The 57,671-nt window shown below is 70.0% G+C and carries 50 protein-coding genes (1 of these 50 running past the window's edge); 26 read left to right on the forward strand and 24 right to left on the reverse strand.

The window, feature by feature from the left end:
- Positions 1-142 precede the first annotated feature (142 nt).
- Together ABZ664_RS14965 and glgX are read left to right on the forward strand one after the other, a co-directional pair.
- Complete coding sequence (locus ABZ664_RS14965) at positions 143-571, forward strand: OsmC family protein (RefSeq protein ID WP_329083919.1); 429 nt, start codon at positions 143-145, stop codon at positions 569-571.
- Between the two features lie 339 nt (positions 572-910).
- On the forward strand, positions 911-3,031 hold the full coding sequence (glgX, locus tag ABZ664_RS14970) for a glycogen debranching protein GlgX (protein WP_362508700.1): 2,121 nt from the start codon (positions 911-913) through the stop codon (positions 3,029-3,031).
- A 112-nt stretch (positions 3,032-3,143) separates the two neighbouring features.
- On the opposite strand, the gene ABZ664_RS14975 is transcribed toward glgX, so the two are convergent.
- Complete coding sequence (locus tag ABZ664_RS14975) at positions 3,144-3,530, reverse strand: hypothetical protein (protein ID WP_362508703.1); 387 nt, start codon at positions 3,528-3,530, stop codon at positions 3,144-3,146.
- A gap of 145 nt (positions 3,531-3,675) precedes the next feature.
- Here ABZ664_RS14975 and ABZ664_RS14980 point away from each other — a divergent pair, with 145 nt between their 5' ends.
- From ABZ664_RS14980 to ABZ664_RS14995, 4 genes are all read left to right on the forward strand, one after another.
- Positions 3,676-4,416, forward strand: a complete 741-nt coding sequence (locus ABZ664_RS14980) for a pyrimidine reductase family protein (RefSeq protein WP_362508706.1) — start codon at positions 3,676-3,678, stop codon at positions 4,414-4,416.
- Positions 4,417-4,631: 215 nt separating this feature from the next.
- Positions 4,632-5,003 (forward strand): hypothetical protein, encoded by a 372-nt coding sequence (locus ABZ664_RS14985; protein ID WP_362508709.1) that lies wholly within the window; start codon positions 4,632-4,634, stop codon positions 5,001-5,003.
- A 206-nt stretch (positions 5,004-5,209) separates the two neighbouring features.
- Positions 5,210-5,599 carry a hypothetical protein gene (locus ABZ664_RS14990; RefSeq protein WP_362508711.1) on the forward strand — a complete coding sequence of 130 codons (390 nt, stop codon included), beginning with the start codon at positions 5,210-5,212 and terminating at the stop codon, positions 5,597-5,599.
- A gap of 16 nt (positions 5,600-5,615) precedes the next feature.
- Positions 5,616-6,425, forward strand: coding sequence for a hypothetical protein (locus tag ABZ664_RS14995; protein ID WP_362508714.1), 810 nt, complete (start codon positions 5,616-5,618; stop codon positions 6,423-6,425).
- Positions 6,426-6,587: 162 nt separating this feature from the next.
- Here ABZ664_RS14995 and ABZ664_RS15000 read toward each other — a convergent pair whose 3' ends face one another.
- Positions 6,588-7,040 (reverse strand): YbaB/EbfC family nucleoid-associated protein, encoded by a 453-nt coding sequence (locus ABZ664_RS15000; protein WP_350946706.1) that lies wholly within the window; start codon positions 7,038-7,040, stop codon positions 6,588-6,590.
- A gap of 153 nt (positions 7,041-7,193) precedes the next feature.
- The gene (locus tag ABZ664_RS15005) at positions 7,194-7,682 is read right to left on the reverse strand and encodes an NUDIX domain-containing protein (RefSeq protein ID WP_362508717.1); all 489 of its coding nucleotides are present in this window, start codon (positions 7,680-7,682) and stop codon (positions 7,194-7,196) included.
- Between the two features lie 503 nt (positions 7,683-8,185).
- Between ABZ664_RS15005 and msrB the strand changes: the two genes are divergently transcribed.
- Both msrB and ABZ664_RS15015 read left to right on the forward strand, forming a co-directional pair.
- Positions 8,186-8,587, forward strand: a complete 402-nt coding sequence (gene msrB, locus ABZ664_RS15010) for a peptide-methionine (R)-S-oxide reductase MsrB (RefSeq protein WP_362508721.1) — start codon at positions 8,186-8,188, stop codon at positions 8,585-8,587.
- Positions 8,588-8,762: 175 nt separating this feature from the next.
- A complete protein-coding gene (locus tag ABZ664_RS15015) occupies positions 8,763-8,897 on the forward strand; it encodes a hypothetical protein (protein WP_362508724.1) in 135 nt (44 codons plus the stop codon).
- Here the strand turns inward: ABZ664_RS15015 and ABZ664_RS15020 are convergent.
- From ABZ664_RS15020 to hemG, 3 genes are all read right to left on the reverse strand, one after another.
- Complete coding sequence (locus ABZ664_RS15020) at positions 8,879-9,412, reverse strand: hypothetical protein (RefSeq protein WP_362508727.1); 534 nt, start codon at positions 9,410-9,412, stop codon at positions 8,879-8,881. The genes ABZ664_RS15015 and ABZ664_RS15020 overlap by 19 nt on opposite strands.
- A 351-nt stretch (positions 9,413-9,763) precedes the next feature.
- Positions 9,764-10,465: a hydrogen peroxide-dependent heme synthase gene (gene hemQ, locus ABZ664_RS15025; RefSeq protein ID WP_362508730.1), complete on the reverse strand. Its 702-nt coding sequence runs from the start codon at positions 10,463-10,465 to the stop codon at positions 9,764-9,766.
- Between the two features lie 2 nt (positions 10,466-10,467).
- Positions 10,468-11,910, reverse strand: a complete 1,443-nt coding sequence (gene hemG, locus ABZ664_RS15030) for a protoporphyrinogen oxidase (protein WP_362508733.1) — start codon at positions 11,908-11,910, stop codon at positions 10,468-10,470.
- Positions 11,911-12,064: 154 nt separating this feature from the next.
- Between hemG and ABZ664_RS15035 the strand changes: the two genes are divergently transcribed.
- Positions 12,065-13,117, forward strand: a complete 1,053-nt coding sequence (locus ABZ664_RS15035; RefSeq protein WP_362508736.1) for a DUF4349 domain-containing protein — start codon at positions 12,065-12,067, stop codon at positions 13,115-13,117.
- A gap of 72 nt (positions 13,118-13,189) precedes the next feature.
- On the opposite strand, the gene hemE is transcribed toward ABZ664_RS15035, so the two are convergent.
- Positions 13,190-14,227 (reverse strand): uroporphyrinogen decarboxylase, encoded by a 1,038-nt coding sequence (gene hemE / locus ABZ664_RS15040; protein WP_362508739.1) that lies wholly within the window; start codon positions 14,225-14,227, stop codon positions 13,190-13,192.
- Between the two features lie 699 nt (positions 14,228-14,926).
- Between hemE and ABZ664_RS15045 the strand changes: the two genes are divergently transcribed.
- Both ABZ664_RS15045 and ABZ664_RS15050 read left to right on the forward strand, forming a co-directional pair.
- Complete coding sequence (locus ABZ664_RS15045; protein WP_362508742.1) at positions 14,927-15,520, forward strand: DUF3000 domain-containing protein; 594 nt, start codon at positions 14,927-14,929, stop codon at positions 15,518-15,520.
- Positions 15,517-16,743 (forward strand): HRDC domain-containing protein, encoded by a 1,227-nt coding sequence (locus tag ABZ664_RS15050; protein WP_362508745.1) that lies wholly within the window; start codon positions 15,517-15,519, stop codon positions 16,741-16,743. Before ABZ664_RS15045 ends, ABZ664_RS15050 begins: the two co-directional genes overlap by 4 nt.
- Before the next feature lie 108 nt (positions 16,744-16,851).
- Here ABZ664_RS15050 and ABZ664_RS15055 read toward each other — a convergent pair whose 3' ends face one another.
- Together ABZ664_RS15055 and ABZ664_RS15060 are read right to left on the reverse strand one after the other, a co-directional pair.
- The gene (locus tag ABZ664_RS15055) at positions 16,852-17,322 is read right to left on the reverse strand and encodes an ATP-binding protein (protein ID WP_362508748.1); all 471 of its coding nucleotides are present in this window, start codon (positions 17,320-17,322) and stop codon (positions 16,852-16,854) included.
- 406 nt (positions 17,323-17,728) lie between these two features.
- Positions 17,729-18,373 (reverse strand): HNH endonuclease family protein, encoded by a 645-nt coding sequence (locus ABZ664_RS15060; protein ID WP_362508751.1) that lies wholly within the window; start codon positions 18,371-18,373, stop codon positions 17,729-17,731.
- 471 nt (positions 18,374-18,844) lie between these two features.
- Between ABZ664_RS15060 and ABZ664_RS15065 the strand changes: the two genes are divergently transcribed.
- The 4 genes from ABZ664_RS15065 (at position 18,845) to ABZ664_RS15080 (ending at position 22,840) form a co-directional block, all read left to right on the forward strand.
- Complete coding sequence (locus ABZ664_RS15065; protein ID WP_362508754.1) at positions 18,845-19,987, forward strand: Gfo/Idh/MocA family oxidoreductase; 1,143 nt, start codon at positions 18,845-18,847, stop codon at positions 19,985-19,987.
- On the forward strand, positions 19,987-21,126 hold the full coding sequence (locus tag ABZ664_RS15070) for a dihydrodipicolinate synthase family protein (RefSeq protein WP_362508757.1): 1,140 nt from the start codon (positions 19,987-19,989) through the stop codon (positions 21,124-21,126). Before ABZ664_RS15065 ends, ABZ664_RS15070 begins: the two co-directional genes overlap by 1 nt.
- A complete protein-coding gene (locus ABZ664_RS15075; protein ID WP_362508760.1) occupies positions 21,123-21,968 on the forward strand; it encodes a sugar phosphate isomerase/epimerase in 846 nt (281 codons plus the stop codon). The genes ABZ664_RS15070 and ABZ664_RS15075 overlap by 4 nt, the downstream gene beginning before the upstream one ends.
- Before the next feature lie 125 nt (positions 21,969-22,093).
- Entirely contained in the window at positions 22,094-22,840 is a 747-nt protein-coding gene (locus ABZ664_RS15080) for a hypothetical protein (RefSeq protein ID WP_362508763.1), read from the forward strand.
- A 147-nt stretch (positions 22,841-22,987) separates the two neighbouring features.
- Here ABZ664_RS15080 and ABZ664_RS15085 read toward each other — a convergent pair whose 3' ends face one another.
- The gene (locus ABZ664_RS15085) at positions 22,988-23,980 is read right to left on the reverse strand and encodes a LacI family DNA-binding transcriptional regulator (protein ID WP_362508766.1); all 993 of its coding nucleotides are present in this window, start codon (positions 23,978-23,980) and stop codon (positions 22,988-22,990) included.
- A gap of 201 nt (positions 23,981-24,181) precedes the next feature.
- On the opposite strand from ABZ664_RS15085, the gene ABZ664_RS15090 reads away from it, so the two are divergent.
- Both ABZ664_RS15090 and ABZ664_RS15095 read left to right on the forward strand, forming a co-directional pair.
- Positions 24,182-25,381 carry a thiolase family protein gene (locus tag ABZ664_RS15090; protein ID WP_362508769.1) on the forward strand — a complete coding sequence of 400 codons (1,200 nt, stop codon included), beginning with the start codon at positions 24,182-24,184 and terminating at the stop codon, positions 25,379-25,381.
- Positions 25,378-27,462, forward strand: coding sequence for a 3-hydroxyacyl-CoA dehydrogenase NAD-binding domain-containing protein (locus ABZ664_RS15095; protein WP_362508772.1), 2,085 nt, complete (start codon positions 25,378-25,380; stop codon positions 27,460-27,462). The genes ABZ664_RS15090 and ABZ664_RS15095 overlap by 4 nt, the downstream gene beginning before the upstream one ends.
- A gap of 55 nt (positions 27,463-27,517) precedes the next feature.
- On the opposite strand, the gene ABZ664_RS15100 is transcribed toward ABZ664_RS15095, so the two are convergent.
- On the reverse strand, positions 27,518-28,978 hold the full coding sequence (locus ABZ664_RS15100) for an amino acid permease (protein WP_362508774.1): 1,461 nt from the start codon (positions 28,976-28,978) through the stop codon (positions 27,518-27,520).
- Positions 28,979-29,128: 150 nt separating this feature from the next.
- On the opposite strand from ABZ664_RS15100, the gene ABZ664_RS15105 reads away from it, so the two are divergent.
- Positions 29,129-29,791, forward strand: a complete 663-nt coding sequence (locus ABZ664_RS15105) for a VTT domain-containing protein (protein ID WP_362508777.1) — start codon at positions 29,129-29,131, stop codon at positions 29,789-29,791.
- 85 nt (positions 29,792-29,876) lie between these two features.
- On the opposite strand, the gene dxs is transcribed toward ABZ664_RS15105, so the two are convergent.
- Positions 29,877-31,796, reverse strand: a complete 1,920-nt coding sequence (dxs, locus tag ABZ664_RS15110) for a 1-deoxy-D-xylulose-5-phosphate synthase (protein WP_362508780.1) — start codon at positions 31,794-31,796, stop codon at positions 29,877-29,879.
- Between the two features lie 185 nt (positions 31,797-31,981).
- On the opposite strand from dxs, the gene ABZ664_RS15115 reads away from it, so the two are divergent.
- The gene (locus ABZ664_RS15115) at positions 31,982-32,809 is read left to right on the forward strand and encodes a neutral zinc metallopeptidase (protein ID WP_362508783.1); all 828 of its coding nucleotides are present in this window, start codon (positions 31,982-31,984) and stop codon (positions 32,807-32,809) included.
- A 146-nt stretch (positions 32,810-32,955) separates the two neighbouring features.
- Positions 32,956-33,738, forward strand: a complete 783-nt coding sequence (locus tag ABZ664_RS15120) for a neutral zinc metallopeptidase (RefSeq protein ID WP_362508786.1) — start codon at positions 32,956-32,958, stop codon at positions 33,736-33,738.
- Positions 33,739-34,401: 663 nt separating this feature from the next.
- Here the strand turns inward: ABZ664_RS15120 and ABZ664_RS15125 are convergent.
- On the reverse strand, positions 34,402-35,049 hold the full coding sequence (locus ABZ664_RS15125; RefSeq protein WP_362508789.1) for a methyltransferase domain-containing protein: 648 nt from the start codon (positions 35,047-35,049) through the stop codon (positions 34,402-34,404).
- Between the two features lie 366 nt (positions 35,050-35,415).
- On the opposite strand from ABZ664_RS15125, the gene ABZ664_RS15130 reads away from it, so the two are divergent.
- A complete protein-coding gene (locus ABZ664_RS15130) occupies positions 35,416-37,470 on the forward strand; it encodes a glycoside hydrolase family 44 protein (RefSeq protein ID WP_362508792.1) in 2,055 nt (684 codons plus the stop codon).
- Positions 37,471-37,849: 379 nt separating this feature from the next.
- Here the strand turns inward: ABZ664_RS15130 and ABZ664_RS15135 are convergent, their stop codons facing one another.
- The 6 genes from ABZ664_RS15135 to ABZ664_RS15160 all read right to left on the reverse strand — a co-directional run bounded on the left by ABZ664_RS15135 (position 37,850) and on the right by ABZ664_RS15160 (position 46,798).
- Positions 37,850-39,058 carry an ROK family transcriptional regulator gene (locus ABZ664_RS15135; protein WP_362508795.1) on the reverse strand — a complete coding sequence of 403 codons (1,209 nt, stop codon included), beginning with the start codon at positions 39,056-39,058 and terminating at the stop codon, positions 37,850-37,852.
- A 35-nt stretch (positions 39,059-39,093) separates the two neighbouring features.
- Positions 39,094-40,341 carry an ABC transporter permease gene (locus ABZ664_RS15140; protein ID WP_362508798.1) on the reverse strand — a complete coding sequence of 416 codons (1,248 nt, stop codon included), beginning with the start codon at positions 40,339-40,341 and terminating at the stop codon, positions 39,094-39,096.
- Positions 40,338-41,102, reverse strand: coding sequence for an ATP-binding cassette domain-containing protein (locus ABZ664_RS15145; protein WP_350946676.1), 765 nt, complete (start codon positions 41,100-41,102; stop codon positions 40,338-40,340). The genes ABZ664_RS15140 and ABZ664_RS15145 overlap by 4 nt, the downstream gene beginning before the upstream one ends.
- 198 nt (positions 41,103-41,300) lie before the next feature.
- Entirely contained in the window at positions 41,301-42,410 is a 1,110-nt protein-coding gene (locus tag ABZ664_RS15150; RefSeq protein WP_362508801.1) for a substrate-binding domain-containing protein, read from the reverse strand.
- A gap of 673 nt (positions 42,411-43,083) precedes the next feature.
- On the reverse strand, positions 43,084-45,879 hold the full coding sequence (gene acnA / locus ABZ664_RS15155) for an aconitate hydratase AcnA (protein WP_362508804.1): 2,796 nt from the start codon (positions 45,877-45,879) through the stop codon (positions 43,084-43,086).
- Positions 45,880-46,069: 190 nt separating this feature from the next.
- Positions 46,070-46,798: a metal-dependent hydrolase gene (locus tag ABZ664_RS15160; RefSeq protein ID WP_362508807.1), complete on the reverse strand. Its 729-nt coding sequence runs from the start codon at positions 46,796-46,798 to the stop codon at positions 46,070-46,072.
- A gap of 685 nt (positions 46,799-47,483) precedes the next feature.
- Between ABZ664_RS15160 and ABZ664_RS15165 the strand changes: the two genes are divergently transcribed.
- Together ABZ664_RS15165 and ABZ664_RS15170 are read left to right on the forward strand one after the other, a co-directional pair.
- The gene (locus tag ABZ664_RS15165; RefSeq protein WP_362508810.1) at positions 47,484-48,266 is read left to right on the forward strand and encodes a PadR family transcriptional regulator; all 783 of its coding nucleotides are present in this window, start codon (positions 47,484-47,486) and stop codon (positions 48,264-48,266) included.
- A 7-nt stretch (positions 48,267-48,273) separates the two neighbouring features.
- Complete coding sequence (locus tag ABZ664_RS15170; protein WP_362508813.1) at positions 48,274-48,867, forward strand: DUF1707 domain-containing protein; 594 nt, start codon at positions 48,274-48,276, stop codon at positions 48,865-48,867.
- A gap of 108 nt (positions 48,868-48,975) precedes the next feature.
- Here ABZ664_RS15170 and mug read toward each other — a convergent pair whose 3' ends face one another.
- From mug to ABZ664_RS15190, 4 genes are all read right to left on the reverse strand, one after another.
- Entirely contained in the window at positions 48,976-49,527 is a 552-nt protein-coding gene (gene mug, locus ABZ664_RS15175; RefSeq protein WP_362509234.1) for a G/U mismatch-specific DNA glycosylase, read from the reverse strand.
- Between the two features lie 250 nt (positions 49,528-49,777).
- Positions 49,778-52,276 carry a polynucleotide kinase-phosphatase gene (locus ABZ664_RS15180; protein ID WP_362508817.1) on the reverse strand — a complete coding sequence of 833 codons (2,499 nt, stop codon included), beginning with the start codon at positions 52,274-52,276 and terminating at the stop codon, positions 49,778-49,780.
- Positions 52,269-53,984, reverse strand: coding sequence for a 3' terminal RNA ribose 2'-O-methyltransferase Hen1 (locus tag ABZ664_RS15185; protein WP_362508820.1), 1,716 nt, complete (start codon positions 53,982-53,984; stop codon positions 52,269-52,271). Before ABZ664_RS15185 ends, ABZ664_RS15180 begins: the two co-directional genes overlap by 8 nt.
- A 217-nt stretch (positions 53,985-54,201) precedes the next feature.
- The gene (locus ABZ664_RS15190; RefSeq protein WP_362508823.1) at positions 54,202-55,125 is read right to left on the reverse strand and encodes an LLM class F420-dependent oxidoreductase; all 924 of its coding nucleotides are present in this window, start codon (positions 55,123-55,125) and stop codon (positions 54,202-54,204) included.
- A 151-nt stretch (positions 55,126-55,276) separates the two neighbouring features.
- On the opposite strand from ABZ664_RS15190, the gene ABZ664_RS15195 reads away from it, so the two are divergent.
- From ABZ664_RS15195 to ABZ664_RS15205, 3 genes are all read left to right on the forward strand, one after another.
- Positions 55,277-56,338 carry a hypothetical protein gene (locus tag ABZ664_RS15195; protein ID WP_362508826.1) on the forward strand — a complete coding sequence of 354 codons (1,062 nt, stop codon included), beginning with the start codon at positions 55,277-55,279 and terminating at the stop codon, positions 56,336-56,338.
- Between the two features lie 65 nt (positions 56,339-56,403).
- Complete coding sequence (locus ABZ664_RS15200; RefSeq protein WP_362508828.1) at positions 56,404-57,195, forward strand: Clp protease N-terminal domain-containing protein; 792 nt, start codon at positions 56,404-56,406, stop codon at positions 57,193-57,195.
- Between the two features lie 2 nt (positions 57,196-57,197).
- Positions 57,198-57,440 (forward strand): hypothetical protein, encoded by a 243-nt coding sequence (locus ABZ664_RS15205; protein WP_362508831.1) that lies wholly within the window; start codon positions 57,198-57,200, stop codon positions 57,438-57,440.
- Between the two features lie 144 nt (positions 57,441-57,584).
- On the opposite strand, the gene ABZ664_RS15210 is transcribed toward ABZ664_RS15205, so the two are convergent.
- On the reverse strand, positions 57,585-57,671 hold the end of the coding sequence (locus ABZ664_RS15210) for a HAMP domain-containing sensor histidine kinase (protein WP_362509237.1). 1,272 nt of this gene lie beyond the right edge of the window; only the last 87 of its 1,359 coding nucleotides appear in the window; the start codon falls outside the window, past its right edge; it ends in the stop codon at positions 57,585-57,587.

Genomic DNA, 57,671 nt, shown 5'->3' on the forward strand with positions numbered 1-57,671 from the left:
CCTCCCGCCGCCCCCCCCGCCCCCGCCCCCGCCGCCCCCCCGGGCCCGGCGCGGCCGCGGGCCGCGCCCCCCCCCGGGCCGGGCACCGGCGCCGAGTAGGGTCGGTCATGGCCAACGGTTCATGATCGAAAGGACAATCGCCATGGCGACGACACGTACCGCGACGACCCAGTGGAAGGGCGCGCTGCTCGACGGTTCCGGCAGCGTCTCCCTCGACTCCTCCGGGGTGGGCACGTTCGACGTGTCCTGGCCCTCGCGCGCCGAGCAGGCCAATGGTAAGACCTCTCCCGAGGAGCTCATCGCGGCCGCCCACTCCTCGTGCTTCTCGATGGCCCTCTCCCACGGGCTGGCCCAGGCGGGCACCCCGCCCCAGACCGTGGAGACGAAGGCCGACGTGACCTTCCAGCCGGGTGAGGGCATCACCGGGATCGTCATCTCGGTCCGCGCGCAGGTTCCCGGCCTCACGGCCGAGCAGTTCCAGGAGGCGGCCGAGACCGCCAAGGCCAACTGCCCGGTGAGCAAGGCCCTCTCGGGCACGACGATCAGCCTCAACGCCGAGCTGCTGAGCTGATCACAGCCGTACGCGCACGACGCCGATCACGGCCGTAGGCGCGCGATCGGGCTGACCGGGGACCGAACCGCTCCGGCCGGGCACTCACCCGGCCGGGCCTCCTTCAGCGGGCAACCGCCTCGAACCGGTCACCCTGAGTGGTCGGCGGCGGGCCGAGTACGACGTCTTCGCGGCCACGCGTGTCCCCGCCGGACACGCGTGGTCACAGACCATGCACAGAAACGGTAGGTACGGAAAGCACGCCAAACCCTGGATACGAAACTCCTCAATACCACCTTAAAGTGACAGAGGCGAGAACACCCTGCACAGGGGAGCCTTACCAGAGGAGAATAGGGTCACATGCGCGCAGTCTGGCCGGGAGAGTCTTATCCGCTCGGCGCCACCTGGGATGGCGTGGGTGCCAACTTCTCACTGTTCTCCGAGGTAGCGGAGCGTGTCGAGCTCTGCCTTTTCGGAGACGACGACCGCGAGGAGCGCGTCGAGCTGACCGAGGTCGACGGATTCGTCTGGCACGGCTACGTCCCGGGGATCATGCCGGGACAGCGGTACGGCTACCGGGTCCACGGTCCCTACAACCCCTCCCAGGGGCACCGGTGCAATCCTTCCAAGCTGCTCCTCGATCCCTACGCCAAGGCCGTCGAGGGCGACGTGAAGTGGAACGAGGCGATGTTCTCGTACCAGTTCACCGATCCGAGCAACCGCAACGACGAGGACACCGCCCCCTTCATGCCGAAGAACGTGGTGATCAACCCGTTCTTCGAGTGGGGCAACGACAGGTCGCCCCGGACCCCGTACCACCAGACCGTGATCTACGAGGCGCACGTGCGCGGGCTCACGATGCGCCACCCCGCGGTGCCCGAGGAGCAGCGCGGCACCTACGCGGGGCTGGGCCACCCGGCGGTCATCGACCACCTGCTGAGCCTGGGCGTCACCGCGGTGGAGCTGATGCCGGTGCACCAGTACGTCCCCGAGCACGCGATGGTCGCCAGAGGGCTGACCAACTACTGGGGTTACAACACGATCGCCTACCTCGCCCCGCACGCCGCCTACTCCGGCTCGGGCCAGCGCGGTGAGCAGGTGCTGGAGTTCAAGGCGATGGTGCGGGCGCTGCACGAGGCGGGCATCGAGGTCATCCTCGACGTGGTCTACAACCACACCGCCGAGGGTGATCACATGGGCCCCACGCTGGGCTTCCGCGGCATCGACAACCGGTCGTACTACCGCCTGCACGACGGCGACCGGCGCTACTACCTCGACTACACCGGCTGCGGGAACTCCCTCAACGTCCGCTCTCCGCACGCCCTCCAGCTGATCATGGACTCGCTGCGCTACTGGGTGCTGGAGATGCACGTGGACGGCTTCAGGTTCGACCTGGCCTCCGCCCTCGCCCGCGAGCTGCACGACGTCGACCGGCTGAGCGCCTTCTTCGACCTGATCCAGCAGGACCCGGTGATCTCCCAGGTGAAGCTGATCGCCGAACCGTGGGACGTGGGGCCGGGCGGCTACCAGGTGGGCAACTTCCCGCCGCTGTGGATGGAGTGGAACGGCAAGTACCGCGACAGCGTGCGCGACTTCTGGCGCGGGAGCGGGTCCGCGCTGCCCGAGTTCGCCTCCCGGCTGACCGGATCCGCCGACCTCTACGCCATCTCGGGGCGCCGCCCGGTGGCTTCCATCAACTTCGTCACCTGCCACGACGGGTTCACCCTGACCGACCTGGTCTCCTACGACCACAAGCACAACGAGGCCAACCTGGAGAACAACCGCGACGGCACCGACGACAACCGGTCGTGGAACTGCGGGGCCGAGGGCCCGGTGGAGGACCCGGAGATCGTGAACCTGCGCCGGCGCCAGCGCCGCAACCTCCTGGCCACCCTGTTCGTCTCCCAGGGTGTGCCGATGCTGCTGGCCGGCGACGAGTTCGGCAGGACCCAGCACGGCAACAACAACGCCTACTGCCAGGACAACGAGATCTCCTGGATCGACTGGTCACTCGCCAGAAACGAGGGAGACCTCCTCGACTTCGTCAGGAGCCTGTCCAAGCTGCGGCGAGAGCATCCCGTGTTCCAGCGGCGGCGCTTCTTCCACGGCCACAAGGCCGACGACGGGACCCGCGACATCGTCTGGCTCACCCCGGCAGGTGTGGAGATGTCGGCCGGTGACTGGCACACCGGTTACGCCAAGTCGCTCACCGTGTTCCTGAACGGCGACGCCATCACCGAACCGGACACGCGAGGCGAGCGGATCGTGGACGACTCGTTCCTGCTCCTGATCAACGCTCACCACGAGAACATGGCCTTCAGCCTCCCCGAGGCGAAGTACGGCAAGCGATGGCAGCACGTGCTGGACACCGCGGAGGACGGTCCTGACGCGTTTCCCTTCTCCGAGGGGTCCTGGCCGGCCGAGGCCTCGGTGGAGGTGACCGCGCGCTCGGTGCGGATCCTGCGCTGCGCGCGCCTGTAGGGATCCCTCAGGCGCCGATCACGACCAAGGGCGAGAACACCGGGCGGAAACGTCATTCGTGCCTCTTGGACAGCGGACGCCCTCAGAGCCCGGACTCTCAGGCACCGGACTCTCAAGCACCGGACGCAACCGCGGCGGTGAGCAGGACGAGCACGAACGTCACCACTCCCACGGCGCCGTGCAGCAGGACGGCGACCACGGGGAAGCGCTGCTCGGCGCCACGGGCGTGGCGGCCGGCGCCCAGCCAGCGGGTGAACATGGTGAAGCCCAGCAGCGAGGAGGCCGAGAGCACGCCGAACGACAGCCAGGCGAAGAACGGATCCAAGGTGACCACGTGGACGACCCAGCAGGCCAGGGCGGAGACCGCCAGGACCGGATGAGCGAAGATCAGCAATGTCGGAAAGCGGGTGACCTTGGTCGCCTGCTGACGTAGCCCTCCCCCGGAGAGCCACAGGTACAGCAGGTAGATCCCGGCCATCGCGGTGATCAACCATGTCACGATCGTGACAAGCCCCACACGACCCTCCCGTCTCTCCAAGGATGAATCATGTATCGGGAGTCATCCGAAGTCACTACAAGCCACCCCAACCGTTATCGACCATTCCGGGAAAGTTCACAGATCGCCTCCGTGCGAAGGTAGAGCCATGCGCCTCATCCATCCCGAGACCTCCGCCGAGGTCGATCTCGCGCGGGTCTACGCCTATCCGGACGACCCGTGCCTCAGGATCAACATGGTCGCCAGCGCCGACGGCGGGACCTGGCTGAAGGGTTTGTCCGGCGAGCTGTCCGGCAGGGGCGACCGCCAGGTCTTCTGGGTGCTGCGCGGGCTGGCCGACGTCGTCGTGGCCGGGGCGGCGACCGTACGGGCCGAGGGGTACGGCCCTGTACGGGCCAGGCCGTCGTGGCGAGGGCTGCGCGCGGGCCGCCCCGCAGTCCCGCCGGTGGCGGTGATCACCCGCGGGCTCGATCTCGACCTGTCGGGCCCGCTGTTCACCGACGCGGACCCCGAGGCGCGAACGATCGTCATCACCTGCGAGGCGGCCCCCAGGGAACGCCGCGAGGAGGCCGCCAGGAACGCCGACGTGGTCGTGGCCGGGGGCGAGCGGGTGGATCCGGCGCTGGCGGTGAGGGAACTCGCCGAACGCGGCCTGGGCCGGATGCTGTGCGAGGGCGGCCCGAGGGTGAACGCCCAGCTCGCCGCCGCGGACCTGGTCGACGAACTCTGTCTCACGGTGAGCCCGATACTGATCGGCGGAGACGCCGCCAGGGTCCTCGACGGCCCGTCCTCGCTCGCTCGCCTGCGCCTCGCCCACGTCCTGGAGGACGAGGGGTTCCTCTTCACCCGTTACGTCCGGCGACGTGACGAGGAGACCGGGGCCGCCTGAGACCCGACCCCCGCCGCGCCGAGGGCCCAGGGACGTCGAGGGCACCGGGGACACCGAGGATGCTGAGGACGCCGGAAACGCCGGGGAGACGCCGGGGACGCCAAGGACATCGGGGGCTCAGGGGCTCCCGTGACCTCGCCGAGGGGTTCGTAGGTCCACCAGGCCGGACCGGCATTCGCCTGGACTTCCCCACAGAGAAACGATATATCTCGAATATGCCACGAACCCCTTCCTCCGACGACGACCTGCGCGCCTCGCTTGAGGCCCGCAGGCACCTGGGGCCGGAATACGAAGACTCCCTCGTCGAGGGCTTCCTGGAGAAGATGGACCAGGAGATCGACAAACGGGTGGACGACCGGCTCGCCGCCCGCGCCCACCGGGAGAGCCCCGGAGTTCCCCCGTCCTTGGACGCCGGGCAGCGGCTCGCCCTGGCGATCATCTCCCTCGGGCTCGGGGTGCCGGGGACGGTCGCGGTGTCCTACACCGGCCTGAGCGAGTCAACCCTCGTGTTCATCCTGACGCTCATATGGGTCGGGATCATCGGCGTGAACGTGACGTTCGCCGCCGCACGGCGGCGCCGAGGCTGACCCTCGCCCCCGGTTCCCGCCGCGCTTCCGCGCCCGGCACGGTCGAGTCCGCTCGATCGCGCCGGGCTTTTTGATCTTTGTCACAAAGATCGAGAGATACCTGTGATGTTGTTGATTCTCCTGATTTACTCCTCATTCATAGACAGGAAACCAGGAGTCGCGCCACGGGGGTGCGGCACGCGTGACATCCAGGAGGCCGACGCACAGTGGTCGACGTCAACACAGAGGCCCTCAAGGCCGCCACCCAGAACCTGATCAGGGTCTTCCGGCCGATCGCGGAGCAGGTCAGCACCCTGGCCGAGAACACACGGCTCAGCTCCTACCAGTGGGGCGCCATCGGCGCGGTCACAGTGGCCAACAACTACACGCCGTCCCGTGAGTACCAGGCCAAGCAGGCCGCCGACTTCGTCAAATGCCTCGACGGCATCAACGCGGGGCTGCTCAGCGTGGTGCACCACTATCGGGAGGCCGAACTGGCGACCGCCATTCGCGCGCAGGACACGCTGAAGACGACCGACCTCCAGGGCAAGATCGCGCTGGACGTGGCCGACCTCGAAAGGGCGACGAAGGGCAAGGCCCTGGGGCCCACCGACTGAACAGGAAGGAGGCCCCATGGCGGGCGAAGAGGCTTTCACCGGTGCCATAGCCGGGGTCGCCACCATCGGTGGGATGAAGCTCCTGGGCACCTACGGCCCCGCGTGGGCCGCCACCCTGGCGAAGATCCAGCTGGCCGGGACGCTGGCCAAGCCCGCGGCGGGCGCGGCGGCCGTATGGCTGCTCGCCCAGCCGGGGGACGACCAGGCGATCACCGAGGCGTTCAACGACTGGCGCACGGTCAACCTGAAGCTCCTGCACCTGCGGACGAGGGAGTGGGACAACGAGGTCAAGGCGGTTCAGGCCGCCTGGCCCGAGGGCGAGGACCGCAAGGCCTTCGACAGGTTCATGGCGATCGTCTTCCAGGAGGTCCAGCAGCTGGAGACGGCCGCGTCGCAGATGGCCACCGCGGTGCAGGGTGCCCAGTCGGAGATCCATAAGATCGTCAACAACGCCGGGATGATCGTCGACAGCCTCCTGGGCATCATCATCGCCTCGGAGATCGTCGAGCTGATCGGCAAGCAGATGATGGCCTCGGCCGTACCGCCGGTCGCCGCGCAGGGCGCCACGTTGGTGGCGATAGCCAAGGCCACTCAGGAGTCGTCCGGGCTCCTGCTGATGGGCACGACGGTCAACGCGATCGTCGGCGCGACGGCGGCCGTCATCTTCAGCCTGGGCAACCTGACGGCACTGATGGGCGCGGACAACCAGTTCCCCCTGCCGCAGGCCAACCTCGACAGTGACGGCACGGACGGCAAGACGGACTTCGACGACATCGTGCGCAAGAGCGCGACCAGATCGCCGGGGGAAGGCTGGTCCTACACCTGATCGCGCACGCGGGGCGGGGGCACGTCATGCCCCCGCCCCGCGTCGTGTGCGACCGCGTCGGATCTCCTACCCGGCACGCGCGTCGACACGGACGCGACCCGGTGCCCTCGTCGCGCATCGCGTGAACGTCGGCGTCGCCGTGGACCCGGTGCGGGAGCCGCCTCAGACCTGGTACTTGTCGCGCATCTCCCGCAGGTTCCGCAGCGCCTCGGCGACCCGTGGATCCGCGGAGAGACCCCCCTCCGGGTCCAGGGTGGGCATCCGCCCCTGCAGCGCCTCACTGAACCCTGTCATGCCGCCGAGCAGGGGTGCCAGCACCTCGTCCATCCGGGCGGCCGCCATCTTCGAGGCCTCCCCCACGGCCTCCATGATCGCCTCCCCCAGCGCCTCCGAGCCCAGTCTCATCGCCCTGGGATTGATGTCGACGCCGAGCAGTGCCCCGCCGGGAGCGACCTCGACCTTCACCAGCCCGTCGGCCGCCTCGCCGTGGGCCCGCATCTCGGTCAGCTCCTCACGCATCCGCTCGTAGCGCGCCGAGAGCTTGTCGAACCCCTCCGCCAGCTGGTCCACCTCAGGATTACCCGTCCGCCCGAAGCGGCCGTCAGCCGTGGTCATCCGAATCCTCCAGGAAACGACTCAAGATCAAAAATGCCATACGCACTCTAATGCCCCATATGGCGATAACGCGGGTAAACAGCCACCATCCGCCTCAAGGAAGCCATGCGAGGACGGACCCGAGCAGGCTCGGCGCTTTCCAGGGGGCGCCGTTCAGGTACGCACGGCCGACCAGCCGATGTGGGGTGCCGCGCGGGCGAGCAGGCTCGGCAGCGCGGGGTGAAGGCCGGTCGGTAGTTCGTCCTCGCCGAACCAGGTCAGGTTCCCGATGCGGTCCGGCTCCGACGGCGTGACCTCGCGCGGGTCGACCAGCACTGCGAACTGGACGGACACCCAGTGGGTCGACACGTCTCCCGAGGTCCGCCTCACGTTGGCCACCCCCACCTGGACCAGGCCCAGGGCGGTGGCACCGAACTCCTCCCCCACCTCGCGCCGCACACACTCCTCGAAGTCCTCGCCGAAACCGAGTTCGCCCGCCCCGGAGTCCCACACCTCGCGGCTGTCTCTCGCCTTGGGGCCGCGCAGGTGAAGAAGGACGCGTCCCTCGCCGTCGTGGCAGACGAAGCTGCAGCTGACCCCGATGTGGGAGCGGCCCGCCGGGCGGGGGTCGACGGGTGCCGTACTGTTGTCGCGGTCGCTCAAGGGAGTCCGTCCTGGGCAGGGGAGGCGCGGGCGGTCGCCCGCCGGTCAGCAACCACCGTAGATCAACCGGCACCCGGGACACACCGCGCGCATCTCCCTCGGGAGCGCCCTCACAGGCGGCGAGCCGGGAACGACGGGCGAAACGGGTGGTCCGCCCCGGAGCCGCCGCGGCGGCGGGACCGGGCACTCGACGGGACGGACCGCATGATCATCTGTCGTACCCACCGACGTCCAGACGCTGGCGCGCCGCCCGGACGGTGGCATCATGGCCGATCCGCAGAGCGTGGAACGGCCGGCAGATGATCTCCCCCTCAGCGGGAAGGTGAAACACCCTCCACATACCTAAAGACGCCAAAACGGCCACAAAAGGATGCTTCGCCCTTCAAGATTTTTCCGGGCGCGCACGACACACGGGAGGCGTCGCCGGACGTACCCCTTCCCGACCGCCCCCGGCCCCGGATCTCCTTCCTCCGCCCGCTCCGGCGACCGCATAGGCTGGTGGAATGGACAAGGTGGTAAAGAGCGACGCCGAGTGGCGCGTCCAGCTCTCTCCCGAGGAGTTCCGCGTGCTCCGCCAGGCGGGGACCGAGCGCGCCTTCACCGGGGAGTACGTCGACACCAAGACGGTGGGCGTCTACAGCTGCCGCGCCTGCGGCACCGAACTGTTCCGGTCCGATACCAAATTCGACAGCCACTGCGGCTGGCCGAGCTTCTACGAGCCATCGAAGTCCGAGGCGGTGACCCTGATCGAGGATCGCTCGATGGGCATGACCCGCGTCGAGGTCAGGTGCGCGACCTGCGACTCGCATCTCGGCCACGTGTTCCACGGCGAGGGTTACGGCACCCCCACCGACGACCGATACTGCATCAACTCCGTCTCGCTGAGACTGGAGCCAGTCGAGTAAGCTACCGGCTCACACCCGTGAAGGCCTCTCCGGAGCACACCTCCGGTGGGGCCTTCAACGCGATCGGACAGTCATGTCGCTCCGTCCGGAAGGTTAACGAGCCGCCAGGAGGGGCAGAGCGAGACAACCCATGGTATTCATGATTTCGCTTAGTGTGATCGTCTAAGGAGTCCTCGTGCATCTCCGCCACAAATGGGAGATCATCGAGACCATCGGCCGGGTGGTCACCCAGCGCTGCTCGATCTGCGGCAGGACCCGGGTCCGGGTGACCCCGGTGGCGCGCCGCGTCGACTATCGCGGACTCGGATAGGTGAGGCGGCAGTCGGGGTCGTCAGGGCCGAGGACGTTGGCCAGGACCGGGTTGCCGTTCTCCCCGAACTCGGCCTGGACGAAGACCACGGGGCTGGGCACGCCGAGCTCTCCGACGAGATAGTCGACACCCGCCTCACAGAGCTTGATCGCCTGCTTCGAGTTACTCGCACTCTCCGGCAGGTCCGTATATATCCGCAGATAGCCGCCGACCATTCGGATGTCCTTGACCCGCTTGGTCGCCTTACGGCTCTCGAAGTAGGCCACCGCCTTCTTGTCGGTGTGCTTGGACGGCCCCGAGGCCTCGGCCTCCCTGTCTTTCTGCCGCTTCTTCTCGGCTTTGGACCGCTTCGCGGTCTCCTCCTCGCTCTTCGCCCCCTTCCCGTCCACCTCGGCGGCCACCACCGCGCCCGACACGGGGGACCGCGGCGGTGCGGCGTGGGGAACGGCACTCGGGACCGGCGCCGGGGCCGCCCCGCCCGCCGGGGCCTGATCACCGGAAAACCACCCGCTCACCGCGAGGACCCCCACGGCGAAGGCGGTGACGGCCGCCGAGACCTCAAGAACGCGTGAGCGAGACTTCTTTCTCCGGCGCCCCCGAGCACGTCGCCTGGATCGTGCCAGATCTTCGCCCCTCTTCACCTTTGGCCTCACATAGACGGGTGATTTTCCCCGAGTATGACAAAGCCAAGGGACGGTAAAGAGACCTTCAGAGGATTATTTTCCGCCGGGTCGTCACAGGAGACACTTCCCTCACCTCACGAAACTTCCGAACCTCGCGGGTTTCGAGAGGTTTACGGAGTGTGCCGGCGACGCCTCCCCTGCGCCGCCGGGTCGCAGCCCCGCGGCGAAGGGGAGACGCGGAGGCTACGGCAGCGCCGCGATCAGTTCGCTCGTCGGCTTGCGGACCCCCGTGTAGAAGGGCGTCTCCTCGCGGGTGTGCCGCCGGGCCTCGGCGCCTCGCAGGACGCGCATCAGGTCGACGATGCGGTGCAACTCGTCGGCCTCGAAGGCCAGCATCCACTCGTAGTCGTTCAGCGAGAAGCAGGCGACGGTGTTGGCCCGCACGTCGGGGTAGTCGCGGGCCATCCTGCCGTGCTCGGCGAGCATCCGGCGGCGGTCGGCGTCGTCCAGGAGATACCACTCCAGGGAACGCACGAACGGGTAGACGCTCACGTACGCCCGCGGCTCCTCCTCGGCCAGGAAGGCCGGGATGTGTGACTTGTTGAACTCGGCCGGGCGGTGCAGCGCCATGGCCGACCAGACCGGCTCGGCCAGCTGTCCCAGGCCGGTGCGGCGGAAGCGCGAGTAGGTCTCCTGCAGGTCCTCCGCCGTCGGAGCGTGCCACCAGAACATGAAGTCGGCGTCGGCGCGGAAACCCGCCACGTCGTACAGGCCGCGGGTGACCACGTCCTTGCGCCCCATCTGGGCCATGAGCTCCTCGACCTCGGCGGCCATGCCCTCCCGGTGGCCCGGACAGCGCTCCTTCATCCTGAAGACCGACCACATCGTGTAGCGGATCACCTGGTTCAGGTCGCGCGCCTTGGGGCGCGGGTTAGCGTCCGTCATCGTCACCCCTTTGTCAACGAATCGGTGCTGTCCCGCCATTCTCTCGCGGGATCGAGGTGGTCGAGAATCCGGGCCGCCGCAGTACGGGCGGTGGCGACGCAGGCGGGAATGCCGAGACCGTCGTAGGCGGCACCGCACAGGGCCAGGCCGGGCTGGTCCGCCGCGGCCGACCGGATGCGGGCCACCCGGTCGAGGTGGCCCACCTCGTACTGCGGCAGAGACCCTCCCCACCGGGTCACCCGCGAGTCGCGGGGCAGCCCGCGCACGCCCATGACCTCGACCATCTCGGCGATCGCCAGCGCGACCAGCTCCGCGTCGTCGCGCTGCAGCACGCTCTCCTCACCGATCCTGCCGATCGAGCAGCGCAGCAGGACCAGACCGGAATCGCTCTCGGTCAGATGCGGCCACTTGACCGAGCTGAACGTGGTGGCCTTGATCGGCCGCCCGTCGACGGCCGGGACCAGGTAGCCGCTGCCGGCCGGCAGGGAGGGAAACGCCTCGCGCGGGTAGGCGAGAGTGACGATGGCCATACTGGCGTACTCGATCCTGGCCAGCTCCGCGGCGGCCCGGGGCACCTCCCCGGCGAGCAGGCGGCTCGCCGCGGGGGCGGGAACGGCGATGATCACCGCGTCGGCCTCGACGGTCTCCGGGGCGGGGACGGGTCCGGTGACCAGCAGCCAGCCGTCCTCGGTCCGCCGCAGCTCCCTGACCGTGACGCCGGTCCTGATCTCGGCCCCCGAGGCGGCGGCGACGGCCTCGGGCAGGCTGCCCATCCCTCGCCTCAGGGTGGTGAAGACGGGGCCGGCGTCCTTGGGGGTGTCGGCGACGATCTCCCTGGTCGCGGCGAGCAGTGACCGATCCGACCTGGCAGCGATCGCGATCCTCGGCATGGTCGCGTCCAGCGACAGCCGCTCGGCCCGGCCCGCGTAGACGCCGCCGAGCAGCGGTTCGACGAGCCGGTCGACCACCTCCTCGCCCATCCTGGCCCGGATGTACGCCGCGACCGACACGTCGGTGGTGACGCGCGTGGCCGGAAGGATGTGGTCCAGGGGCACCCGGGCGAGGCCCGCCGGGCTCAGGATGCCCGACCTGGCCAGCGCGAGGACGTCGGAGGGAACGCCCATGACGTGGCCCTCCGGCATGGGCCGCAGCGACCCCCTGGTCAGGATGCCCGCCTTGACGGTGCCGGGAGACATCAGCTCGTCGCCCAGCCCGGCCAGCCCGGCCAGCTCCTTGCCCTCGGGCCGCCGGGCGAGCATCGCCTCGGCACCCGCGTCCATCATGACTCCCGCCACCTCGGTGGCGTGGAGCTTGCCACCGATCCGCGAGGCGCCGTCGAGAACGGTCACCCTGAGGTGCTCGCCGCGCCCTCGCAGGTGCCACGCGGCGGCCAGCCCGGCGATCCCGCCGCCGACGACCACCACATGCCTCCGCTTGCCTTCCATGACTCCCGACCGTATCGCCCCCTCCCCGCGCCCGCGTATCCCGCTCACGCCCCCGGTACCTCCGTGACCCGGCGGCGCGAAGAACGTGACGCCATCGTGACTGCCCGCGTCGAACCGCCTCACCGCGCCGGGCGTCAGGAGGTTCATGAGATCAGTGAGCAGAATCCGGTGTGGTCCGCGCCTGGCCGCCCCCCTGGTGGTCCTGGCGCTGTTGGTGTCCGCCTGCGGAGGGGGGGTCGAGTCGCAGAGCGCGTCCGACGCCGTGGCACCCGCCGCCGGCTCCGGCGCGCGGGGGGACGTCCAGGTCGGCGAGGCGGCCCCGCAGGACGCCTCGGGCAGGGACACCGCCCCGAAGAACGAGGCCCAGAAGACCGCCCAGGTGAAGGTCGTCCCGCAGGACCGGGCCATCATCTACACGGCGGAGATGACGGTCAGGGCCAAGGACGTCACCGCCGCCGCCGAGCGGGCACGGCAGATCGTCACCGCCGCGGGCGGCTACCTGGCCATGGAGAGGTCGGACGCCCACTCCGGCGGCGAGGGCTCCGCGACGCTGGTCTTCAAGATCCCGCCGGGGAACTATCCCGGCGCGCTCGACCGGCTGGGCAAGGATCTGGGCACGCGCGAGTCGCTGCAGCAGAACACCGAGGACGTCACCGAGCAGGTGGCCGACGTGGAGAGCCGGCTGAAGTCGGCGAGGGCCGCGCTCGACTCGCTGCGCACGCTGCTGAAGCGGGCCAACACCATCGGCGAGGTGCTTGAGGTGGAGCGGGAGGTCTCCAACCGCGAGAGCGAGCTGGAGTCCCTGCAGGCGAGGCAGAAGACCCTCGCCTCACAGACGAGCGTGGCGACGCTGACGCTGAACCTGGTCGGCCCCGCGACGGTGGTTCCGCAGGAGGATGACGAGCCGTCCGGTTTCCTCGGCGGCCTGCGGACGGGGTGGAGCGCCTTCGTCACCGCCGTCAAGGTCGGCCTGACGCTCCTGGGCGTGCTGCTCCCCTGGCTCGTCCTCATCGGCCTGGTCTGGCTCGCGGTGGCCCTCCTGCGCCGCGGACGGCGCTCAGGACGTGGCGGCGGGCCGCTCGACCCCTCCCCCGCGGCCGCCGAGCCGGACCGCTACGACGAGGCGGAGGACGACGAGAACGCAGAGGAGAGCGAGGGCGAAGGGCCCGTTCCCATGAGCCCAGGGAGGGGAGGCGCCCCCGGGTGAACGCCCGGGGCGCGCGGGCCGGGCACCCGATCGCCCGCGATGGGGCGTCTGCGGTCGGGGACCCGGGTCCGGTCAGCGGGCCGAGGTCTCGTGGACGAAGTCGGTGAGGCGGGCCAGCTGGTCGGGGTCGGTGCCGGGCAGCACTCCGTGGCCCAGGTTGAACACGTGGCCCTCGGTCTCGGCCGCGCGGGCGAGGATCTCGCCCGCGCGGCGCTCGACGACCTTCCAGGGGGCGAGCAGGATCGCCGGATCCAGATTGCCCTGCAGCGCCTTGCCGGGGCCGACCCGTGAGGCGGCCTCGTCGAGCGGGACCCGCCAGTCGACGCCCACGACGTCGGCCCCCGCCTGGCCGAGCAGGCCGAGCAGCTCGCCGGTGCCGACACCGAAGTGGATGCGCGGGACGTCCAGGTCTGCCAGGCCCTCGAAGATCCGGCTGGTGTAGGGGAGGACGAACTCGCGGTAGTCGTCGGGTGACACCGCGCCGACCCAGGAGTCGAAGAGCTGGACGGCGGAGGCCCCGGCGGCGAGCTGCACGCGCAGGAAACCCAGGGTGATCTGGGTCAGCCGGTCCATGAGGGCGTGCCACAGCTCCGGCTCGCCGTACATCATGGCCTTGGTGTGGTCGTGGTTCTTGGAGGGGCCGCCCTCGATGAGGTAGGAGGCCAGCGTGAACGGCGCTCCCGCGAACCCGATGAGGGGGGTCGCGCCCAGCTCCTTCGTCAGCGCCTGGACGGCCTCGGTGACGTAGGAGACGTCGTCCGGCTCGATCGGCCGCAGCGCCTCGGCCGCCCCGGCGTCCCTGATCGGCGCGGCCACCACCGGTCCGATGCCCGGCTTGATGTCGAGGTCGATGCCGATCGCCTTGAGCGGGACCACGATGTCACTGAAGAGGATGGCCGCGTCCACGCCGTAGCGGCGGACCGGCTGCATCGTGATCTCCACGACCAGCTCGGGGGTGGCGCAGGCCGTGAGCATCGGCACTCCCTCGCGAAGCGCCCGGTATTCGGGCAGCGAGCGACCGGCCTGGCGCATGAACCACACCGGCGTGTGAGGAACGGGCCGGCGGCGGCAGGCGCGCAGGAAAGCGGAGTCGACGAGCTCGGAAGTCACCCCACCAGGGTGCCATGCCGACAGACCGCTCGGCTCACCAAGGCCCTCGGCCGATGAGTTCAATACGAAATCACCGACTATTCAATGAGATCGCACGTCACACCCCACAGACACTGTCAAGCGATGACAACGATCGCGTCTTACCGGTTTTGAGAGCTTCGTCCACTGAAATCCGATGTTGACACGCGGCAGGTGACAACAGGCGGAGCGAGGCGATCATGTTTCCGGGTACAGTTCCTCTCATCGGCGATCCTGGCCCGGCCCTCGGCTGGTCCAAATGTTCGCCAAGTCACCGCGCGGCATCGATTCCCGCACCACTTTGGGGACACGCCGAGCACGCTGCGCGGAAATGTCGGCGCGACGTGCCAACGTCGGACCACGACCCGACGAAAGGCCCGTGCGATGTCCACCATGTGGAGTTCACCCGAACGTCGCGGTGAGCACCGTGCCTCCTGCGCCCGCGGGCGGGGTCCCCACCAACGATCCCATCCCCGCGGTCACGACCGGGGCGAGCGTCACAAATGGGCCGGCACGGAACGGGTCCGCGCCGAGCGCGGTCACGAACTCCTCCCGGAAGTTCCCGTCGGCGGGCTCACCCTCGCCCCTCGCAGGCCGTCGGCAACGGCTTGATCGGTTTCAATGGCTCCTATACGCACCCCAGTGGTCCCCATGCGATCAGTTTCGACCTACGCTTCCGATATGACCGTCGGTGACGCGCCGCCCGCTCCCGCCGCCTTCAGGCGCGCGGTGGCGAGCATGCACCCCGCGGAGGTCAGGCCCGAGATCGAGCTGGAGGACATCCCGGCCCCGCAGCGCCTGGCCCCCTACTCGGCCGCGATCGGCGCGTCGGTGTACCGCGACGACGACGAGCTCGCCGTCGGCCGCCTCATCGTGCTCTTCGACCCCGACGGCCAACGCGGCTGGGACGGCCAGTTCAGGCTCGTCGCCTACGTGCGAGCCGACATGGAGCCGGAGATCACCGAAGACCCGCTGCTCGGACCCGTCGCGTGGAGCTGGCTCACCGAGTCGCTCGACGCCCACGGCGCCGACTACGCCGCCGCCGGAGGCACCGTCACCCGGGCGGTCTCCGAGGGATTCGGCAACAAGGCCGAAGACCCGGTGACCACGGAGCTGGAGCTGCGCGCATCCTGGTCGCCGCTGCAGGAGGACCTCTCCGGCCATGTCGCCGCCTGGTGCGACCTGATGTGCCTTGCCGCGGGCATGCCACCCCTGCCACCCGACGTGGCGGCACTGCCGCGCCGTCGCGAAGATCCGGAGCCCTTCAGAACGTGACCGATGAGACGACCGTAGTCCCGCTGCTGGAACCTCGTGAGGGAATCCCACCCGTCGTCGAGGACCCGGCGGCTCTCGCGCGCGTGGTGCGCGCCTTCGCCGAGGGCACAGGCCCCGTCGCCGTCGACGCCGAGCGCGCCTCCGGCTACCGCTACAGCGGCCGCGCCTATCTCGTCCAGCTGCGCCGCGCCGGCGCGGGAAGCGCCCTGATCGACCCCATCCGCTGTCCCGACCTGTCGGAGCTCGACGCGGCGCTCGCCGACGCGGAGGTGGTGCTGCACGCGGCCTCCCAGGACCTGCCGTGCCTGGCGGAGGTGGGCTTCCACCCGCGAGAGCTGTTCGACACCGAGCTGGCCGGTCGGCTGCTCGGCCACGAGCGGGTCGGGCTCGGCCTGATGGTCGAGAACGTCCTCGGATTCAGGCTGGAGAAGGGCCACTCGGCCGCCGACTGGTCCACCCGCCCCCTGCCGGAGGACTGGCTGCGCTACGCCGCCCTCGACGTCGAGGTCCTGATCGAGCTCCGCGATGCCCTGCACGAGGAGCTGATCTCCAGCGGCAAGCTGGCGTGGGCACGGGAGGAGTTCGCCGCCGTGCTCGCGCACAAGGCCCCCGCCCCGCGCTCCGACCCGTGGCGGCGCACCTCGGGGATCCACAAGGTCCGCTCGCTGCGCGGGCTGGCGGTGGTACGGGAGCTGTGGACACTCCGCGACGAGCTCGCCCGTCAGTCCGACGTCGCTCCCGGCCGGGTCCTGCCCGACTCGGCGATCGTGACAGCCGCGCTGGAGCTGCCCCGCACCACCAAGGCGCTCACCGACATCCCCCCGTTCACCGGCCGCAGCGCCCGGCGGCACCTGCGCGACTGGCTGGCCGCGATCGGCACCGCCCGCTCGCTGCCCGACTCGGAGCTGCCGCAGCCCAGCGCCCCCGGCGACGGGCCGCCGCCGGCCAACCGGTGGATGGACCGCGACCCGGTGGCCGCCCGCCGGCTCGCCGCCGCCAGGGCCGTGGTGGCCGCGCTCGCCGACGAGCACCACATGCCCGCGGAGAACCTGATCCAGCCCGACGCGATACGCCGCCTGACCTGGGAACCACCCCCGGTCATCAACGACGAGAGCGTAGTCGCCCGACTGCGCGAGCTGGGTGCCAGGGAGTGGCAGATCGGGCTGACGGCGCACCCGATCGCCAAGGCCCTGCTCCGCTTGGAGATCAAGGGCCAGGCGTGAGGCCTCCGCCCTTTACAAAGTAGATTACTTCCCGTTCCATCCCCGGGGCCGGGCCGGACACGTCCGCCCCGGCCCGGATCGCCGGTCCCGGGAACGCTCCAGACCGACTCAGTTCCGGCAGGTCACGGAAAGACGCTCCGCCTCGTCGCTCTCGTCACCGGCCGGCTCCGGCCGCACGTAGGGGATGGCGCACCACACCGTCCGGCCCAGCCCGCGACCGTGCTCGCGGGTCCCCCAGCGTCCACCCGAGAGCCGGTCGACGATGAGCAGGCCCCGACCGCGTCTGGCCTCGAAAGGCCGGTGCCACGAGATGTGCGGCATGCGGGAGGCGGAGCCGGGGTCGGAGACCTCGACGTGGACGGAGTCGTGGGTGGCGGTCAGGGTGAGGCCGATCAGGTCGTCCACCAGGCCGCGGTCGGCATGCTCCACGGCGTTCGCCAGCAACTCGGAGACCACCTGGACGACATCGGACAGCAGGACGTGGTCAGGACCGAGGGCCTCACGCGTCTCATGGCGTGCCCGTCCGACCGATTCATAGGCGCTGTCCAGAAATACCTCCGTGAGTTTTCCCGTCTTCATGCCCGAAGCCCTCCACCTGGTTTCACGAATCGCCGTCTTCACATCCACCTTCGCGGGGAATCCCTTCGAAGAACGACTACCCTTCGTGTGCGGCTCGACACGTGACGGCCCCGCGCTTTCGGGCGTTTTCCGCGCGGCCGTCGAATAACCCGGGGCATTCACCCGCACCGGTCTCGATGTCGCCCTTTCATGAGGAATGTGATCCGATATGGAGTTCGGCGGACATTCGGTGCCACGGAATATCACGTAACCAAGATGATCACCCTCCTCGCGACGTCACGACTCCGAGGGCCGGGCACCCCACCGCCACCGCCCCCGGAGGACGCGGGGACACCGGCCCCGGGCGGCACGGGGACGTCACGGGGACGGCGGGGCGGCGGGGCGGCGGGGCGGCGGGGCGGGAGGCTCAGCAGGTCGCGAGCATGCTCTGCAGGGCGCTCTTCTCCGAGCTCTGCAGGGTCAGCTTCCAGTAGTACTTCACCTGGATCCACGCCCTGGCGTAGGTGCAGTTGAAGCTCGCCAGCGGCGGCCGCCACGTCGAGGGGTCCTGGTCGCCCTTGGCCTGGTTGACGTTGTCGGTCACCGCCCACAGTTCGGGCCCGCCCAGATCGTTCGCGTAGTCCTGGCGCTGCGCGCTGGTCCACGCATAGGCGCCCGAACGCCACGCCTCGGCCAGCGGCACCATGTGGTCGATGTCGACGTCACTCGCGGCGGTCCAGGTGGCGCCGTCGAACGGGGAGTACCACCGGCCGGAGGTGGCCGCGCAACCGGAGTCGACGACCACTCCCGTACCGTCCCTTTTGAGGACCGTCTCCCGGGTGTTGCAGGAGCCGCTGATGGTGATCCAGTGGTTGAACAACGACCGGCTGTAGGAGGACTGGTTCGTCTCCGCGGCGACGGTGAGCGTCGCGAGCCTGCTCGCGGCGGTGGCCGCGGAGGGAATGTTGGGCGGGGTCGCCGACGCCGCCCCTGTCGTCAGGGAGCTTGCCAGGGAGACGGTGAGGAGAATCGGCGTGAGGGCAGCGGAAATCGCGGTGACGACTCGTTTCACGAGTGGCCCCTTCTGTCGCTCCATCTCGGCCAGTCGGGGGGCCTGGGCACGGCGAGAGGAGGACAGACGGAACGTCTCAACTCATGACAAATACGGAAATGTCATGCTTTGACGACGAGTCAGGACGCGCTTGGTCGGATACTGCCCTGATGCACGCTCGGACGCGTTTCATCTGCGATGACGTGGAACGCGGAAAACGCGAGGCTCTCTTTCACCCGCCTTTTCTCGCGAACGCGCTGTAAAGATCTCGTGAACGCCGGAATATCTCCGGGAAACGCCGGGAACCCTCCGATCCGGACCTCAGGACCACCTCGACGAGCTCACCCCGGCCCCGGCCGGCGTTCCCGCTCCGTAGCCCCGAGGAGCACGGGCCGACATCCCGCCCATCCGGACGTCTCCCGGCGCTTGCCGCAGGTGGGACGGCTGTCGTACGGTGGAAAGGAAAGCGCTTTCCTCAGAGGTCGGAGAAAGATGTCCCCGCAAAGCATCGGTGTGGTGATGAACGGCGTCACAGGCCGCATGGGCTACCGCCAGCACCTGGTCCGCTCTGTCCTGGCGATCAACGAGCAGGGCGGCGTGACCCTGTCGGGCGGCGAGAGGGTCCTGCTCAGACCGGTGCTGGTGGGCCGCAACGCCGAGAAGTTACAGAGGCTGGCCGAGGAGCACGGCATCGAGTCCTGGACCACCGACCTCGACGCCGCCCTCGGCGACGACGCCAACCTGATCTATTTCGACGCCCAGGTCACCCAGGCCCGCGTGAAGGCCGTGCTCGCGGCGATCGAGGCGGGCAAGCACGTCTACGCGGAGAAGCCGACCGCCGAGACGTACGAGGACGCGCTGGCGCTCGCCGAGGCCGCGACCGCCAGGGGCGTGAAGAACGGCGTCGTGCAGGACAAGCTCTTCCTTCCGGGCCTGCTCAAGCTAAGGCGCCTGATCGACGGCGGCTTCTTCGGCAGGATCCTGTCGGTGCGCGGCGAATTCGGCTACTGGGTGTTCGAGGGCGACTGGCAGGAGGCGCAGCGCCCGTCGTGGAACTACCGCTCCGAGGACGGCGGCGGCATCGTCCTCGACATGTTCCCGCACTGGGCCTACGTGCTGGAGAACCTGTTCGGCCGGGTCACCTCGGTCTACGCCCAGGCGGTCACCCACATCCCCGAGCGGGTGGACGAGCGGGGCGAGACCTATCGGGCCACCGCCGACGACGCCGCCTACGGGGTGTTCGAGCTGGAGGGCGGGATCATCGCGCAGATCAACTCCTCCTGGAACGTGAGGGTGAACCGCGAAGAACTGGTGGAGTTCCAGGTCGACGGCACGCACGGCAGCGCCGTCGCCGGCCTGCGCGACTGCCGGATCCAGCACCGCGCCGCCACTCCCAAGCCGGTGTGGAACCCCGACCTGCCCGCCACCGCCCGTTTCAGGGACGGCTGGCAGGAGGTGCCGGACAACACGGAGTTCGACAACGGCTTCAAGATCCAGTGGGAGCGGTTCGTCCGCCACGTGGCCGAGGACGCGCCCTTCCCCTACGACTTCGCCTCGGGAGCGCGCGGCGTCCGCCTCGCCGAGCTGGGCCTGCGCTCCTCCGCGGAGGGCCGCCGCCTGCCGGTGGAGCCATGATGGCCGCACCGAGGATCGCGCTGCCCGGCGGGGAGCACACCCTGCGCGAGCCGGTCACCTGGACCAGACCCGCGGGCCCCGCCGTGAGCCGCGTCGTCTACGCCGCCGCTCACGTGGTCGCCGATCCCCTCGGCGACAACACCCCGGGCTCCCCCGCCGCCGTCGACTGGGACGCCACCCTGCGTTTTCGCCACCATCTGTGGTCGTACGGGCTGCGCGTCGCCGACGCCATGGACACCGCCCAGCGCAACATGGGGCTCGACTGGACGGCCACCCGCGAGCTGATCCGGCGCAGCGCCACCGAGGCGAAGGCCTTCGGCGACCCGGCGGAACTGGTGGCCTGCGGCGCGGGCACCGACCAGGCCCCGCACGCCCGGACCCTGGACGAGATCGTGGCGGCCTACACCGAGCAGATCGAGACCGTGCGGGACGCGGGCGCCGGGGTCATCGTGATGGCGAGTCGTCGGCTGGCCGCGCTCGCGCGGGGTCCTGAGGACTACCACCGGGTCTACGGCGAGCTGCTCTCCGGGGTCGACCGCCCGGTGATCCTGCACTGGCTGGGCGAGATGTTCGACCCGAACCTGGCGGGCTACTGGGGCTCGCGCGACGTGGCCGAGGCGACCGCGTCGTTCCTCTCCCTGATCCGCGACCACGCTGCGAAGGTGGACGGGGTCAAGGTCTCGCTGCTGGACGCCGAGCACGAGATCGAGTTGCGCGCGGCACTGCCCGAGGGCGTACGGCTCTACACCGGCGACGACTTCAACTACCCCTCGCTGATCGCGTCGGGCAGCCACGCGCTGCTGGGGATCTTCGACGCGATCGCCCCCGCCGCCGCCGCGGCTCTGGAGGCACTCGACGCGGGCGACCTGCGACGATACGACGAGATCATGGAGCCCACGGTCCCGCTCTCGCGGAAGATCTTCGAGGCGCCGACGTACAACTACAAGACGGGCATCGTCTTCATGGCGTGGCTCAACGGCCACCAGGACGCCTTCAGCATGGTCAACGGCGCTCAGGCGGCCAGATCCCTGCCCCACCTGGCCGAGGTGTTCCGGCTGGCCGACCGGGCCGGGCTGCTGGCCGATCCCGAGCTGGCGGTCTCCCGGATGCGCTCCCTGCTGGCGGTGAACGGCCTGTGATCGCGCGAACGAGCCGTCTCTCGCTGAACCAGTGGACCACGAAACGGTGGTCGGTGGCCGAAGCCGTCGACGGGTGCGTGCGGCACGGTGTCGAGGCCATCGGCCTGTGGCGGCAGGACGTCGCCGCGGCGGGTCTGGAGGAGGCCGTGAAGCTCGTCGCGGACGCCGGGCTGCGGGTGTCGTCGCTGTGCCGGGGCGGTTTCCTCACCTCGGGCGGGCAGAAGGCCCTGGACGACAACCGCAGGGCGATCGACGAGGCAGCGGCGCTGAACGCCGCCTGCCTGGTCATGGTGGTCGGCGGCCTGCCCGGCGTGGTGCCCGGCGAGCCGCTCGGCACGATCTCCCGTGACCTGCCCGCGGCGCGGGAGCGGGTCGCCGAGGCACTGGCCGTGCTGGCACCGTACGCGGGCGAACGCGGGGTGAGGCTCGCCCTCGAACCGCTGCACCCGATGTACTGCGCCGACCGGGCCGTGCTGTCCACCCTCGCCCAGGCACTCGACCTCGCCGAGGCGCACCCCTCGGAACAGGTGGGCGTCGTCGTCGACACCTTCCACGTGTGGTGGGACCCGCGGGTGCTTGAGCAGATCGCGAGGGCCTCGGACCGGATCGCGAGCTACCAGGTGTGCGACTTCCTGTCGCCGCTCCCGGCCGACGTGCTGCTCGGTCGGGGGATCATGGGCGAGGGCGTCATCGACTTCGCCCCGATGACCCGGGCGGTGGCCGAGGCGGGCTACACGGGGGACGTCGAGGTCGAGATCTTCAACGCCGAGGTGTGGGCGGCCGACCCTGACGAGATCCTGTCCAGGGTGAAGGCCGCCTTCTCCGAGTTCGTCGAGGGATGACGGGTGCTCTCCCGCCATGATGTTTCCGTGCGTAGGACCGTTCCAGTGGGAGGAAAACGTATTCGCCGAGCCCGGATTACCGCTTCACGTTGGAGTGACGTGTCAGGTACTCGTACGGTAGGGGTATGACGACCGCAGAAAGCGAAGCCCGCCCCGCCATACAGCGGCCGCCGGAACACGTGATGGCCGTACTGGAGGCGATCAGGGAGTGGGAGACCGCCAACCCCGACTCCGCCCCCTCAGGCCAGGGAGAGGCGATTCTCTGGGCACTGGGAAAGCGGGAGCAGGCGCCGATCAGCGGTCGTCCCTCCTCGGGATCCCCGCCCACCCTCGCCGAGGCGCGCGCCGAGATCGACGCCGCCGAGCGAGTTCCGCGCGAGGGCCGGGTCCTGCCGGCCGACGGGGTGATCAGCACCCTGAACTGGTTGATCGGCGCCAAGGACGGCCTGCCCATCCCCGGCCGCCGCTCCTCGGAGGGCTGGGGGCACCTGGTCGGCGGGCGCGGGGTGATCCTGCGCACCGAGGCCGAGATCGCCGCCGTCGCCGAGCTGGCCCGCCAGGGCCGGCCCAACGCTGCGGGCGAGTGGGAGAAGGAGTGGTGCGCGGGCACCGCCGCCGTGTGCGAATGGGTGCTCGGCACCCGCAGGAAGTCCCCGGTCCGCAACACGCCTCGCCCCATGCACGGACCGACCGGCCTCAACCTCGGCATGGAGGAGAGCGCGGCCGAGGACGTGTCCCGGCAGCTCGGCCGGGGGCGCCAGCACTCTCCCGGATACGGTGACGGGGTCATCAGGACGATCCGCTGGCTGCGCGGGCAGATCATGGTCCCGCCGATCAACGAGCAGGGAAACCCCGTTCCCGGCATGCGCTGACCCTCCTCCCCGGCGTCCCCTCTTTACCGCGTTCCCCTGTGACACACGATCGGCCCGGACCACCCCAGGGGTGTCCGGGCCGCCTGTCGTGTCACCCCTGGCCGTGGCCGCCTGTCGTGTCATCCCAGACCCCGGCCGTCTGTCATGTCATCCCAGGCCGCGGCTGCTCTCCCGGAGGATCACCTCGCCGACCACGGCCTCGGCCCTGACCTCCTCGGACGGGCCGAGGGCGAGCTCCAGCGCACGGGCGCCCATGTCGGCGAGCGGCAGCCGCACCGTGGACAGCGAGGGAACCAGGTCGCGCAGGGTGGAGATGTCGTCGAACCCGGCCACGGACATGTCCTCGGGCACCCGGACGCCCCGGTCTCTGAAGGAGGCGAGGGCGCCCACCGCCATCACGTCGTTGACGGCGAAGACGCACGTGACCCCGGAGGTCCGGGTGGCCGCCGCGTAGCCGCCCTCCCGGTCGAAGGTGCCGTGCAGGACGCGCGGCGCGGGCAGGCCGAGCTCCTCCAGCGCGCCGGTGAAGCCCTCCACCCTGTCCCTGGGCGCGATCAGCCAGTCGGGCCCGGCGAGTATCGCGAAGTTCCTGTGTCCCAGCCCGGCGAGAGCGCGGGCCAGCTCGGCGGCGCCCCGGCGGTTGTCCGGCACCACCGTGTCGACGCCGAGCAGGTCCTGACCCACGCAGGCGACCCGGCCCCCGGACTCCCGGTAGCGGTCGAGCTCCGCCCGGAGCCTCTGGGTCGTCCGCGGGTCGGTGACCCGGGAGCCGACGAGCAGCACGGCACGGACCCGCTGGGCGTTGAGCGTCGAGACGTAGGCGATCTCCCGCTCGGGATCGCGGTGGGTGGTGCCGATCATGACCATGAGCCCCTGGCTCTCGGCGACCCGCATCGCCCCGTCGGCGATCGCGGCGAAGTAGGGGTCGGTGAGGTCGTGGACGACCAGGCCGATCACGTTGCTCGCGCCCCTGGCGAGGGTCTGCGCGGCCACGTTGGTGCGGTATCCCAGCTCGGCGGCGGCCAGCTCCACCTTGGCCCGCAGGGGTGCGCCCACCTGCCGGGTGCTGCCGTTGAGCACCCGCGACGCCGTGGCGAGCGAGACGCCCGCGTGCCGGGCGACATCCTCAAGCGTGACCACCGACAACCTCCTGGAAAGCGTTTTCCAAAGTCTGTCAGAGTTATCCCCGCCCCGCACCCCGGACACGGGCCCGCGAGGTGGGGCGTGAGCCCGCACACTCCTGGGGACAACTTACCCACCTCCCACCCGCCCGGCCGCACCAAACCTTGTTACTGACGAGTAGCATGGTGGGGAAGCCATCCAGCAACGAGGAGCGAATCCGTGCCTTCGTCTCGTGACGTCGTATTCGTCGACGGTGTGCGCACACCATTCGGCAGGTCGGGCCCCAAGGGCCTGTACGCCGAGACACGCGCCGACGACCTGGTGATCCGCGTCATCCGCGAGCTGATCCGGCGAAACCCGAATCTGCCTCCCGAGCGCGTCGACGAGGTGGCCATCGCGGCCACCACGCAGATCGGCGACCAGGGCCTCACCCTCGGCCGCTCCGCCGCGATCCTGGCCGGGCTGCCCAAGACCGTGCCCGGCTACTCGATCGACCGTATGTGCGCGGGCGCGATGACCGCGGTGACCTCGGTCGCCGGCGGCATCGCCTTCGGCGCCTACGACGTCGCCATCGCCGGTGGCGTCGAGCACATGGGCCGCCACCCCATGGGCGAGGGCGTCGATCCCAACCCCCGCTTCCTGGCCGAACGGCTCGTGAACGAATCCGCCCTCGTCATGGGCATGACCGCGGAGAACCTCCACGACCGCTACCCCTCCATTACCAAGGACCGCGCGGACGCCTTCGCCCTCGCCTCCCAGGAAAAGGTCGCCAAGGCGTACGCCGACGGCAGGATCTCCGAGGACCTGGTCCCGATGGCGACCAGGTCCGCCGAGAAGGGCTGGGGGCTGGCCACGGCCGACGAGGCTCCCCGCCCCGGTACCACGCTGGAGGGCCTCGCCGGACTGAAGACCCCGTTCCGCCCGCACGGCCGGGTCACCGCGGGCAACGCCTCCGGCATCAACGACGGCGCCACCGGCTGCGTCATGGCCGCCGCCGACGTCGCGGAGGAGCTCGGCCTCGCGCCGAAGATGCGCCTCGTCTCGTACGCCTTCGCGGGCGTGGACCCGGAGGTGATGGGCGTCGGGCCGATCCCGTCCACCGAGCGGGCCCTGCGGCTGGCCGGGCTCTCCATCTCCGACATGGGACTGTTCGAGATCAACGAGGCGTTCGCCGTGCAGGTGCTGGCGTTCCTCGAGCACTTCGGCATCGCCGACGACGACCCCCGGGTGAACCCCTACGGCGGCGCCATCGCCTTCGGCCACCCGCTCGCCTCCTCCGGGGTGCGTCTGATGACGCAGCTCGCCCGCGAGTTCGGGGAGCGCCCCGACGTCCGCTACGGCGTGACCACGATGTGCGTGGGCCTGGGCATGGGCGGAACGGTCATCTGGGAGAACCTCGGCTGGGAGGGCGAGAAGTGACGGACAGCAAGACGGACATCACGGAGCTCTTCGCCGACGAGGTCGTCACCCGGGCGGCCGTGCGCGACGTGGAACTGCCCTACGGGGCGGGCACCATGGCACTGATCACGCTGGACAACGGCTTCGACCACACCAAGCCTTCGACGTTCGGCCCCGCCGGGCTGACCTCGCTGGGCGAGGCCCTGGACGCGGTCGCCGGGCGCGGCGACCTGGCGGCCGTGGGTGTCGTCGGCAAGCCGTTCGTCTTCGCCGTCGGCGCCGACCTCAAGGGCGCCGCGCTGGTCTCCGAGCGGGAGCAGGCGCTGCGGATCGGCAGGCTGGGGCACGACGTGTTCCGCCGCCTCGGCGAGCTGGACGTGCCCTCGTTCGCGTTCGTCAACGGCGCGGCCATGGGCGGCGGCCTGGAGGTCGCGCTGCACTGCACCTACCGGACCATCTCCTCGGGCGTGGCCGCGGTGGCGCTGCCCGAGTGCTTCCTCGGCCTGGTCCCCGGCTGGGGCGGCACCCAGCTGCTGCCCCGGCTGATCGGCCCGGCCGCGGCCGTCAAGCTGATCGTCGAGAACCCGCTCGCGCAGAACCGCATGATCAAGGGCGGGGAGGCGTTCACGCTCGGCGTCGCCGACGCGATGTTCGAGCCCGCCGACTTCCTGGAGGAGTCGCTGCGATGGGCCGCCCAGGTGCTGCGCGGCGAGGTGACGGTCTCCCGTACCGACCACACCGGGGACGACTGGGCCAAGACGGTCGCCGACGCGCGCTTCCTGCTCGACATGAGGCTGCACGGCGCCTCCCCGGCCCCCTACCGGGCGCTGGAGCTGGTCGAGCTGGCCCGCACCGCGTCGCGCGACGAGGGGTTCGCCGCCGAGGACGAGGCTCTGGCCGACCTCCTCATGGGCGACGAGCTTCGCGCCGGCCTGTACTCCTTCGACCTGGTCCAGCGACGGGCCAAGAAGCCCGCGGGCGCCCCCGACAAGGCGCTGGCCCGCAAGGTGACCAAGGTCGGTGTCGTCGGCGCGGGCCTGATGGCCTCGCAGATGGCGCTGCTGTTCGCGCGCCGCCTGGAGGTCCCGGTCGTGCTGACCGACCTCGACCAGAACCGCCTCGACAAGGGCGTGGGATACGTCCACGCCGAGGTGGACAAGCTGCTCGGCAAGGGGCGCGTCTCCGCCGACCAGGCCAACCGGCTCAAGGCCCTGGTGACCGGCTCGCTGACCAAGGACGCCTTCGCCGACGCCGACTTCGTCATCGAGGCGGTCTTCGAGGACATGGAGGTCAAGCGGAAGGTGTTCGCCGAGGTGGAGGAGGTCGTCTCCGCCGAGTGCGTGCTCGCCACGAACACCTCCTCGCTGTCGCTGACCGAGATGGCCTCGGGGCTGCGTCACCCGGAGCGTGTCGTGGGCTTCCACTTCTTCAACCCGGTCGCGGTGATGCCGCTGCTGGAGATCGTACGGGGAGCGAAGACCGACGACGCGACGCTCGCCACGGCCTTCTCCGTCGGCCGGTCGCTGAAGAAGTCGTCCGTGCTGGTCAAGGACGCGCCCGCGTTCGTGGTCAACCGCCTGCTGACGCGCTTCATGGGCGAGGTCATCGGCGCCGTCGACGAGGGCACCCCGCTTGAGGTCGCCGACCACGCGCTGGACGGGCTGGGCCTGCCGATGACCCCGTTCGCGCTGCTGCAACTCGTCGGCCCCGCCGTGGCGCTGCACGTCGCCGAGACGATGCACGAGGCCTTCCCCGCCCGTTACGGGGTGTCGGAGAACCTCGCCCGGCTCGTCGCGGCGGGCAAGCCCGGCGTCTACGCGCCGGACTTCTCGCTGGACCCCGAGGCGGTCGCCCTCTTCGGTGGCGGCACCTCCCCGTCGACGGCGGAGGAGGTGCGGCTGCGGGCGCTGCGGGCGCTGGCCGAGGAGATCCGTCTCATGCTCCAGGAGGACGTGGTCTCTGCTCCCCAGGACATCGACCTGTGCATGATCCTCGGCGCGGGCTGGCCGTTCCACCTGGGCGGCGTCACCCCGTATTTGGACCGGACGGGCATCGCCGAACCGCGCTTCCTGCCGCCGGGCGTCGCCTCGGTCCCCGCCTGACGTCTCCCTCTCTCGGCCCCTTCCTTCGGGAACGGAAGGGGCCGAGAGAGGGAGGTCACCGCGAGCGCTCCGACAGCCTGCTGTGCCGGTAGCCGTACCCGAAGTAGAGCAGGATCCCGAGCAGCATCCACGCCACGAACCTGAGCCAGGTCTCCACGGGGAGGTTGAGCATCAGGTAGACGCAGGCGAGCACCGACAGGACGGGAACCACCGGAACCAGCGGGGTGCGGAAGGAACGCGGCAGGTCGGGACGGGTGCGGCGGAGGATGACCACTGCGATCGAGACCACCACGAACGCGAAGAGCGTGCCGATGTTGACCAACTCGGCGATGGTGGACAGCGGCACCAGCCCGGCCAGGGCCGCGACGACGACACCCATCATGATGGTGATGACGTACGGGGTCCGATATTTGGGGTGCACCTTGGCCAGCCCGCCCGGCAGCAGGTGGTCGCGGCACATGGCGAACATCACCCGCGACATGCCCATCATGAGGATCATCACGACCGTCGTGAGGCCGGCCAGCGCGCCGACGCTGATCAGCGACGCGGCCCACGTCTGGCCGACCGCCTTGAACGCGTCGGCGAGCGGCGCCGCCTCGCTGAGTTGGCCGTAGGGCTGCATTCCGACGACGACCAGGGAGACCACGACGTACAGCGCCGTGCAGATGGCGAGCGAGGACAGGATGCCGATGGGCAGGTCCCGCTGCGGGTTGCGCGTCTCCTCCGCCGCGGTGGCGACCACGTCGAAGCCGATGTAGGCGAAGAACACGATGGCCGCGGCGCTGAAGATGCCCAGCACCCCGTACGCCACCGGGCTGATCCCGAACAGCACCTGGATCAGCGGCGCGGACAGGCCCTCCACGGCCGGGGTCGACTTCGACGGCGGGACGAACGGCGAGTAGTTGGCGCCCCTGACGAAGAACAACCCCGCCACGACGACCAGCAGGATCACCGCGAGCTTGATCGTGACGATGATCAGGTTTAACCGGGACGACAGCTTGATCCCGACGACCAGGATCGCGGTGAGAACCAGCACGATCAGCGCGGCGGGCAGGTTGAACGCCGCCCCCTCCCCCGCGATCGTCTCCGGCAGTGTTATCCCCAGGGACGCCAGCAGCGAGGTGAGGTATCCCGACCAGCCGACCGCGACGACCGCGGCGCCGAGCATCATCTCCAGCGTGAGGTCCCAGCCGATGATCCAGGCGGGGAACTCACCGAGGGTGGCGAACGCGAAGGTGTAGGCGGACCCGGCCACCGGGACGGTGGAGGCGAACTCGGCGTAGCAGAGGGCCGCCAGCGCGCAGACGATGCCCGCGACCACGAAGGACAGGGCCACCGCGGGCCCTGCCATCTCCCTGGCGACCCGGCCGGTGAGTACGAAGATGCCGGTGCCGATGACGACGCCGATGCCGAAGACGGTGAGGTCCAGCGCGCTGAGATCCTTGCGCAACCGGTGTTCCGGCGCCTCGGTGTCCGAGATCGACTGCTCCACCGACTTGACGCGCAAGACCCCCATGGCCCCTCCTCGACCGCCGGTTCTGTGTCGCAGGTCACATGCCCATTGGATCGGCGGCCGAACGGCGAACTTAAAGTTGTTTGAAAGTCGGGGTTGTCTAGGGGAAGGCCCCCGATGCCGTCCGCCGCTCCCGACCGCGATTCTGGGGACATGCTCCTGGACATGCTGCAGTCGTCGTCTCCGTACCTGGTCGGCTCGATACTCCTCGCGGTGCTGGCGGTGGCGGGCTCGCTGATACCCGGGGTCGCGGCGGTCCTCGTGGCGGGGGCGGCGCTGGCGGGTCCGTGGGAGATCGCGGCGGTGGCGGTCGCCGGGTGCGCCGGGTACGCCCTGTACGCCACCGGCGGCTGGCTCGTCGGCCGCCGGTACGGATCGCGGCTGCGCCTGAGCGGCGTCGGACGCAGAATCGGCGAGCGGCGCTGGTCGCGGTCCGAGCGGCTGGCCACGGGCACCGGCGCCGGCAACGGCCCGGCCCTGGCGGCCGCCCCCTTCCTGCCTGTGGCCGGCTCGCTCACCCCGATCGTCGCCGGGGCCCTGAGCGTGCCGTACGTGCGCTTCATCCGCTGGACCCTCGCGGGCGGCGCGGCCTGGGTGACCGTCTACCTGTGGCTGGGCTCCCTCGCGGGTGAGGCCCTGCAGCAGAACCGGCACCTGCTGGTGCCGATCCTCGTGTGCGTGGCGGTCGTGGTCGCAAGCCTCGTCGTGATCAACCACCGTACCCGCCCGACGCGCGAGGCGGCGGGCGCGGGTGACGCCGACGGCTCGGGTCACACGGCCGGCTCCGGCGACGCGAGCGAGAGGATCCCCGGTTGACCCGGATCGGCGCGGGCTACCCGGGCCCGCGCGAACGAAAGGGGCCGCGCGGTCGGGGGTACCGCGCGGACGGAAGGGACGCGATTCAGCGGCTCGGGTGGTTCTCCAGGTCCGCGGAGCGCTTCGCGATCGCCTCGGTGATCTGACGGGCGATGTCCTGCGAGGTCAGGCCGATCTCGCTGAGGATCTTCGGGCGCTTGGCGTGGTCGAGGAAGCGCTGCGGGATGCCGTACGTGCGGACCGGGACGTCCACGTCGGCGTCGCGCAGCATGCGGGCGACCGCGTCGCCGACCGCGCCGACCCGGCCGTTGTCCTCGACCACCACGACCAGCTTGTGAGCGCGGGCGGCCGGCACCAGGGCCTCGTCCAACGGCTTGACCCAGCGCGGGTCGACCACCGTGGCGGAGATGCCCTGGGCGTCGAGGAGGTCGGCGGCCTCCAGGCACAGCTCGGCCATCGGCCCCACGGACACGAGCAGCACGTCGGGGTCGCCCGCGCGCAGCACGTCCATCTCGCCGAGGCGTCCGACCGCCTCGGTCTCGGTGGCCACCGCCCCCTTGGGGTAGCGCACAACGCTCGGGCCGTCGTCGATCTCCACGGCCTCGGCCAGCAGCTCGCGCAGGCGGGGCTCGTCGCGGGGGACGGCGACCGACAGGCCCGGGACGACCTGCAGGATCGACAGGTCCCACATGCCGTTGTGGCTGGCGCCGTCGTCGCCGGTGACGCCCGCCCGGTCGAGCACGACCGTGACCGGGAGCCGATGCAGGGCGACGTCCATCAGGAGCTGGTCGAAGGCCCGGTTGAGGAAGGTGGCGTAGACGGCCACCACCGGGTGCAGACCGCCGAGCGCCAGACCGGCGGCGCTGGTCAGGGCGTGCTGCTCGGCGATACCGACGTCGTAGAGACGGTCGGGGTAGGCCTCGGAGAACGGGATGAGGCCGGTGGGGCCGAGCATCGCGGCGGTGATCGCCACGATGTCGCGCCGCTCGGCGCCCAGGCGCACCATCTCCTGGCCGAAGACGTTGGTCCAGCCGTGCGGCTTCGGCTTCTCCTCACCGGTGAGCGGGTCGAAGACACCCGGCGAGTGGAAGCAGTCCTCGTCGTGGTTCTCCGCCGGGGAGTAGCCGAAGCCCTTCTTGGTGAGCACGTGCACGATGACCGGGCGGCGGAAGTCGCGGGCCCTGCGCAGTGCGGACTCCACGGCCTGCTCGTCGTGGCCGTCGACGAGGCCGATGTACTTCAGGCCGAGGTCCTCGAACATGACCTGCGGGGCGAGGACGTCCTTGAGACCCTTCTTGACGCCGTGCAGGGCGTCGTAGACGGGGGCGCCGACCACGGGGACCCTCGTCAGGTTGCCCTTGACGAACTCGAGCACGTCCTCGTAGCGCTGGTCGGTGCGCAGGGAGGCCAGGTGCGAGGCGAGTCCGCCGATGGTCGGCGAGTAGGAGCGGCCGTTGTCGTTGACCACGATGATCAGCGGCAGGTCCTTGCGCGCCGCGATGTTGTTGAGCGCCTCCCAGGCCATGCCGCCGGTGAGCGCCCCGTCCCCGATCACCGCGACGACCGTGCGGTCGACCTCGCCACGCAGCCGGTACGCCTTGGCCAGGCCGTCGGCGTACGACAGCGCGGTCGAGGCGTGGGAGTTCTCGATGATGTCGTGCTCGGACTCGGCCTGGCTCGGGTAACCCGACAGGCCGCCCTCCTGGCGAAGCGTGTCGAACTGCCCTGCCCGGCCGGTGAGCATCTTGTGGACGTACGCCTGGTGACCGGTGTCCCACAGGATGCGGTCGTGCGGCGAGTCGAAGACCCGGTGCATCGCGATCGTCAGCTCGACGACGCCGAGGTTGGGACCGAGGTGGCCGCCGCTGCGGGCGGTGGAGGCGATCAGGAGGTCCCTGATCTCGGCGGCGAGGACCGGTAGCTCGTCCGCCGCCAGGCGCTTGAGGTCCCCTGGCCCCTTGACCGACTCCAGAAGATTTCCAGGCTGCCCGGTCCGCTCGCTCACGGAATCATCCCCTCTGTCCAGTCAACGTCACGACGAGTCTAGTTGCGATGGGGGACGCACCCCCCAGGAGCGGCGATTCTGCACGTTTTATCCACAGTTGCAATAACCTTTGCCTCACCATGAAAACTCTCCCCTTTAGGCAACTATCATCGCTTGTTGCCGTCTCGTTGACGTTTGCCCTGGTGATGACCCTGGATACAGCCGGCGCCTCCGCCTCGTCGGCCACCGCGACCTTGACCTCGCAGCAGGTCGCGCCGACCGCCGAGACGGCACTGGGCACGGCCACCTCCGCGGGGAGGCAGGCGCCTCCGCGCGGCCGGGCCGCCGCGACGGCGAGCCCTCTTTACCGCACCGGCACCCTGCCCACGATGCGCTGCCAGGCCGGACAGATCCGCGCGGGGAGCGCGGCCTCCTACCGGACCTTCGTCACCAAGACGGTTCGCTGTCTGAACCGGGCCTGGAAGACCCAGTTCAGGAAGACCAACCTGTCGTTCTCCCACCCCAACCTGCGTTTCTCCTCCACCACCAAGGTGACCACCCCCTGTGGTCGGTGGCCCAGCAGCGCCGGAGGGATGTACTGCTCCAGCAACCGCACCATCTACATCGGTGTCACGCGTGAGGTCCTGAAGAACCCCTTCGTGCCCAACCACGCCCAGTTCATCGCCCACGAGTACGGCCACCACGTGCAACACCTCGCGGGGATCATCAACTACTACAGCAGCAGCATCTGGCGGGCCTCCTCGTCCACCAAGCTCGCCTTCTCCCGCCGCCTCGAACTGCAGGCCGACTGCCTCGGCTCCGCCTTCCTGCGTCAGGCCGCCGACGACCTGCCGGTCGATCCGGCGCACTGGGACGCGATGGTCAGCTGGGTCAGCGCCAACGGGCACAAGAACTGGCCCAAGAACGACCACGGCAAGGGCCGCAGCCAGGCCTACTGGATGGAGCGCGGCTTCAACGCGGGCTCTCCTTCCGCCTGCAACACCTGGTCGGCCCCGACCGGCCGCGTCGCCTGACCCCGGCACACCCCGCACCACCTGATCTTCAGCGCCTCCCACACCTCTGATCCTCGGCACGAACCCCGCGATATGCGGCCACGCTTTCCAAGCGTGGCCGCATATCGGCTTTACCCCCTCTTGAACCTTCCCTAGGGTTGGGAATCATGCGCATCCCCCTTATCGCACTGCTCTCCGGCGTGCTCGTGAGCACGCTGCTCGCCGGTACGGCGGGCGCGGAGATCAGCGGCGGGCGGCTCGCGCCCGTGCCCACGGGCAAGGCCGCCCTGACCGCCAACCCGATCTACAAGACGGGCAAGCTCGAACCGGATGCCTGCCCTGAGCAGCCGGTCTACAACGACGACCGGGAGAGCGCGGAGATCTATCTCGACTTCGCCCTGGACTGCCTCAACGAGGGCTGGGAGTACCAGTTCGCCAAGGTGAGACTGCCCTTCTCCAAGCCCAGGTTCGCGGTCACCTCGCGCATCGGCGTCCCGACCGGCTGCGGCAAGTTCCCCAAGGACGCCCAGGCGGTCTACTGCCCGGTGAACAAGAAGATCACCTTCTACCTCAACAAGGAGATCCTCTCCCAGGCGACCGAGCTGTTCCTGCTGCAGCCCCTGGCCCACGAGTACGGCCACCACGTCCAGCAGCTCTCCGGGATCATGACGGCCTTCGCCTCCCGGGACTACAAGAACGAGAAGGCGGTGCTGCGCGAGCTGCGCAAGATCGAACTCCAGGCCGAGTGCCTGAGCGGCGCCTTCATCGGCAGCATCTGGCACTCCCTGAACCGTGAGGAGTCGGACTTCAAGTACGTCCTCAGCGCCGCCTACAGCACGGCCACCCACGGGACCGCCAAGAACGTCGCCTACTGGGTGACCCGCGGTTTCGATCAGGAGACCCCCGGCTCCTGCAACACCTTCTCCGCCCCCAGGTCCAAGGTCGCCTGACCCCTCCCCTTCTTCTCGCGACCACCCGCCGCCGTTCCCGCGAACACGCGACGGGTGGTCGTTCTTTTCCACCCGGTGCAAGCCACATCCTCCCGGGGTGCGAAACCCACCCCCGCCACCGGCCGACGCGAGACAACCGCAGAACGCGAACACGAGCGGCGACGAAACCATGACATTCAGTAGTCTGGCGACGCCGCCTGAACACCTCTCCCCGTGAGCGCCCTCCACGCCACGGAGCCAGGGCCGGTCCCCCCGCTGGTACAAGGGCAAGGAGAAAGACAAGTTGGACACGCCCGACATCCACTTGCGCGTCCTGGAGACAGACGTCGCCGCGCTCCGCGCGCAGAGCCAGGAGAGCAAGGTGATCAACGCAGGGATCCTGGATGTCCTGAAAGACCTGCGAACCGTGACCACGGAACTCTGGACGGAGATGACCGGTTTCCGCACGGAGATGACGGGCTTCCGTACAGAACTCACGGGTTTCCGCACGGAACTGGACGAGCTCCGCACCGGCCAGGACAGCCTCCGGGCGGAGATGACCGAACTCCGCACGGAAGTGAACGAACTCCGCACCGGACAGGACCCGCACCGCCGCCGGCACCCGTGGCCCCGGGTGTCGGCGGCCCGACTTCCTTGCCCACATCGGATTACACGACCGGCGCCCTACCCTTTGCGGGCGAGCAGGTGGATCTCCTGGAATTGCCGTCGGTCGGTGGGCTGAGGCTGACGCACCATCCGGCCCACCTCGGCGAGCCCGGACTCGCGCAGCATCGCGGCGAGGTGATCCGGCCACCACCGGTACGCCGGTGCGACCGCGTGGTCGAAGACCTGTGTCGGGTGAGACGGATCATCGCTCGCCGAAAAGCCGATCAGCAGGTGACCTCCGGGTGCCAGTACGCGGTGAAACTCCGCCAAGATGACGGGAAGCTCTCGCGGTGGGGTGTGGATGACGGACCACCGCGATAGTACGCCGCCCAGCACGCCGTCGGCGATGTCCAGCGCGGCCATCGAGCCCATCTCGAACCGCAGACCCGGATAGGCCTGCCGAGCCAGTTCGATCATCGCGGGAGACGCGTCGACGCCGGACACCGTCAGCCCAAGTTCATCCAGATAAGCGGTGATATGGCCGGGTCCGCACCCCAGGTCCGCGACCCGACCGTCGCCACCCGCGCTCACGACCTCGGCGAAGGCACCCAAGATCGCGCGATCCATGGGCCTGTCACGCAGTTCCTCGCGGAACAACTGCGCGTACAGGGGGGCGGCGGCATCGTAGGCCTCACGGGTGGCATCGAGGACATCGTGTTCAACCATGCCCGCGACAGTAGTTCCTGACATCGAGACAAGTCGGAAGAATCACGACACATGCTGATACGAGGCTCCCGGTTCCTGTGCTCTGTCGGCTCCTTCGCCCTGGCGGTTCCTTCGCGGAGCGCGCCCGGTTTCCCCGTGACACCGGGCGGCGACTCCCCCGCGAGGGCGCGCCGAGGCCCTCACGGGGCCCGGTGACGGTTTCCCGGCAGTTCGGATGAGACCGAAAGTTTCAGTACCGTCCTGGCGTTTCCCCGCCCCGGAAAGCGCTTGCTTGACACCTCGGACCCCGGACCCAAAGCTGCGCGGAGCGCTCCCATGGTGTGTGGGGGCGCGCATGAGCTCCCACACTCACCGGAGGGAACCAACGTGCGCCACAGAAAAGCGCTGCTGTCGGCCACGGCCGGGGTGCTGGTCGCGGGCCTCGGCCTGGGCCACCTCACCGGCCTCGCCGGCGCCGCCGTCACGGGCCCGGCCTTAAGCGTCGACCTGACCGACCAGCACGCGATCAGCCCCGATATCTACGGCATGAACTTTGCCGACGAGTCGCTCGCCCGCGACCTGCGGCTGCCGGTCCACCGCTGGGGCGGCAACGCCACAACCCGCTACAACTTCCGCAACGACACCACCAACCGGGCCTCGGACTGGTACTTCGAGAACATCCCCAACGACAACCCCAGCCCCGGCGACCTGCCGGACGGCTCGGATACGGACAGGTTCGTCGAACGGAACAAGGCGACCGGCACCCAGACCATCCTCACCGTGCCACTATCAGGCTGGGTGGCCAAGGAACGGGCCAAGGCGTGCGGGTTCAGCGTCGCCAAGTACGGCGAACAGCAGTCCGTCGACCCGTGGGCCACCGACTGCGGCGACGGCAAGAAGCCCGACGGCACGCTGATCACCGGAAACGACCCGAAGGACACCAGCGTCGAGGTCGGCCCGCAGTACGTCAAGGACTGGATCGCCCACCTCAAGGGCAGGTACGGCTCCGCCACCACCGGCGGGGTGAAGTACTACAACCTCGACAACGAGCCCGACCTGTGGCACTCCACCCACCGGGACGTGCGCCCCACGGGACTGGGCTACGACGAGCTGCGCGACCGCACCTACGAGTACGCCGCCGCGATCAAGGAGGCCGATCCGGGCGCCAAGACCCTCGGCCCCGTCGGCTGGGGCCTGAACTCGATCTTCTACTCCGGCCTCGACCAGGACACCTGCAGCAGGACGGGCTGCTGGAACAACCCACCCGACCGGGCGGCACATGGCGGCGTCCAGCTGGGCCCGTGGTACCTGCAGCAGATGAGGGCCTACGAGCAGGAGCACGGCACGCGCATCCTCGACTACTTCGACATCCACATCTACCCGCAGCAGGCCGGCGTGCACAACCAGGACGCCGGTGACGCCGCCACCCAGGAGCGCCGGCTGCGCTCCACCCGGCAGCTGTGGGACCCGGCCTACGTCGACGAGAGCTGGATCAACCAGCCGGTGCGGATGATCCCCCGGATGCGCGAGCTGACCGACCAGCACTACCCGGGCACCAAGGTCGCCATAACCGAGTACAGCTGGGGCGCCTACGGCCACATCAACGGCGCGCTGGCCCAGGCCGACATCCTGGGCATCTTCGGCCGCGAGCGTCTCGATCTGGCCACGCTGTGGACGGCGCCCGAGCCCACCGAACCGGTGGCGCACGCCTTCCGGATGTACCGCAACTACGACGGCGAGGGCGGCGCGTTCGGAGAGACCTCGGTCAGGGCGGCCAGTGCCGACCAGGACAAGCTGGCCGTCTACGCCGCCGAGCGCGCTTCCGACGAGGCGCTCACCCTCGTCGTGGTCAACAAGACCGGCGAGGAGCTGACCAGCGACGTCGCGATCGCCGGCCGCACCGGCTCATCGACCGCCCAGGTCTACCGTTACAGCGCCGCCGACCTGACGGCCATCCAGCGGGCCGCCGACCAGCCCGTGGGCGCGGACGGCTTCACCGGTACCTTCCCGGCCAACTCCATCACCACCGTCGTCATCCCGCCGGGCGGCACCGACCCCGACCCCACGCCCACCCCGACCCCAACCGCGACTCCCACGATCACCCCGACCCCCTCGGCCTCCTGCAGTGTCACCTACACCGTCGTCAACCAGTGGCAGGGCGGCTTCCAGGGCGGTGTGAAGATCACCAACCTGGGCACCACCCCGGTCAGTGGCTGGAAGGTCGGCTGGACCTTCGCAGGAGGCCAGCGGATCACCCAGTCCTGGAACGGCACCCACGCCCAGAACGGCGCGGCCGTCACCGTCACCAACACCTCCTGGAACGGCACCCTCGCCGCGGGCGGCGGCAGCGCCGAGTTCGGCTTCCTGTCGAGCCTGACCGGCACCGCCAACGACAGACCCACCGCCTTCACCCTCAACGGCACCCCCTGCTCCACCGCCTGACCAGCTAGTCCTCCGCGCAAAGGGTCCGTCGGCCGATCTCGCGTCGATCATGGCGGAATGGCGGAATCACCAGGGGTTTCACCGTCATTTCGTCATGATCGACAGAAGGAGTACCTCCACGGGGGCGCTTCTTTCCTCCGGGTGCGAAACGCGGGATCCCCGGGCCGCGCAGGCTCTCGCCATGCCGGCCCGCGAGCGGGAGATGCGCGAGCCTCTTGCACTTGGGCTTCGCCTTCTTGGCGGCCTTCTTGACGGTATTGGCGGTCTTCTTGTCCGAGGCCGTCGTAGGCGAAGATCCCGGTTCCGGCGCGGGTCCGGTTGCCGAGGTGTCCCACTCGTAGGTGGTGACGTTCGATCGAAGAGGGGAAACCGCGCGGGGTCAGGAGCCGGTGCGGGCGAGGACTTCGAGGGGGTCGGCGAGGACCTGGGAGAAGGCCAGTTCGGCGGCGCCGACGAGAGTGGCGTCATCGCCGAGGGCCGAGGTGCGCAGGCGCAGCTGCTCACGGCACGGAGGCAGGGCGTCGAGGGCGAGGCGGCTGCGGACCTGTGCGGCGGAGCCGAGGTAGATCTCCCTGAGCGTGCCCCCGAAGACGACCATGTCGGGGTTGAACAGGTTGACGAGGTTGGAGACGCCCAGGCCGAGCCAGTCGCCGACGCGGCTCAGCGCCGCCTGCGCGACGACGTCTCCGCGGTCGGCGGCGTCGACCGCGGCGCGGACGGCGTCCCTGCCGACCTGGGAGCCGAAGCGGCCGGCGGCCTCCAGAAAGGCACGCTCTCCGACCTCCGCCTCCAGGCACCCGTGCGAGCCGCACCCGCAGAGACGGCCCTTGTCGGGGTTGACGATCATGTGTCCGACCTCGCCGCCGAAACCCAGGTGACCGCCGAGCAGCTGACCGTTGACGATCACTCCCCCGCCGATTCCGACGTCACCGTGAAGGTAGACGAGGTCGCGGCAGCCGACACCGACGCCTCGGGTCTGTTCGGCGAGGGCGGCGAGGTTGGCGTCGTTGCCGACGGTGACCGGCAGGCCGAGGGCGAGCCGGCGGGCCATCTCGTCGGCGAACGGCACGTCGTCCACGGCGACCATGTTGGGGCCGAACCTGACGACCCCGTCGCCGCGGCCCACTCCCCCGGAGAACGCCGCCGCCACCCCGACGCACACCGTGTCCGGCCGTGTCCTGCGGTGCATCTGCCGGGCGAAGGCGGCGAGCGGAGCGACGATCTCCTCAAGGGAGAAGTCCCCGCGTCGCCGTACCGTCTCGCGGCGGTCGAGGATGGTGCCGCCCAGACCGACGCGGGCGGCGACCAGCCGGTCGACGCCCACGTCGAAGGCGAACACGTAGACCCGCGCCGACTCGGGGCGGACCACCAGGGACGGACGTCCCGCCCTGCCCGTCTCCCTGGGGAGCTCCTCCCTGACCAGCCCGGCGGCGGTCAGATCGGCGGTGAGGGCCATGATGGTGCTGCGGTTGAGACCCATCCGGTTGGTGAGTTCCGCACGCGAGGTGGGCCCGCTCAGATGGACGTGCCGGAGCAGGGCCCCAAGGTTGTGACGCCTGATCTCCTCTTGGGAGGGACCTGCCCGCATGGCGTGGTGTTCCTTCGGTTAATCGGAGTCGCTGGTCACCTTAGGCCGGTGGCGGCCGCCCGCTTGCGGGACAGGGCGTCCACCACGGCGGCGAGCAACAGGACCGAACCGGTCACCATGAACTTCACACCGGAGCTGTAGCCCATCAGGCCCATACCGTTCTCGATGACCGCGACCACGGCACCGCCGAGGATGGCGTCCAGCACCCGGCCCTTGCCGCCGAACAGGCTGGTGCCGCCGATGACGGCGGCGCCGACAGCGTAGAGCAGCACGTTGCTGCCGCCGGTGTTGGGGTCGACGGAACTGGCCCGCGAGGCGGCGATGACGCCGCCGACCGCGGCCATGGAGGAACAGATCATGAAGGCGCTGATCTTCATCCGGTCGACGTTGATACCCGCCCGGCGCGCGGCCTCGGCGTTACCGCCGACCGCGTACAGATGCCGGCCGTACGCCGTGCGGCGGAGCACGAACGTCAGGACCAGCAGCAGGACCACGATGATGGGGACCACGAGCGGCATGCCCGCCAGGGAGACGACGGCGACGTTGCGGCTGCGCTCGATGTTGAGGAAGTAGACGGCGAGACCGCCGAGCAGCGCGAGGGCGCCGACCCTCACCGCGATCAGCGAGATCGGGTCGGAGGTCAACCCTCGGGCGGCACGCTTCTGGGAGCGCACCAGTTGGAGTCCGGCGTAGGCGGCGACGCCCACGGCCAGCAGGATCCAGCCCAGCGTGGGCGGCAGGTTCTTGTTCGCGATCGAGAGGATGGTCTCGTCGCGGATGGCGATGATGGTGCCGCCCTTGACAAGCAGCAGGACCAGTCCCTGGAAGGCGAGGAAGGCCGCGAGCGTCACCACGAACGACGGGATGCCGAGTTTCGCGACGATGGAGCCGATCGTGGTGCCGATCACCACACCGGTGAGGATCGCCGCGCCCACCGCCACGTACCAGGGCAGCCCCTGGCTACTGAGCATGATCGCGAGCACCGCGGCGCAGACCCCGCTGGCGAAGCCCGCCGACAGGTCGATCTCACCGAGGAGCAGCACGAACACCAGGCCCATGGCGATCACGGTGACCGCGGCACCCTGGGTGAACAGGTTGGCGAAGTTTCCCGCGGTCAGGAAGGCGGGGCGCAGGATGGCGAAGACCGTGCAGAGCACCACGAGGCCGAACACCGCGGGCAGCGCGCCCATGTCGCCCCCGCGCACCCTTTCGGCGTAGCCGCGGACGTTGCTTCTGATCGAGGGTGCCTCGTGTACGGTCTTCTGCGAGATCGTGGCGGTCATACGGTGACTCCGTTGGTGAGGCCGAGGTCCCCGCTGCGGCCAGAGGTGATCAGTTCGACGACCTGCGCGTGAGTCACGTCCGAGGTCTTGACCTGGGCCGCCATCCGGCCGAGGTAGAGGGTGGCGATCCGGTCGGACACGGCGAAGACGTCGTTCATGTTGTGGGAGATGAGCACGACGGCCAGGCCCTGGTCGGCCAGGCGCCGGACCAGTTCCAGCACCTGCGCCGTCTGGGCGACACCGAGGGCGGCGGTCGGCTCGTCGAGGATGACGACCTTGCTGTTCCACAGCACGGCCTTGGCGATCGCCACCGTCTGACGCTGGCCGCCGGACAGGCTGGCGACGAGCTGGCGGATGGACTTGACGGTCCTGACCGACAGGCTCTCCAGGGTCTTGGCCGCCATCTCCTCCATCGTGTCCTCGTCGAGGACGATGCCGCGCTTGTGCTCGCGGCCGAGGAACATGTTCTGGACGATGTCGAGGTTGTCGCAGAGCGCGAGGTCCTGGTAGACGATCTCGATGCCCAGTTCGGCCGCGTCACGCGGGCTGCCGATCTGGATCGGCTTGCCGTCGAAGAAGTACTCACCGGAGTCGATCGGGTGGATGCCGCCGACGCACTTGACGAGAGTGGACTTTCCTGCGCCGTTGTCGCCGACCAGCGCGGTCACCTCTCCGGCGTACGCGGAGAGGGAGACGTCGTGCAGGACCTGTACGGGACCGAAACTCTTGTCGATCCCGCGGAGTTCCAGTGCGGGGGTCATGGGGTTGTGCTCCCTGTGTTCATTTCGCGCGGCGAAGTTCGCGCGGGTCGGGCGCCTGCGAGCGGCGCCCCGCCCTGTCGCCGTCGCCGGGAGACGCTTCGCATGCCGCGTCTTTTCGGTGTCACAGGGTGGGGGGGTGCCGCGGTCGAGCGCGAAGGTGCGGCCGGCCGGAGGACGACCGGCCGCACCCTCCATGCCCTACTGGATTCCGGCCTCGGTGCACTTGGCGGCGAAGTCGCCGGTGCACAGCTCGTCCTTGGTCACGAAGCCGTCGGCGACGACGTCCTTGACGCTGTCGAAGAAGATCGGCTGCGGGTCGAGGAGGACGGCGGGCACGTCGGCGCCGCTCTCGGTGTCCTTGACCGAGCCGGTCGCCGCGGGCTTCTCACCCTTCGCCAGGCCGATGGCGAGCTCGGCCGCCGCGTCGGCCTCCTTCTTGATCGCCTTGTAGACCGTCATGCACTGGTCACCGGCGAGGATGTTCTGCAGGCCCTGCACGGTGGCGTCCTGGCCGGTGACCGGGACCTTGCCGTTCAGGTTGTTCTTCTTGAGTACCGAGATGGCGGCGTTGCCGAGACCGTCGTTGGCGGCGAGGACGCCGGCGATCTTCGGCTGCTCGGTGAGCATCTGCTCGAAGATCGTGCCCGCCTGGGCGTTGTCCCAGTCGGGGACCGACTGGTCGGGACCCTTGACGTAGTCACCCGAGTCGTACTTGGGCTTGAGCACGCCGTCGTAGCCGTTCTTGAACAGCGTGGCGTTGTTGTCGGTCGGCGAGCCGTTGAGCTCGGCGACGATCGGCTTCTCGGCCTTCTTGTCGGTCAGGCACTTCACCAGGCCCTCACCCTGCAGGGTGCCGACCTTGGTGTTGTCGAAGCTGACGTAGTACTGGGCGCCGCCGTTGAGGGTGAGGCGGTCGTAGTCGATCGTGGCCACGCCCTGCGCCTTGGCCTTGTCGAGCACGGCCTTGCCGGTGCCGCTGTCAAGGTTGACGATCATCAGGACCGTGGCCCCGTTGGTGATCATCTGGTCGGCGATGGTCTGGAACTGGTTCTTGTCGCCCTGGGCGTTCTGGATGTCGTAGGCGACACCCGCGGCCTTGAAGGCCTCCTCCAGGTACTTGCGGTCCGCGGTCTCCCAGCGGGCGGAGGACTTGCTGTCAGGAAGGATGACGCCGACCTTTCCCTCGGCGGCGGGCGCCGTGCTCTCCGCAGGGGCGGCGCTGGTGTCGGGGCTGTCGCTCCCGCAAGCGGTGAGGCCGAGGGTCATCGCCGCGGCGGCGGCGGTAAGGCTGAGGATCCCCTTGCGCATGGTGCACGGGTCCTTTCTTCTCTTCGAAAGACGGGGGGTACGGACGGGCGGCATGCCGAATTCGCGGGTACGGCTGTGCCGGGTCTCGGCTCACCATTCCGTTGAATGTTGTTTGCGGCAACGTATTCCGCCGTTGGCCTGGAGCGCCAGACCTTCCAGAGGTAAAGTTTGTTGTGGCCGGTAACAATCCAGAAACGCACCCTTAACCGTCTCGGGACCGTGTGCGACCCGCCAAGCCAGAGATCACCTGACCACGATCGTTGCCGTCAAACCGCGCCGGGTCGCGCCGTGGCCCGCGACGGAGAACACCCCCACGGTTCACGCGTAACGGCCGCGAAGGCACTTGATCGTCTGTGCTTGCCGCGGATCGCGTTCGCGGCTCGCCCGTCGGTTCGGTCGGCTCGGGTGAGCAAAGGAGCCGAGGTCTGCCGGAGATCGTCCGAGGCGGCTCTCCTGGCGACGGCGGTACTCACCGCCCTGCCCGCACGCCTGGCGGCCCGCCGGCCCGTGGCGCGGTCGCTCAGCACGGAAACGGCATGACCGGCCCCGCTCAGCAGTGGAACCCCTCAAAAAAAGCACGGAACCGCCCGGCGGGATGGTGTCCCGCCGGACGGTTCTCGTCCGGGGTGTGCCCCCGAGCGGGCGAGGCCGGCGTGCGGCCCCGCCCCCCTGCTCAGCTCTTGGCGAGCAGGGAGCGCAGGACGTACTGCATGATGCCCCCGTGCCGGTAGTAGTCGGCCTCTCCGGGAGTGTCGATGCGCACGATCGCCTGGAACTCCTTGTCGTCGGCCCTCACCGTCACGGTCTGCGGGACGCCACCCTCGTTGAGTGCCTCGACGCCGATGACGTCGAAGGTCTCCTCGCCGGTCAGGCCCAGCGAACTCGCCGTCTCCCCTTCGGGGAACTGCAGCGGCAGCACGCCCATGCCGATCAGGTTGGAGCGGTGGATGCGCTCGTAGGACTCCGCGATGACGGCGCGGACGCCGAGCAGGGCGGTGCCCTTCGCCGCCCAGTCGCGCGAGGAGCCCGAGCCGTACTCCTTGCCCGCGAGGACGACGAGCGGGATGCCTGCGGCCTGGTAGTTGGCCGAGGCGTCGTAGATGAAGGACTGCGGACCGCCCGGGGCGGTGAAGTCGCGGGTGTAGCCGCCCTCCACGCCGTCGAGCAGCAGGTTCTTCAGCCGGATGTTCGCGAAGGTGCCGCGGATCATGACCTCGTGGTTGCCGCGGCGCGAGCCGTAGGAGTTGAAGTCCTTGACCCCGACGCCGTGTTCCTTCAGGTAGTCGGCGGCGGGGGTGCCGACCTTGATCGCGCCCGCCGGGGAGATGTGGTCGGTGGTGACCGAGTCGCCCAGCTTCGCGAGCACCCGGGCGGCGGAGATGTCGGTCACCGGCTCCGGCTTGGGCGGCATGCCCTCGAAGTAGGGGGCCTTGCGGACGTAGGTCGAGTCCGGGTCCCACTCGAAGGTGTTGCCGGTCGGGATCGGCAGCGAGCGCCAGGTCTCGTCGCCCTTGAACACGTCGGCGTAGTCGTGCAGGAACATCTCCTGGTCGATCGAGGAGGCGACGACCGCCGCGATCTCCTCGGGCGCCGGCCAGATGTCGGCGAGGAACACCGGCTCGCCGTCCGAGCCCACACCCAGCGGCTCGTTGTTCAGGTCGAGGTCCATGGTGCCCGCGAGGGCGTAGGCGACGACCAGCGGCGGCGAGGCCAGGTAGTTCATCTTGACGTCGGGGTTGATCCGGCCCTCGAAGTTGCGGTTGCCCGACAGCACGGCGGTGACCGCGAGGTCGTTGTCCTGGATCGCGGCGGAGATCTCCTCCTGCAGCGGGCCCGAGTTGCCGATGCAGGTGGTGCAGCCGTAGCCGACGAGGTTGAAACCGATCTTGTCGAGGTACGGCTGCAGGCCGGAGCGCTCGAAGTAGCCGGTGACGACCTGCGAGCCGGGGGCAAGGGAGGTCTTGACCCACGGCTTGCGGGTCAGGCCCTTCTCGACCGCGTTCCTGGCGAGCAGTGCGGCCCCCATCATGACGTATGGGTTGGAGGTATTGGTGCAGCTGGTGATGGCGGCGATCGTCACCACGCCGTGGTCGATCTCGAAGTCGGTGCCGTCGGCGAGGGTGACCCGCACCACCTTGTGCGGCCGGTCTCCGTTGAGCTCGGCCGGGTTCGGCTTGTCGCCGTTGCTCTGGTGGGAGACGGCCGGGGGGTCGGAGGCGGGGAACGACTCGCCGGACGCCTCGTCGAGCGGGCCCTGGACGCTCGACACGTAGTCCTTGACGGCCGCGCGCCAGGCGCTCTTGGCGTCCGAGAGCGCGATGCGGTCCTGGGGGCGCTTGGGGCCGGCGATCGACGGGACGACCGTGGACAGGTCAAGCTCGATGTACTCGGAGAAGACCGGCTCGGTGGCCTCGGGGTCGAGCCACATGCCCTGGGCCTTGGCGTAGGCCTCGACGAGGGCGACCTGCTCGGCGGAGCGGCCGGTCAGCGTGAGGTAGTCGGTCGTCTGGCCGTCGATCGGGAAGATCGCGCAGGTCGAGCCGAACTCGGGGCTCATGTTGCCGATCGTGGCCCTGTTGGCCAGCGGCACGCTGGAGACTCCGTCGCCGTAGAACTCCACGAACTTGCCGACGACACCGTGCTTGCGGAGCATCTCGGTGATCGTGAGGACCAGGTCGGTGGCGGTGGCTCCGGCGGGAAGCTTGCCGGTCAGCTTGAAACCGACCACGCGCGGGATGAGCATGGAGATCGGCTGGCCGAGCATCGCGGCCTCGGCCTCGATGCCGCCGACGCCCCAGCCCAGGACGCCGATGCCGTTCTCCATGGTGGTGTGGGAGTCGGTGCCGACGCAGGTGTCGGGGTATGCGGCCAGCACGGTCCTGCCGTCGATCTCGACGCTTCGCGTCATCACGACCCGGGCGAGGTGCTCGATGTTGACCTGGTGCACGATGCCGGTGCCCGGCGGGACGACCTTGAACTCGTCGAAGGCGGTCTGGCCCCAGCGCAGGAACTGGTAGCGCTCGCGGTTGCGCTCGTACTCCCGTTCGACGTTGCGCTGGAAGGAGTCGGCCCCGCCGAAGAAGTCGACGATGACCGAGTGGTCGATGACCATCTCGGCCGGGGCGAGCGGGTTGATCCTGGCCGGGTCGCCGCCCAGGTCGCGGACGGCCTCGCGCATGGTGGCCAGGTCGACGACGCACGGGACGCCGGTGAAGTCCTGCATGATCACGCGGGCCGGCGTGAACTGGATCTCCACGTTCGGGTTCGCCTTCGGGTCCCACTGGCCGATCGCGCGGATGTGGTCGGCGGTGATGTTCGCGCCGTCCTCCGTGCGGAGAAGGTTCTCCAGAAGGATCTTCAGGCTGTACGGGAGACGCCCCGAGCCCTCCACGGCGTCCAGCCGGTAGATCTCGTATTCCGCGTCACCGACGCGGAGCGTGTCACGGCTGCCAAAGCTGTTCGCGGACACGGTTCGCCTCCCTCATCACCTGATGTCTGCCGCGCCGGCACATAGGGCGCGATTGAATCCTGCCGCACCGCCCGAGCGCCCCGAACTGTTAGGTCTGCCTAACTTCCAGGTCACCGACAGGCCGCGACAAATGTCTCGATATCAAGATATCCCTCCGGGTATCTCGACATCAAATTACCCCCCAGTATGATCACTGTGGAGCGAGCCGGAGGTACAGCAGCCCGAGAACGACGACGGAAAGTACCGGAGCGAGAAACTTCTGCTCGAAGGCACGCCCCGTCTTGATGCCGATCTTCCACGGCAGCAGCCACTTCTGCCGCATCGGCCAGAGCACCGGACACCCCTTCTCCGTGCAGCAGTCACCCACGACGTGGGTGAGGCATCCGATCGCGACCGCCAGCCCCAGCCAGGCGTATCCCACGTTGTCACTGCGGAACACCACGAACAGCCCGGCCGTCATACCGATGTTGAGCATCGCCGAGGCGAACTTCTTGCCCGGGATGCCGATGCCGATCGCCCGCAGTGCGAGGCCGATGAGCAGCACCACCAGGATGTCACGGCCGATCGGATAGGTGTTGGCCAGGTAGTGGGCGCCGAAACCCGCGGCGACCGCGAAGACCAGCGAGTGGGTGGCGTTGCGATGGCCACCGGCGAGCCAGGAGACCGCCTTGCTCAGCCCCCAGGTGACCGGCCCGAACGTCTGCGCGATCGTCGCACTCGGATGGTCGAGGTCCGGCAGCATCGCGGCACCGGCGCAGATGATGGCCCCGGCGACGAACTCGGCCGGGTTGAGCGCGTTCACCATGACGCCGGTCTCGATGAACCTGGACGTCTCGGTCAGCAAGGGCAGCGCGGCCAGCGCGGGCGCCACACCCAGCCAGGCGATCGCACCCGTCAGCGCATGCGTATGCCCCATCATCGGTCAAACACCCCCATCAAGATCACCTTGGGAGACTGTACGTCAAAGCCTCCTCCAGATGGAGGACCGTGCCATTGCACACCATCGGCGTGTCGCAGGGGCGGAACGGCCCCGGCACGCGAACACTGATCGTTTTCCGCCGACTCCAGGGTCGCCCGAAGGCGACGATGGCCCGTTTCGATCTCTCCGCCCCTTCACGAAAGATGACCGCCATCCGCATCTTCCTACGAATGAGCAACGGATGGAACGGGCGAACAGTGCCTGGAACGGCGAACGGGGAGCTCGCGGTGGAGCGGTCGCCCTCATGAGGCGGGTCTCGCGCGGGGAGCCCTCCGGGGAGTCTTCACCGGAGATCGGGACGCGCACCCGGGAGGGTCGCGATGAAGCGCGGACATGCGAAAACGACAGACGGGACCGTTCCGTACCGAAAGCACCCCCCAGCCCTTCCGGTACGGAACGGATCCCGTCTACGTCCTTTGTAACGTGCAGGTCTCAGGACTTGTTCCAGAATCCGGCAAGAATTACGTGATCTGCCTCACTTCTACTTAGAGTAATCAAAAATTACTCTAAGTGATCATGGATCAATGCCCCTATTTCATGACACGGGGTTGTCGTCAGAATGTTCTCGATATATCTTTGAAGCATCGAGAGCGATCAAAAGACGATCGCGGTACGGAGGTACGACATGACACCGTCGAACGCGATGGGTGGCCCCTGGGCCGGATTCGGATCCCACGAGGTCAGGCGCGAGATGAAGCGCGCGGCCAGGGAGGCATGGCGGCGGATGGCCGCCGGATGGCACGAGGGCGGCCCGGAGCACGGCCCTCGCACGCCACACCACGGACACCACGAGGGCGGGCCACGCGAGCACCGGCACCGCGGCCACCGCGGCGGCCCCTTCCCCTTCGGCCCCGGGTTCCCCTGGGACCTTGGCCGGGGCGGCAGGGGGGGCAGAGGCCCGTTCGGCGGGGGCCCCTTCGGCGGCGGGCCGCCGTTCGGACGCGGACGCAAGGCGAAGCGCGGCGACGTCCGCGCCGCGATCCTCGCCCTGCTCACCGAGTCCCCCCGCAACGGCTACCAGATCATCCAGGAGATCGAACGGCGCAGCGAAGGCGGCTGGAAGCCGAGTCCCGGAGCGGTCTACCCGGCCCTGCAGCAGCTCACCGACGAGGGCCTCGTCCTGGCCGAGGAGAACGAGGGCCGCAAGACCTTCAGCCTCACCGACGCCGGACGCGCCTACGTGGCCGAGCACTCCGAGGAGGTGCGCGCCCCGTGGGAGGAGATGACGCCCGAGGTCGACGACAGCACCTGGGAGCTGATGGACATCACCCGCCAGTCGGGGTTCGCCATGCTCCAGATCCTGCAGACCGGCAGCGACGCGCAGATCCGGCAGGCGAAGCAGACCCTGATCGAGACGCGCCGCAAGCTCTACCAGATCTTGGCCGACGGCGACACCGGCGAGGAGTGACCTGACCATGATCCCCCGAGACGACCTCCGCATCGGAGACGCCGAGCGTGACGTGGCGATGGAGTCCCTGCGCGAGCACTACGCGCAGGGCCGCCTGACCCGTGAGGAGCTCGACGAACGCCTCGAACTGACCCTGTCCGCGCGGACGGGCGGCGAGCTGGCCCGGGTGAGCGCGGACCTTCCCGGCCCGCACGCCTGGCGGCAGGAGGAGCCCGAGAGCTCCCGGGGTCCCTGGGGCGCGGGAGCCCCCTGGGGCCCCGGATCGCCCTGGGGGCCGGGCGGAGGGCCGTGGGGGCCGGACGGAAGGCCGGGTGGGCGCCGCGGGCATGCCCACTCCTGGGGCCCTCCCCGGCCCGGGGGCCACCGCCACCCCGGCTGGAGCCACCACCGCATGGGCCGCCACATGGGCCACCGCGGCGGGCATCCGCTCTTTCCCCTCATGTTCCTGGTGCTGGTTGCCGGGGTGCTGATCGGCGGATTCGGGGTGCTCAAGTTCGTCTTCCTCGCCTGGCTGGTGATCGCCGTGCTGGGAATGCTCCACCGCGGACGGGGGCGCTCCAGAAGGCGCCACGACCGGGTCGGCCCCCCTGCCTCGTTCTGATCTCCTCCCGGGTCGCTTCCGCCCCTGCCCCGATCGGCTCTGGGCGAGCGGTCGGCCCGCCGTTCCCCGGAGCCTCTCGTGCCGGCCGGCACGAGAGGCTCCGACCCGTCAGGTGAGGGACTCCCGCAGCCGCCGCATCTCCTGCGCGATCCCGTCCAGCGTCCAGTGCGCGTTCAGACCACTCGGGTTGGGCAGCACCCACACCGCCGCGCCGCCGATCCGGGACTCCTGCGGCCCGATCACCGCCTTGGGAACGCCGAACGCCTGCCGGTAGGCGGTCACCCCCGCCACCGCCAGCACCTTCGGCCGGACCTCGGCGACCAGCCTCCCCAGCCGTTCCCCGCCCGCGCGAAACTCCTCGGCGGACAGCTCCGCCGCCCGCGCGGAGGGCCGCCGCACCACGTTGGTGATGCCCAGCCCGTAGGAGGGAAGCAGGTCCTGCTCGGCGGGGGACAGCAGCCTGGGGGTGAAGCCCGAGCGGTACAGCGCGGGCCAGAAACGGTTGCCGGGCCGGGCGAAGTGGTGGCCGGTGGCGGCGGAGTACAGGCCGGGATTGATCCCGCAGAACAGCACCTCCAGGGCGGGCCCGAGGACGTCCTCGATCGTCGCCTCCCCCGCCGCCTCAAGCTCGGCACGGCTCGGCCGCGCGGCGGCCCGCACTCCGGAGGGCACGCGTCCCGCGGGCGGGGCACTCCGCTGTTTCCTGGACGGCACGATGTGAACCTAACCCATCTCCTCCCCCGCCCCAGCAGAAAAGCCGAGTGGTTCGTCCTTTCCGCGTCCTCCTCCGGAGGCGAGGGCTACCGGAACGCGGGGGGGTAGGGGCGGGGGAGTACCCGGTCCGTGAAGCGTCAACCCCGCCCCGCGCAACCGCGACGGGAGAACTCCGGCCCTCACCCCGGGGAGAGAGTCAAAGACGGGGATCGACCGGTTCGGACTCCAGCGCCAGGACGGCGAAGACCGCCTCGTGCACCCTCCACAGCGGCTCCCCCTCGGCCAGTCGGGAGAGCGCCTCAAGACCCAGCGCGTGCTCGCGCAGGGCGAGCGAGCGCTTGCGGCCCAGGAAGCGGCGGCGCAGGACGTCCAGACTCTCGGTGTAGTCGGGACCGTAGATGATCCGCAGGTACTCCCGCCCGCGCACCTTGATCCCGGGCTGTACCCGGCTGCGCCCGTCCGGCGGGTCCACCGGCTTGACGACCATCCCCTCGCCGCCCTCGGCGGTCAGCGCCGACCACCACGCCGTGGCCGTCTCCGTCGACTCCGGCGAGGTCGGATCCGCGAACACGTGCCGGGTGGGCGCGATCAGCGGATCGTCGAGCCGGGACAGCAGGTCCAGGTGCCAGGAGTGCGGCTCCTGGATCGCGGTCGCCCGGCCCTCGCAGGCGAGGATCTGGAACGGTGCCAGGCGAAGGTCCTCCACCCCGGAGACAGGCCAGCAGTAACGCGCATATGCCTGCCTGAAACGGGCAGCGTTGGTGGAACGGCGTCGGGTGCGGTCCAACAGATCGCCCACATCCAAGCCGCGCCCGGCCGCCGCTTCCAGCACGGTGACCGCCTCGGGCAGCACCGCGCGGGCCGCGGCGCCCACCGACGCGTACTGGCCGCGGATCAGCCCTTCGGCCTTGGCCGACCAGGGCAGCAGCTCGCAGTCGAGGACGAGCCAGTTCGATCCCAGCTCCTCCATCAGCGGCGCGCACACCCGCCTGAGCCTGTCGACCAGTTCGGTGGTGTCGGGGAAGAACGACCTTCCCGTACGGGTGTAGACCGTTCCGGCGGTGCCGTCGGTGATCCCGAACCGCGCCGCCGCCGCCTCGGGGTCGGCGGCCAGCACGGCCACCGCCCGCGAGCCCATGTGCTTCTCCTCGCACACCACCCGGGTCACCCCGGCCGCGGCGAACTCGGCGAACGCCTCGGCCGGGTGCTCCAGGTAGCCGTCGAGGCGGGAGGTCTCCGGGGGCGCCATTGTCGGCGGCAGGTAGACCAGCCAGCGCGGGTCGACCGCGAACCGGCTCATGATCTCCAGGGCCGCGGCCGAGTTCTCCTCCCGGATCTTGACGCGGCCACCGCCGTGGCGCACCTCGATGTGGCGGGTGCCCCGCACGTCCTCGACGGAGAGCAGGCCGGGGTCGCGGTGGCCGGGGGCGGTGAGCGGCCTGACCGGCTTGTACCAGACGCGCTCGGCGGGTACCGAGACGATCTCCCGCTCCGGGTAGCGCAGCGCGGTCAGTCGCCCGCCGAAAACCACCCCGGTGTCCAGGCAGAGCGTGTTGTTGATCCACTCGGGCTCGGGAACCGGCGTGTGACCGTAGACGACCATGGCCGACCCTCGGTACTCGCGTGCCCAGGGGTAGCGAACCGGCAGGCCGTACTCGTCGGTCTCACCGGTGGTGTCGCCGTACAGCGCGAAGGAGCGGACCCTGCCCGAGGCACGGCCGTGGTAGGCCTCCTTGAGCCCGGCGTGGGCGACGACGAGCCTGCCCCCGTCGAGCTGGTAGTGGCTGATCAGCCCGTCCATGAAGGCGAGCGCCTCGCGCCTGAACTCCTCCGGCTCGGCGGCCAGTTGGTCCAGCGACTCCTGAAGGCCGTGGGCCACCCTGACCTTGCGGCCGTTGAGCGCGCGGGCCAGCTTCTGCTCGTGGTTGCCCGACACGCACAGCGCGGTCCCGGCCGCGACCATGCCCATGACCAGCCGCAGTACGCCCGGCGAGTCCGGCCCCCGGTCCACCAGGTCGCCGACGAACACCGCCGTCCTGCCCTCGGGGTGTACGGCCCCCGCGCCGCCGGGGTCGATCTTCCAGCCGAGGTCGCGCAGCAGCGCCTCCAATTCGGCACGGCAGCCGTGCACGTCGCCGATGATGTCGAACGGGCCGGTCAGCTCTCGCCTGTCGGTCCACGCCTTCTCGGTGACGACCGTGGCGGCCTCGATCTCCTCGGCCCCGCGCAGCACGTGGACCCGGCGGAAGCCGTCACGCGAGATCCTGCTCATGGAACGGCGCAGCTCCTTGCGCTGCCTGACGACCACGCGCGCCCCGAAGTCCCTGTCGGGCCTGGTCTCGTTGCGCGCGATCGCCAGCTCCTCCGGCACGTCCAGGACGATCGCGTCGACCAGCACGTTGTGCGACTTCGCGAGCTCGACCAGCTGCTTGCGCGCCTCCCACTGGACGTTCGTGGCGTCCACGACCGTCAGCAGCCCGCGCCGCAGCCGGGTGCCGACGATGTAGTGGAGCACGTCGAAGGCGTCGGGGGTGGCGGCCTGGTCGTTCTCGTCGTCGGAGACCAGGCCCCGGCAGAAGTCGGAGGAGATCACCTGGGTCGGCGCGAAGTGCCTGGCGGCGAAGGTCGACTTGCCGCTGCCGGACACCCCCACGAGCACGACCAGCGACATCTCCGGTACGGCGATCTCAGTCATCTCCACCTCCCGCGTCTCCCGCGCCCGCGTGCCCGTCCGTGTTCACGTTCACGGGGCCTCTCACGCTCGTGTGGCCCGCCGCGCCCACGACCCCGCCCGTGCCCGTGGAACCTTCGGTGCCTCCGGAACCGCCCGACGCGCCCGCGAGGCCGAACAGGGCCATCTGGGTGGGTGGTCCCACCTCGGGGTCGTCGTCGCCGATCGGCAGGAACTCGACGCGGTAGCCGTACTCGCCGCACACCTTCGCCGCCCACGCGCGGAACTCGGCGCGAGTCCACTCGAAGCGGTGGTCGGGGTGGCGCATGCCGTCCAGGGACTCGTAGCGGACGTTGTGCTCGACGTTGGGGGTCGTGACGATCACGTGTCCCGGCCGCGCCGCTCCGAAGACCACCCGCTCCAGCGCGTCCAGGCGCGGTGGATCGACGTGCTCGACGACCTCCATCAGCACCGCGGCGTCGTATCCGGCGAACCGGGCGTCGGTGTAGGTGAGCGCCCCCTGGAACAGCTCCAGCCGCTCTCGCCGTCGCTCCGGCATCCGGTCGAGTTTCAGCCGCCTGGCCGCGAACGCCAGCGCCCGGGAGGACACGTCCACCCCGGTCACCCTGGTGAAGCGGGGCCGTTCGAGCAGCGCTCCGACCAGCCGGCCGGAACCGCAGCCGAGATCGATGACGGTGCTCGCGTCCAGCCCTTCCAGGGTGGCGAGCACGGCCTCCAGACGCAGGGTGTTCAACGGGCGCCTGACGGCACCGGCGGGCGAGGAACCTTCTTGGGAGGCCCCACTCGCGGGACCGCTCCGCCCGGCGTACTCCTTTTCGGCGAGGTCCTCCCCGATGGAACTCCCCCCGACGGAGCCCTCCTCGGCGGCCCTCTCCGCGGCGGTGTCCTCCCCGTCTTTCCCCGCGTGATCCCCTGTGGCGACCTCGGCCGCGGGATCCTCCTCGACCGGGGGTTCGAGGTCCTCCTCCACGTCGTCGCCGATCTCGGCGAGGCGGGCGAAGGCCGTACGGGTGAGGGCCCAGCGACGGCCGAGGTAGCGGCGGGTGATCAGACCCCGGTCGGGGTGGGAGGCGAGCCACGACCCGCCCGCCCTGATCAGCTTGTCCACCTCGTCGGGGGCCACCCAGTAGTGCTTGGCGTCGTCGAGCACAGGAAGCAGCACGTAGAGCTGGTTGAGCGCGTCGGCCAGGCGGACCTCCCCGCGCAGCACCAGCCGCACGTAGCGCGAGTCGCCCCACTCGGGAAACTCCTCGTCGAGCGGGAGTGCGGTCGCCTCGACCCGCCAGCCCAGCGGCTCGAACAACCGGTGCGCGAGCCCGGGACCGCCCCTGCACGGCAGCACGGGCAAGGTGATCTCCAGTGGGATCGGCCCGGCGGCCAGCTCGGGACGGCTCGCACAGCGCCCGGTACGCGCCGTACGGAACACGTCGGCCAGCGCCACGGCGAGCAGTGAGGAGGCGGCGTAGGGCCGGTCGTTGACGTACTGGCCCAGCGTGTAGTCGGGCGTGGCGCGGTCGCGCGAGCGCACCAGGCGGATCGGGTCGACGTCGAGCATCAGCGCCGCCGTGCAACGCTCCTCGCCCGCCTCGGGGTAGAGGACACGTGCCACGCCGTACGACTGCCCGAACTCCTGGACCCGGTCGGGATGCTTGTGCAGCAGGAAGCCGAGGTCCGTGGCGGGCCGCACGGTGGTGGAGATCGTCAGTAACACCCGGCCCAGTGTGCCGCACGCCCTCCTGGACGGCCATCGGTTAACGGGCGGGCCGGTCCGCGGCCGACCCGCCCGTGAACGGCGCGCACCCCGCCTCCCGTGAGCCGCGCCCCGCCCCGGTCGTTCCGCCGGTGACGCGGTGACCTCGGGCGCCAGAAAGGAGCGGACCCCGTCCACGAGCGGTGACGTGGATGTGGATGACGCGAAGGCCCGCGACCTACACGCGGAACAGGATCTCGTCCGCGATGAGCTCAAGGTGGTCGAGATCGTCCAGGTCCAGCACCTGCAGGTAGATCCGCTCGGCGCCCAGCTCGGCGAACCGGCCGATCTTCTCGGCAACCTCGGCGGGGGTGCCCGCCAGACCCGCCGCCCGCAGCGCGGCGAGGTCCTGCCCGGTCGCCGCGGCCCGCCGCTCGATCTCCGCGTCGTCGGAGCCGACGCAGACGGTCTGCGCCACGGACAGGATCACCGGCTCCCTGCCCTCCACCTCACACGCCTTCCTGACCCGGTCGAAGGCCTCCGAGGTGTCCTCGGGAGTGCGGAACGGCACGTTGTACTCGTCGGCGAACCGGGCGACCAGACGCGGGGTGCGCCTGGCGCCGGTGCCGCCGATGATGATCGGCGGCTTCGGGCTCTGCGCGGGCTTGGGCAGCGCGGGCGAGTCGGCCAGCCTGTAGTGGGCGCCCTCGAAGGAGAAGGTCTCGCCCACCGGCGTGGTCCAGAGCCCGACAAGTATCTCCAGCTGCTCCTCGAACCGCCCGAACCGCTCGCCGACCGGCGGGAACGGGATGCCGTACGCGATGTGCTCGGCGTCGTACCAGCCGGTGCCCAGGCCCAGCTCGACCCGCCCGCGGCTCATCTGGTCGACCTGGGCCACACTGATCGCGAGCGGGCCCGGCAGCCGGAAGGTGACCGGCGTGACCAGGGTGCCGAGACGGATCGTGGAGGTGTCCCTGGCCAGGCCCGCCAGGGTCGTCCAGGCGTCGGTGGAGCCGGCCCCCGCGTCGCCGGGGCCGAGTCGCATGTAGTGGTCGGAGCGGAAGAAGGCGTCGAACCCCAGCCGCTCCGCGGCCAGCGCTACCGCCAGCAACTCGTCGTAGGTGGCACCCTGCTGCGGTTCAGTGAAGATCCTCAACTTCATGAGAGCCATTATCCGGGCACTCCGGACGGCATCCGCTGAAAGCCCGCGCCACGGCGGGAACGCTTGCTAACGTTCTGGCCTCTGACGCAACGGGTAGCGGGTCGACCACTCACAGCGATCACCCCCCCTTGGTCGTCGAGGAGGGGATCACATGTCTGTGGCGACCGAACGCCCCGGCACCCGCAGGACCCGCGAGCCCGGCACTCCGCCCCGGCCCCTCGTGGTGCTCGCCTCGATCGCGCTCGCCACGGGCACCGGGACCGCGATCTGGCTGCTGCCCTCCAGGGCGCACGGCGAGTGGGCCGTCGTCGGGCAGGCCGGGCCGAGTGCGACGTCCTCGGGGCCGGTCCCGGGACCGACGGCCACGCCGTCGCCCACACCTGCCGTCGTCCGCCCGTCGGGCTTCGTGACGTTCGTGGACGCGGCCCGCGGGCCGCGTTTCAACCTGTCGAGGGAGATGAGGAGGGGCCATGTGCGCTGGTTCACGCTGGGCCACCTCACCGCCGGGCAGAAGGGCTGCGTGCCCAGGTGGGGAGGGCTCGGGGCGCGGGTCGGCGACCCGCTCCCCGATCGGCTCGCCCCGCTGCGCGCCGCGGGCGGGAACGCGGGAATCGCCTTCGGCGGCCCCGAGGGGCGCGAGCTCGCCGCGGCCTGCTCCGATCTGGCCAGGCTCACCGCCGCCTACCGCCGGGCTATCGGTGTCTTCGGCGCCGACTACATCGACTTCGAGGTCCACGACCTCGGGGATGACGCCGTCGTGCTGCGGCGGGCCAGGGCGATCGCGGCCCTGCAGCGCGAGGCCGTCCGCGAGGACCGTTTCCTCACCGTGAGCTTCACCCTGCCGGTCACGAGGGCGGGCCTGTCCCCGGGCGACCAGGAGATGCTCCGGGCCACCCGGTCGGCGGGCGCCGAGATCGCCGCCGTCAACCTCCTGGCACCCGTCGGCACCGCCCCGGGCGCCGGGAGCCGCCTGCGCCCGATCGCCTCGGCCGTCCGTGCCGCGCATCCGCAGATAGCCCGTTCCCTGGGCGAGAGCGCCGCCTGGCATCGGATCGCCCTCACGCCCGTGCTCGCCAGGTCCGGCGACCTCACGCGACTGGAGGCCCGCAGGCTCGCCGCCTTCAGCAGCCGCAACCACCTGGCGTGGATCTCCGCCAGGGGCGCGGCCCTCTCCCCCGGCATCGCCAGGTTCCTCATCGGCGCGACGCGCTAGACAAGCGCCTCCTTTGGGGTTATGAATGGGTTATAACCCTTCTGTAACCCCAAGGGGGCGACCTAATGCCGAAGATCAATGTCTACCTGCCGGACGAGCTGGCCGAGGCGGTGAAGAAGGCGGGCGTGCCGGTCTCCGCCGTCTGCCAGCGGGCTCTGGAGCAGGCCGTACGGCGGGTGACCGCCATCCGCGAGACGGCGCTCGGCGCCTCCGGCCTCGACGACCTGACGGCGCGCCTCACTCACTTCACCCCGCGGGCCAGGGAGGTGGTGAAGCTCTCGGTGGAGCAGGCGAGGGCCCTGGGCGCGACGGAGGTCGGCACCGAGCACCTGCTGGGCGGCATGCTCGCCGAGGGAGGCAATCTAGCGCTCCAGGTTCTCGGCGCCCTGGAGATCGACCCCGAGGAGGTGCGGCGCCGCCTGGACCGGCTCGGCCTCGACGCCCCGGCCCCTGTCGCCGAGACCACCTCTTCCGAGTCCGACCTCACCTTTGGCGCTCCGGCGGCGGCGGCCCTGGAGATGACCGTCACCGAGGCCACCTCGCTCGGCCACAACTACGTCGGTTGCGAGCACCTGCTCCTCGGGCTGGTCGCGGAACCGGACGGCGCGGCCGGGCGCATCCTGCGGGAGCTGGGCGCCGAGCACCGGCTGACCCGCCACGCGGTCTCGGCCGCACTCGCCGGATACGTCCACCTGAGAGCGCAGACCCGGACCGCCACCACTCCCCCGGTCACCCCCCCGGTCCTGCCCGCCGACGCGGCGAGCGCCCTGTCGGCGGCCGTACGCGAGGAACTGCGCCCCGTCCTGCTCAGGCTCGAACGACTGGAGGAGCGCCTCGGCCCGGCGGACGAGGCGTAGTCGTGGACGCGCCCACCCACGCGACCACGTCCCCGCCCGTACCCACGCCCACTCCCCGTTCCGTACACCCGGTCCTGTGCCTGGCCGCGGGCGTGATCGCACGGCTGGTCACGGGGGTGACCGTCGGCGTGCTCGTGGGGATGGGTTCCGGCGTGTTCGCCGGGGTGCCGGCGGGCATGATCGCGGGCATGATCGTGCGCCTCCCGTGCGCGGGGAGGGCACGGCACCAAAGATCCCTTCCATGACCGGCCGACCGGCATCGCTCACACCTGCGCACACCTGGCGGGATGCTCGCGACTTCACCTCTGCCCGCGCACGAGCCAACGGAGTGACACCGTCGAAGGGCCGTCCCCGGAGAGAGGCGAAGGTGCACCGGTGACAGGGGACCGCTACCCGCTCTCCTCTGTCTCGTCTGGGTCGCGGATGGGGATCCTGGCCACGAAGCGCGCGCCGCGTTCGGAGTCCTCGATGGTCAG

The sequence above is a fragment of the Streptosporangium sp. NPDC006930 genome, from assembly GCF_040635605.1.
Taxonomy (GTDB): Bacteria; Actinomycetota; Actinomycetes; order Streptosporangiales; family Streptosporangiaceae; genus Streptosporangium.

Bases quoted from the DNA above. Each gene is read 5' to 3' on its own strand.
- ABZ664_RS14965 (WP_329083919.1), top strand. From the start codon at position 143: ATGGCGACGACACGTACCGCGACGACCCAGTGGAAGGGCGCGCTGCTC.
- glgX (WP_362508700.1), top strand. From the start codon at position 911: ATGCGCGCAGTCTGGCCGGGAGAGTCTTATCCGCTCGGCGCCACCTGG.
- ABZ664_RS14980 (WP_362508706.1), top strand. From the start codon at position 3,676: ATGCGCCTCATCCATCCCGAGACCTCCGCCGAGGTCGATCTCGCGCGG.
- ABZ664_RS14985 (WP_362508709.1), top strand. From the start codon at position 4,632: ATGCCACGAACCCCTTCCTCCGACGACGACCTGCGCGCCTCGCTTGAG.
- ABZ664_RS14995 (WP_362508714.1), top strand. From the start codon at position 5,616: ATGGCGGGCGAAGAGGCTTTCACCGGTGCCATAGCCGGGGTCGCCACC.
- ABZ664_RS15000 (WP_350946706.1), bottom strand. From the start codon at position 7,040: ATGACCACGGCTGACGGCCGCTTCGGGCGGACGGGTAATCCTGAGGTG.
- msrB (WP_362508721.1), top strand. From the start codon at position 8,186: ATGGACAAGGTGGTAAAGAGCGACGCCGAGTGGCGCGTCCAGCTCTCT.
- hemQ (WP_362508730.1), bottom strand. From the start codon at position 10,465: ATGACGGACGCTAACCCGCGCCCCAAGGCGCGCGACCTGAACCAGGTG.
- hemG (WP_362508733.1), bottom strand. From the start codon at position 11,910: ATGGAAGGCAAGCGGAGGCATGTGGTGGTCGTCGGCGGCGGGATCGCC.
- ABZ664_RS15045 (WP_362508742.1), top strand. From the start codon at position 14,927: ATGACCGTCGGTGACGCGCCGCCCGCTCCCGCCGCCTTCAGGCGCGCG.
- ABZ664_RS15055 (WP_362508748.1), bottom strand. From the start codon at position 17,322: ATGAAGACGGGAAAACTCACGGAGGTATTTCTGGACAGCGCCTATGAA.
- ABZ664_RS15065 (WP_362508754.1), top strand. From the start codon at position 18,845: ATGTCCCCGCAAAGCATCGGTGTGGTGATGAACGGCGTCACAGGCCGC.
- ABZ664_RS15070 (WP_362508757.1), top strand. From the start codon at position 19,987: ATGGCCGCACCGAGGATCGCGCTGCCCGGCGGGGAGCACACCCTGCGC.
- ABZ664_RS15080 (WP_362508763.1), top strand. From the start codon at position 22,094: ATGACGACCGCAGAAAGCGAAGCCCGCCCCGCCATACAGCGGCCGCCG.
- ABZ664_RS15100 (WP_362508774.1), bottom strand. From the start codon at position 28,978: ATGGGGGTCTTGCGCGTCAAGTCGGTGGAGCAGTCGATCTCGGACACC.
- ABZ664_RS15105 (WP_362508777.1), top strand. From the start codon at position 29,129: ATGCTCCTGGACATGCTGCAGTCGTCGTCTCCGTACCTGGTCGGCTCG.
- ABZ664_RS15115 (WP_362508783.1), top strand. From the start codon at position 31,982: ATGACCCTGGATACAGCCGGCGCCTCCGCCTCGTCGGCCACCGCGACC.
- ABZ664_RS15120 (WP_362508786.1), top strand. From the start codon at position 32,956: ATGCGCATCCCCCTTATCGCACTGCTCTCCGGCGTGCTCGTGAGCACG.
- ABZ664_RS15125 (WP_362508789.1), bottom strand. From the start codon at position 35,049: ATGGTTGAACACGATGTCCTCGATGCCACCCGTGAGGCCTACGATGCC.
- ABZ664_RS15135 (WP_362508795.1), bottom strand. From the start codon at position 39,058: ATGCGGGCAGGTCCCTCCCAAGAGGAGATCAGGCGTCACAACCTTGGG.
- ABZ664_RS15140 (WP_362508798.1), bottom strand. From the start codon at position 40,341: ATGACCGCCACGATCTCGCAGAAGACCGTACACGAGGCACCCTCGATC.
- ABZ664_RS15145 (WP_350946676.1), bottom strand. From the start codon at position 41,102: ATGACCCCCGCACTGGAACTCCGCGGGATCGACAAGAGTTTCGGTCCC.
- ABZ664_RS15150 (WP_362508801.1), bottom strand. From the start codon at position 42,410: ATGCGCAAGGGGATCCTCAGCCTTACCGCCGCCGCCGCGGCGATGACC.
- ABZ664_RS15160 (WP_362508807.1), bottom strand. From the start codon at position 46,798: ATGATGGGGCATACGCATGCGCTGACGGGTGCGATCGCCTGGCTGGGT.
- ABZ664_RS15165 (WP_362508810.1), top strand. From the start codon at position 47,484: ATGACACCGTCGAACGCGATGGGTGGCCCCTGGGCCGGATTCGGATCC.
- ABZ664_RS15170 (WP_362508813.1), top strand. From the start codon at position 48,274: ATGATCCCCCGAGACGACCTCCGCATCGGAGACGCCGAGCGTGACGTG.
- ABZ664_RS15180 (WP_362508817.1), bottom strand. From the start codon at position 52,276: ATGACTGAGATCGCCGTACCGGAGATGTCGCTGGTCGTGCTCGTGGGG.
- ABZ664_RS15190 (WP_362508823.1), bottom strand. From the start codon at position 55,125: ATGAAGTTGAGGATCTTCACTGAACCGCAGCAGGGTGCCACCTACGAC.
- ABZ664_RS15195 (WP_362508826.1), top strand. From the start codon at position 55,277: ATGTCTGTGGCGACCGAACGCCCCGGCACCCGCAGGACCCGCGAGCCC.
- ABZ664_RS15200 (WP_362508828.1), top strand. From the start codon at position 56,404: ATGCCGAAGATCAATGTCTACCTGCCGGACGAGCTGGCCGAGGCGGTG.